Source organism: Pseudomonas sp. P4_D7 (assembly GCF_056401755.1).
This window is the reverse complement of record NZ_JBFUIR010000034.1, coordinates 1-52,471: the sequence shown is the minus strand read 5'-3', so window position 1 is coordinate 52,471 and position 52,471 is coordinate 1. Positions and strand designations below refer to the sequence as shown.

Below are 52,471 nucleotides of genomic sequence, written 5' to 3'. Positions count from 1 at the left end.
GGCGCATGTCGATTCCTCGTTATTGTTGTGTAATTCATTCTTGAGTTGAGCGAATTGTTTAGCTTCCACTCACACCGTTGATGCAAATGACCTTGGGCTGCGTCATATCTTCGTAAGCAAAACGTACGCCCTCGCGGCCCATGCTCCCGTACTTGAAACCGCCGAAAGGCATTGCATCAAAGCGGTAGTCGGAAGAGTCGTTGATCATCACCCCGCCCGCCTCCAGTCGTTTAGYGGCGGTCATTGCAACCTTTAGATTGCTGGTGAAGATCCCAGCATGCAGGCTGTATTCAGGCTCGTTAGCCAGCGCTAACGCTTCATCCAGGGAGGCGACGCTCTGGAGGATGACCACCGGGCTGAACACTTCTTCGCACCACAACTTGCATTGGCGGTCGACGCCTTCCAGCACGGTAGGTGAATAGAGCGAGCCGTTACATGTGTTGCCAAACAACAACGTGGCGCCTTTGGCAATGGCGTCATTGACCACTTCCTCGGTACGCTTGGCTGACGCCTCGGTAATCATCGGCCCTACGTCCGTCTGCTCATCTGCAGGGTTACCGACGATCAACTTAGAGGTCTGTTCAACAAAGCGCGTTTTGAAGGTTTCATAGAGTGAGGCCTCGATGAGGATCCGTTGGGTACCGATGCAGTTTTGTCCGGCCGCCCAGAAAGCCCCCGACACGCATGAATCAACGGTTTCATCCAAATCACAATCAGCCATCACGATGACCGGCGCATTACCGCCAAGGTCCATCGCTAGCTTCTTGAGGCCAGCTGTACGAGCGATCTGCTCACCCGTGACAAAGCCGCCAGTGAAAGACACCATGCGCACCGCACGGTGGGCCACAAGAGCCTTGCCCAGGGCGGCGCCGCCTGTTGCGACGGTGGCAACAACCGGAGGCAGACCCGCGTCGATCAAGCACTCCACCAGCTTGATCGCTGATAGCGGTGTGAGCTCAGACGGCTTTAGAACAACTGCATTTCCTCCTGCAATGGCAGGCCCCAATTTATGCGCGACCAGGTTAAGCGGGTCGTTGTAAGGGGTGATGGCAACGATGACGCCCAACGGTTCACGGGTGAACCAGCCCTGACGGGATTCAGACCCGACATAGGCGTCAAAAGGAATGACTTCACCGGCATTGCGCTTGGCTTCTTCGGCAGACAACTTCAAGGTATTGACGCATCGCAACACCTCCTTTCGCGCCTGCTTCAGCGTTTTTCCTGACTCCGCGACGATCAGTTTGGCAAAGGAGTCCTTGTCACGCTCGACTGAGCTTGCGGCCTTTTCCAAGATACGCGCACGCTCATGGCGCGGCAGATCCTTGGCAATCAAGGCACCTAAAATGGCGGTGTCAACTATCGTGGTAGCGGATGATGCGGGTATGTCTGCCACTTCACCCACTTTGCTGCCGTCAAACGGGCTGAGCACCGTAATGGCCTTATAATCAGCAGCGAGCGAGAGACTCAAGCTATTCATGATTACTTACCTGACGTGGTTTTGTGGTTGTGGATGCTTACGATGTCGGCGAGCAAGGCAAATGCGGTTTCAAAACGACCTGCCCCCGCACCCACTACAGTGACGGGACCGAGAATGGCCGTGTTGAAGGTAATTGCGTTGGTGGCTCCGCTCACGGCTGAGAGCGCGTCGCTCGCCGGCAAGAGCTTCGGACTCACTGATGCTGAAATCGAACCATCGCTCCGTTTCTCTGCGCTGCCAATCAGCTTCCAGCGGGCATTTGCTTTCGTCGCCTCGGCAATATCCTTGGCCGTGATTTCAGAAATCCCTTTGCACAGGACGTCGCTTGGTTTGAGTTTTGCGCCTAGCAGTTCATTGGCGAGGATGACAACCTTCAAGCGCACATCGTGCCCTTCTACATCCGCTGTTGGGTCAGCTTCGGCATACCCCAGTTCCTGCGCTTTTGCGACAGCACTGGAGAAGTCCAACCCCGTCTCCATGCTGGAGAGGACAAAGTTTGAAGTACCGTTGAGAATCCCCTTGAAGCCGGTGATTTCCGAGCCTGCCAGTGACTCCTTGGCCAAACGGATAACCGGGGTCCCACTCATGACAGAACCTTCAAATTCAAAGCAGGCGCCGGTGCTATCGGCCAGCGTCTTCAAGCTTTGTGCATGCAGCGCCACGGGCCCTTTGTTGGTGGTCACGACACTGACGCCCTTTTCCAGAGCCCAGCGGCAGAAGGTCGTAGCCGGTTCACCATCCACAGGATTGGTGAACGTTGCCTCAGCGACAATATCGGCGCCAGAGAAGCGGATAACGGTTTCGTTTGCCGGCTCAGCAGTCCCGCCGGCCAGGGTCCTGAAACTGCCTTTAGCAGCAGGCACTGCTGCCAATTCACGAGCGTCCAGGCCGTCTTTGTTAATGATCGAACCGAGGTAAAGGTCACTGACACCGACAATCTTCAAGGTAAAACCTAATTCATCGGCCCAACGCGAATTCTTATCGGCAATAAGCTGGGTCAGCGCGCGGTTAACGCCACCAAATCCAAGCAAAGCAATTTTGTATTCAGTCACGACAGGGTTCTCATTGTTATGTTGTGGTGCTGAGATAGTAAGCCGCCAACTTAACTTTACGAATATGGCAAACAGAACGTTGTTGCGAGCAAAATGCTCGTACAACAGCGCAACTTGCTATTTTGTGCTCGACAGAACAAAAGACGTTACGGTATTCAGGACTCCCGGCAGCGTCGAGATCTCACTCCATACCCTGTGGATACGATCTGCATTCATCGCCTGAACCGTCAGTACAATATCGAGGTCGCCACTCATCACATTGCAGGAAATAACTTCAGGCATTGCACCAACGGAACGAACAACTTCTGAATCTCGCATACGATCCTTACGATAAACGAAGATTAATGCATTAATGGGTCCTGCATCAGCTGAAGGCATACCTTTAATAATTGTGTAGCCTCGGACATACCCATCGCGCTCCAATCGCTCAATCCGCAGCCTGACTGCGTTCCTGGACAAATTGACTTTTAGGGCAATATCGTTGTGGGCCAACCGTGCATTGCGAGTTAGCTCCTCCAAAATCTTTTCATCAACTTTATCTAAAACACGTTTCATCTCTGGCTCCGGACTTATAACGAGTGAGACTCCGTGTCTTTTGATAATGCCCTGACCAGTGAGATCAGCGACCTGACGTCGTTGGGAATTGAAGTACAGTCTTGTTCAGCAACTACAGGAACACCAATTGTATTTAGGTGGCCAACAATCTCTGACTTTTGGGTTGCAGTGCCAACTTTCGACGGATGTGTGGTTGCCAGGCAAATCATGGGGATCATCAAGCTGCGTCTGCTTACACGTGCAGCGCGCAAGCCGATGGCGGTATTGGGACTGACCAGATATCCACTCTCTGCAAAGACCTCATGAATACAACTGAATGCGTCTGCATCGTCCACAGCCAGTGAGTCAAACAGTTTGCGTGCCTCCAACCATTCATCCTGCGCTAACTGAATAGTTCCCTCGCCTTCTAGCAACTGCATATTACGAGCTACTTTTTCTCCGCATCGATTTAAAATGCTCCACTGTAGGCGCTCAAAATTAGAGGCTAATGAAACATTCATCGTGGGAATTTTGGTAGCACGAATTTCATTTCGACTGTACAGATTTGATTGGAGAAAGTTATGCAGTCCGGCGTTAGTATTCGTGGCAACGATAAGCTGTCGAATCGGCAGTCCCATTTGCTTGGCAATATAACCAGCGTACAGGGCGCCAAAATTTCCAGTCGGGACACTGAAAGCAATCTCTCTTTTAGGCGCACCGAGCTGAAGAGCAGAATAGAAATAGAAGGAGAGGTGCGCAAGTACGCGAACCCAATGCACTGAGTTGAACGAAATAAGATGCTGCCGTGCATTATTACTTTGTTTCAGGAACTGCTCACATAAACGATGACAATCAGAATAGTCTCCGTCGACCGCAACATTCACAACATTATCTTCGTGCGTACTCAGTAAGCGTATGCGATCCTCCGCCGTTAACCCCATGGAAGGATGCAATACCAACAACGTAACGCCCTTCATTCCCGAAAATGCTTTTATTGCTGCGGCGCCAGTATCTCCACCTGTACAACCTATAATCAGCGCCTTCTTACCAGACCTGAGTAAATCATGATCGATAAAGCGAGACATCAACTGAAGGCCAACGTCTTGGTAGACGCCTGACGGCCCATGAAACAATTCGAGTATCCACTCGTTACTTGCGGTCTGGTACAGCGGTGTCACTGCGTTGCTTTTAAAACAATCAAAAATCTCCTCAAGCATCCGAGACAACAGATCCTGCTCGATCCATCCCCCCAGAAAGGGCTCGATTACGTAGCGAGCCAATTCATGGAAGGGCAACCATTCGAGCTTTGAGAGCTCCTCCTTTTTGAAGCGGGGAACCTTGTGCGGCACGTACAAACCACCGTCAGGCGCGTACGCCCCCATCAGCACCTCGCTGAATTCGTACGTTCTACCAGGGGTCCGTGTGCTGACGTATTTCATGATCCAAGACACCCTCAAGCCATTTCCGAGCCGGCCGCCTGCAAGCTGGGGCTTCTGCGGAATTCAATGCGGTAGCGTTAATCGCCTTTGATCCAGCTTCATACCAATGACCATAAAAGTCAATATATCGACTATTATATCTCGCTAACGGTATTCCGTTCCCGTTACACGAACCCCCCTTTTGTCCAAGCCCATGGGATGTGCGAGGGCCGACAATGCTTAGAAATGGGAGAACACCATGTGTGCCAAGAATCTGCTGCACTCGCTTTATCAGTACAAGGCATGGTCTGAGGATGTGTTATTCAGGTGCTTGAAAGCGCCCATTTCGCAGTCGTTTCCTGTGGAAATGGAGAAGGCCTGTTATTGGCTCAGGCACATCAATATTGTGGACCAACTATTCATCGCCAGACTGCAGGGAAAACCGGAGGAATTTGACGACATCGTCACTGAGCAGCGGCAAGACATTCGTCAGTTGGAAGAGGCTTTCACAGCGGCAAATCAATGGTTTGTCGATTACACGAAATCAGTCACTGCAAAGGAGCTGTCTGAACCGGTGGAATTTATTTTCAAGGATGGCAAACCCGGCAACATGACCAAAGAACAAATCCTTGCTCATGTGCTTTCTCATGGCCTGCAGCATCGAGGAAGTGTTAGCACGATCCTACCCAGGGAAATCCTGGAGGGACACCAAGATCATTTCACAACGTTTTTGAAACTGTAGGCAGTTGGATTTCTGCCTCCTCAACCATGATGAGGCAGAGTGTTCACCGCAGTGCTCAGCTCAATTCGAGCGCGTCTATCACCGCTGCAATTTGCTTGCGTCCTTCCCCTTCGATGGTTCTAAGCGGCAAAGGCACGCTCGGAGAGTGAGTAATGCCGCGTAGCTCCGCTGCAGTGGCTATCACGCGAAAGCTACCGCCAAATTGGCTGAACAATGCCCAAAGCGGCCTCAAGGATTCGGAGAGGCGCATAGCCTCAAAGGCGTCACCTGACAATGCTGCTCGTGTGATGGCGAGCGCCGTATTGGGGAACAAACCGCCCATGACCGAATACCAGGCATCGCAGCCGGCATTCATTCCAACAGCGGCAAACGCATCGCCGCTTATTCCAATAGTCACGTGACTCGGAATCAATTTCCGCAGGCGCTCCACACGCTCCCTGGCCAGATGTGGCGCCTCGGGGACGCCAGGGATTTTGATTGAGCTGACATTGGGTAGCTCTGCAATACGCCTGTGTAACTCATCGGTAAATTCGAAATGAGTGGTACCAGGATTGTCATAGACACATAGCGGGATTGAGACGTTGGCCGAAACCATTTCGTACATCGAGAACACATCGTCCTGAGTCAGTTTTTGATATGACACGGGTGGCAGCAGCAAGGCTTTGACCCCCACGGCTTGCGCATCCTCAGCCAGCAGCAAAACGTCGCGTGTACGCAGCGCGCCGATGCTCACCATCACAGGCACGTCCTCCGCGGCCTCTACTGCCAACTGAGCAACTCGAGAACGTTCGGCTCGAGAAAGATACGCATAGCTTCCGGTGGATCCTAGAGCCCCGATGGAATCTACTTTAGCTGCCACCAATTGCTGCACAAGACAAGTAAAAGCATTTTCGTCCACACCCTGCTCATCCATAGGGGTCAGAGGAAATGCACTAAGACCGGTAAACATCGTCATCACTCCTTGCAGTGGTCTATGGACTATTTGGCCCCAGGACCAATCAGTGAGCTTTCGATCTGGACGCCTGGCATCATTTGCTGCAACCCTTCGATGAGTTTGTCCCCCGCTTCCGTCAGGGCTTCAAGCGGCATCGCCGGCAGACTCTCCAGAATGAACCACATGCTCCTCGCGTCAGCACCGAGACGGGTCCTGACACCTTGCCGCCAATTCCAGCGACGGCAGGTCACGCCTTTGTCATCGCGCCAGACAACCTCGCCGGCATCCGGATACTCGAAGGCAGCAGCCCCCTCTTTCATCGTGTCAAAAGCCTCAGTGCCATCAGCGACTACGAGCCGTGGGGAGCCCACATAGGCTTCAATGTTTTCCCCGCCAACCGGGATGGCGTACTCAATGCTGATTGCGTTGTAGAGATCGACGATGGGATCCAGGCTAGGCAAGCTGCCGTCACGTAAAACTCGTTTACGCAGCGCTTCAGCTGAACAAGGTGTGCGCTGCGGCTTGGCCCCAAACTTTCGAAAGGTCTCAGCCCATGCAGCCAGATGGCCTTCTCCCCAGCTTGGCCCACCTTCCTGCACAGCCTTGCAAGCACGGTCCAGCGCAGCCTGGGCCACCTCAGGATGAGCCAGTGGTGCAGCTTCCACCACGATACTCAGGGCCCTGAACTCCGGCGCCAGCTCGGCAACGGCTTGATCGATTAACGGCAGTACGGACAGCATCAAAAACCTCCAGGAACCTAAATGTCATTTCATGCTAGTCAGCGACGACCAATAAAGTCAATATAATGACCATTATCATCTACTATAACGGCTGAGCCGATTGACGGAGCTACTTATAAAGGCCGAGAATCCCAGCACATTTTTCTCATGACCTTCATCAATGACCACCAATACCAGCCTGTCGACTACCCCTGGCGCTGATGCTCATGCCGTCAGCCTGGCCGTTGCGCGCACACTTAAACAGGCACGCAAAACACAGAAGATCACGCTGGATGAACTTTCCCGCCGTGCTGGCGTGAGCAAAGGAATGGTTGTCGAAATAGAGAAATGTACGGCGAACCCCAGTATCGGCATCCTTTGCAAAATCGCCGCCGCGCTTGGACTGTCTGTTGCAGACATCGTCAATGTGACCGAAGCCCCATCCGCCCATATCATCGACAGCCAAGACATCCCCACGCTCTGGACCGGTGACCTGGGAGGAACGGCGCGCCTCCTGGCGGGAACGTCCGGCCCTAATATGATCGAGCTGTGGCGTTGGGAAATGCATCCAGGCGAATCTTTCGCTTCACAGGGGCATCCTCAGGGCACGCTTGAACTGTTTCATGTGGAGAAAGGCACGCTGAAATGCGTGGTAGGGGAAACAGAGTTGGTCATCCCTGCGGGGAGTTCGGCAGTGGCGAAAACCGATGTACCTCATTCCTATTCCAACGCTGGCAGATCCAAGTTGGTGTTCACCATGTCCGTGACGGAGATGCATCAGTAGATACCGGCAGACTCGCAGCCAGTGAGCATGTGTAAGGCGAGCGAACCAGCCAATTTCAAAAGGGCTGCGCCACCGAAAGCCATCAAGCCCCACGTAGCATCACCGCCAGGGCGTGCACTCGCAATTGCGAGTGCATCGCATGCAACTGGGGGCAAAATTGGGGGCATATTTGATATTTTTCTGCCTGAAAATATCGTCCTAGAGCCTAGTCAAAATGTTTTTTKGCGATCCGGATAGTCTTGAATTGCCCGCGCATTGATCACCACAGGCTGCAAACGTTATATGACACGGTGAAAACGGAGTTTTCGCCTCTTCACGACACCAGATTCGAGTTGCGAACCATCTATGCAAGAAAACACACAAGAAATAATAGAACTACTGGGTGAAATAGAAAACTCATTGATCAGGTTCAAAGACTTACTCGCCGACACCCCAGTCGACGATATAGTGAATTCTGCATTCCAGAGGTCGAAGCGAACATTTGAGGAGCTCGTCAATGCGCTCAACAGCGGCGATAGTGCGGAGTTTCTTGAATGTGCAAAAAGAATCGCTGGAGCGGCGGAAGCGATAGCGGTGCTATCACCTACTTCAGAAAATGACGACTATGAAGAAACAAAAGCAGAGCTAGCAGAAAGTTCGCGTAATCTTCTTGTCCTGTTTCGTGATCCACCTACGCCACTAAAACCAATTGAACCCATTGAAATCAAAAATGTTCTCACCGCGCCCGATTCCTCGATCAGTCGAAGTAACAAAGTAAAATCATCCTGGACAGGACAGGAGGGACGCGACTCAAATCTTAAAAATGCTCTCACGAAAAGTGATTTAAGAATCGCTAATATTGAGCAAAAGCTGAACATTCTTGAGTCAACAGCCAATACTGAGATAGAAAAAACAACCACCCTTTATTCGAAAGCACTGCAAGAGATTGAAGGCAAAAAATCCGAAATCGACAACATCCTCGGTCACGTCTCTGGCCGAGCAGTCGCTGGCGACTATGAGAAAAGCGCCACTGAAGAAAAAAACAAAGCCGACTGGCTCCGTATCGGCTCACTGCTCTGCATGGCCATGATCGCCGTCTCTCTTGGCTATTCATTTTGGGAAACCATTGGCACAGAATTCAACTGGCAAAAGTCTTTGTTCCGGATAACCCTGACCTTCCTCCTTTCGGTGCCTGCAGCTTACCTTGCCAGGGAATCCGCAAAGCATCGCGAACAGCAGTACCAGCACCTGCAGACATCGCTTGATCTAAAAGCCATTTCACCATTTCTAGCGTCGCTTCCTGACGAAGAACAGCACAAGATCAAGATTGCCATCGCGTCCAAGCTATTTGCCGGCAGGGACTTCTCTAGGACAAGTGCTGATCCTTTCCCGCTCAACACGCAGGAGATAATCATGGAACTACTGAAGCGATTGGACCTTTCCAAAGTTCAAGCAAGTAAAGAATCATGACCCTGCGCCAAACCCTACTACATCTGCGCGCCAAGGAACTTCCACGTTGACGTTGGCTTGCGGGTTGGGCACGACATTCGATCCATGAACAGATTGCGCAGCATCATCTACCTGGGCGTTCTACTCTGCACCGGCTGCGTAAAAACGGCCAGCATTCCGCCCGCCGACCTCACGCTATCGTCGTTTGAGCTCGGCCCCGCCAATCTGTTCACGGCCCACTTCAACTCCACTGTGGATTTGCAGAACGCTTTCAATGATTACGAAAACTCCAACCAACTCAACCCTACCCTGATCTGCTCTCTCAATCGCGACATGGAGTTCACATCCGAGCATTCAATCGCGGTAAAAGCCGAAGGGCGAGTGAACGCAAGCGGTCAAGCCAGGCCCAATTACAAGTTTTCCTCCGACCTGATCTTCTACTACACCAATCCGGATGGTACGCAACGCGACTTGAATGACTACGACGCCATCAAACCGTTGCTGACGTCGCAAACTTCGATCCCGTGCAAAGTTCGCATAACCGCCTATGGGTATGAGGCCTATTACACGAACACGTTATTCATCCCCTCCAGGATCATGATTGAACAGATCTTCAGATAGCCGCGCTTTGCTGAACCTGGCGCAAGGATTTGGAGAAGAGCTGGTCGTCAGGTGAGCCCCCATAAAAAAGCCCGGAAACCTTCCCCGGGCTTTTTCATTTGTGCGCCTCTTTTGCATTTTTGTGCGACACATCCCCTTTCAGGACTCCCGCAAGGCTCTGACACGGTGTTAGGTTGTAAGCGTATGTGTCTCAACCTTGAGACACGCCTAACTCACTGCCCTGCAAAGGAATGCCCTTCGTAATGAATGTCCCTTTCAAAAAACTGGCTGCCACCACGTTGATGCTGGCCGGTCTTGCCGTGTTCACGGCGCCCGCGCAAGCCAATATCACCCCGCAGCAGAGCGCTGAAATTCTCAAGACTTACAGTGCAGACAAAGCCACAGACTTCCGTCAGTTCCTCGGCAGCCTGAGCAAGAGCGATCTGGCGAAAACCGCAGACATTGGTCCGGCGATTGGTGCCTATCTCGATAACAAGACTTTAAACGCCGATCAGCAGAACGAAATCTATCGTCTGCTGGGTCTCTACACGCGAGCGAAATACAGCGCTGCCGCMACTGAAACCCTGCGCGAACTGGTGGAAATCCCGACCTTTCGCAAGGACGGCGTTGAGCAGCACGACAACCCGGAATTCATCAAGATCGCGGCGAAGATCAAAAGTCTCGCCGAGTCGTTCAATCTGAAATTCCGCAACATCGACAACCGCGTCTACGAGATCTCCCTCGACGGTAGCGGTGATGAAGTGGTTGGTATTCACGCGCATGCCGACGTAGTGCCGGTGACGCCGGAAAACTGGGTGCTCAAGGATGGCACCCGCCTCGACCCGTTCAAGATCACCCTGATTGGCGATCGCATGTACGGTCGCGGCACCGAGGATGACAAGAACGGCATCGTCGTCACGCTATATGCCATGAAAGTCATCAATGAAGAAAAACTGCCGCTGGTGCGCAACTTCAAGTTGCTGGTCGACACCACCGAAGAAACCACGGGCGACGCGATCCCTTACTACTTCGAACGCAACCCGACGCCGAACTACAACCTGGCGCTGGACGGCGGCTACCCGGTGGTGATTGCCGAGAAAGGCTACGGCACCGTCATGGCCAACTTTGCCAAGCGCAAAGGTGAAGGCAAAGGCGCGGAAATCATCTCGATGACCGGTGGCCTGGCAACCAACCAGATTCCGTCGGCGTCGGTCGCCACCCTGGTAACCGACAAGCCTGCGGAACTGGCCGCCAGTCTGCAAAAGGCCGGTGACGAGTTTRCCAAGCGCAATGGCGGCGATTTCCAGGTGAGCGCCAAGGTCGACGGCAAAGACGTCAAACTCACCGTGACTGGCGTATCTGCGCACTCCTCCGAGCCCGAATCCGGGGTCAACCCGGTCGCGCGGATGCTGGTCTTTATCAATAGCCTTGATGGCAAAGTCGCGTTCAAGCACAACCACATCACCGATGCCGCGCGTTACGCTGCCGACAATTGGGGTCTGGATTACCTGGGCAACAAGTTGAATGTCGGTTTCTCCGATGCCTTCATGGGACCGCTGACGACCTCGCTGACCTACGTCGGCATGGACGAAAAAGCGTTCAAACTCGCGGTCAACCTGCGCGTTCCGAAAGGTAAGTCGCCGGAGAAGCTCAAAGCTGAAATCGCTGAGAAACTGGCGGCATGGAGCAAGAAGAGCCATGTAGCCGTTGCCTTCGACTATTCGATCGCCGAGCCGATGTACCGCAACCCTGAAGGTGAATGGGTCAAGGCGCTGCTGGCGGTATCGACTGAAAACCTCGGTATGAAGCACGAGTTCGGCACTTCCGCTGGCGCCACCTCGGTGCATGAATTGCCGAACGGCGTGCAATTCGGTCTGGCCATGCCGAACGTGAAATACACCGGTCACACCGATGGCGAGTTCAAGACTGTGGAGCAATTCCAGCTGGATCTGCAGATCGTGACGGAAATGATCGGACGCATCGGCCAGTTGCCGAAACTCTGACCGCATTGTCGAACCCGCCGCCGTGGCGGGTTCGGCATTTTTAATCCCCGCGTAATCCCCGCCGCGCAGCCTCGCTCCTGACTTTTGCAGGTCAGGCAACAGAGAATTGCCACCAAGTAGATTGATAGCCACCTAACGAAAGGTGCATGCTAGAGGGCTCGTTCGGGTCTTATATCATTCCGAATGATAGTTACCTTTGCTTCATTCGATTCGTGCCATCACACCCCGCCGAGCATCATCCGCCCATCTTCAATACATTGGCGGATGCATCCATGGAACAGTCACTCAAACATTTGCGCTTCCCGTTGGCCATGTTGGCCGTACTGGTGATGAGCGCCTGCGGCAAGACTCCGGAGACTGCCGCCACTATGCCCGCTGCGAAAGTCAGCGTGGCCAAGGTGCTCGAGCAACCGGTCAACGAGTGGGACGAATTCACCGGGCGCCTCGAAGCGCCGGAAACCGTTGAAATCCGTCCACGGGTCTCCGGCCAGATTGATGACGTCGCTTTCACTGAAGGCGCACTGGTCAAGAAAGGCGACCTGCTGTTCCAGATCGATCCGCGTCCATTCCAGGCTGAGGTACGCCGCCTCGAAGCCCTGGTCGCTCAATCCCGCGCCAACGCCACCCGCAGTGAAAACGAAGCCGGTCGTGGTGAACGCCTGCGTGCCAGCAACGCCATTTCCGCCGAATTGGCTGACTCGCGCACCAGCGCCGCTCAAGAAGCCCGCGCCGCCGTCGGTGCCCTGCAAGCGCAACTGGATCTGGCCAAACTGAACCTCAGCTTCACCCGCGTCACCGCGCCGATCAGTGGCCGCGTCAGCCGTGCCGAGATCACCGCCGGTAACCTGGTGACCGCCGACACCACGCCGCTGACCAGTGTGGTTTCCACCGACCGTGTTTATGCCTACTTCGACGCCGACGAGCGTGTGTTCCTCAAATACACCCAACTCGCCCGTAACGGTCAGCGCGGCGCGACCACCCCGGTGTACATGGGCCTGTCCAACGAAGACGGCAACCCGCACCTCGGTCAGATGAACTTCGTCGATAACCAGGTCAACCCGAAAACCGGCACCATCCGTGGTCGCGCGGTGTTCGACAACAGCGATGGCACCTACACCCCGGGCCTGTACGCACGCCTGAAACTGGTCGGCAGCGGCACCTACAACGCCATGCTGATCAACGATGAAGCGGTCGGCACTGACCTGGGCAAGAAGTTCGTACTGGTGATGGATGCGGACAACAAAACCGCGTACCGCGCCGTTGAACTGGGTCCGAAGATCGAAGGCCTGCGCATCGTCCGTACCGGCCTGAACAAGGACGACACGATCATCGTCAAGGGTCTGCAACGGGTTCGTCCTGGCTCCCCGGTTACCCCTGAAGTGGTGCCGATGGCCAGCGAACAGACCATCGCGGCACTCGCTCAACAACGTCAAGCGCTGGAAGCCAGCAACCTGCCCAAAGTCGCTCCTGCCAAAGGCGCGTCTGGTTCGGTTGTGAAGCTGGCCGCTACGACCCCACGCGGTTAAGGGACGACAACTCCGATGAATTTTTCCCAATTCTTCATTTCACGGCCGATCTTCGCAGCGGTGCTGTCGCTGTTGATCCTGATCGCCGGTGCAATCTCGCTGTTCCAGCTACCGATCAGCGAATACCCGGAAGTCGTGCCACCTACCGTGGTGGTACGTGCCAACTTCCCGGGCGCCAACCCTAAAGTCATCGGTGAAACCGTGGCCGCTCCGCTGGAGCAGGCCATCACCGGCGTCGAGAACATGCTGTACATGTCCTCGCAGTCGACCGCCGACGGCAAGATCACCCTGACCATTACCTTCGCCCTGGGCACTGACCTGGACAATGCGCAGGTGCAGGTGCAAAACCGGGTGACCCGTACCGAGCCGAAACTTCCCGAAGAAGTGACGCGCATCGGTATCACCGTCGACAAAGCGTCGCCCGACCTGACCATGGTTGTGCACTTGACCTCCCCGGACAAGCGCTACGACATGCTCTACCTGTCCAACTACGCGATCCTCAATATCAAGGATGAGCTGGCTCGTCTGAACGGTGTCGGCGACGTACAGCTGTTCGGTATGGGCGACTACTCGCTGCGTGTCTGGCTTGACCCGAACAAGACCGCTTCGCGCAATCTGACGGCGACTGATGTGGTCACCGCAATTCGTGAACAGAACCGTCAAGTCGCGGCCGGTCAACTCGGTGCACCCCCTGCCCCGAATGCTCAGAGCTTCCAGCTGTCGGTCAACACTCAGGGCCGACTGGTCAGCGAGGAAGAGTTCGAGAACATCATTATTCGCGCAGGCGACAACGGTGAAATCACTCGCCTCAAAGACATCGCTCGCGTCGAGCTGGGCTCCAGCCAATACGCGCTGCGTTCGTTGCTGGACAACCAGCCGGCAGTGGCCATTCCGATCTTCCAGCGCCCAGGCTCCAATGCCATCGACATCTCGAACGAAGTTCGCGGCAAGATGGACGAGCTGAAGAAAAACTTCCCGCAAGGCATGGATTACAGCATCGTCTATGACCCGACGATCTTCGTGCGAGGCTCGATCGAGGCGGTGGTTCACACCCTCTTCGAAGCACTGATTCTCGTGGTGCTGGTGGTGATCCTGTTCCTGCAAACCTGGCGTGCCTCGATCATTCCGTTGGTTGCAGTGCCGGTGTCGTTGATCGGTACGTTTGCGGTGATGCACCTGTTCGGCTTCTCGCTCAACGCTTTGTCGCTGTTCGGTCTGGTACTGGCGATCGGTATCGTGGTGGACGACGCCATCGTGGTGGTGGAGAACGTCGAGCGCAATATCGAGCTCGGATTGAATCCGGTCGAAGCCACCAAGCGCGCCATGCGTGAAGTGACCGGCCCGATCGTTGCCACGGCTCTGGTGCTGTGTGCGGTGTTCATTCCGGCGGCGTTTATCTCCGGCCTCACCGGGCAGTTCTACAAGCAGTTCGCACTGACTATTGCAATCTCGACCGTGATCTCGGCGTTCAACTCGCTGACCCTGTCGCCAGCACTGGCCGCTGTGTTGCTGAAAAGCCATGACGCACCGAAAGACCGCTTCTCCAAAGTGCTCGACAAGATCTTCGGTGGCTGGTTGTTCCGTCCGTTCAACCGTTTCTTCGACCGTGCCAGCCATGGTTATGTCGGCACCGTGCGCCGGGTTATCCGTGGCAGCGGCATCGCCCTGCTGCTGTACGCAGGCCTGATGGTGCTGACCTTCTTCGGTTTCTCCAGCACCCCGACCGGTTTCGTACCCGGCCAGGACAAGCAATACCTGGTGGCTTTCGCGCAGTTGCCGGACGCTTCTAGCCTGGATCGCACTGAAGACGTGATCAAGCGCATGTCCGACCTGGCGCTGAAACAGCCAGGCGTGGAAAGCGCCGTAGCGTTCCCGGGCCTGTCGATCAACGGTTTCACCAACAGCCCGAACGCCGGCATCGTCTTCGTGACCCTGAAACCGTTCGACGAACGTAAAGATCCGAGCATGTCCGCCGGTGCAATTGCCGGAGCCTTGAACGGCCAGTACGCGAACATTCAAGAGGCGTACATGGCGATCTTCCCGCCACCGCCGGTACAAGGTCTGGGCACCATTGGTGGTTTCCGCCTGCAAATCGAAGACCGGGGCAACCTGGGCTACGACGAGCTGTACAAAGAGACCATGAACATCATCAACAAAAGCCACAGCGTGCCGGAACTGGCCGGGCTGTTCACCAGCTACACCGTGAACGTGCCTCAGGTCGATGCCGCCATCGACCGTGAAAAAGCCAAGACTCACGGCGTGGCCGTCAGCGACATCTTCGACACCCTGCAGATCTATCTGGGTTCGCTGTATGCCAACGACTTCAACCGCTTCGGGCGCACCTATCAGGTCAACGTTCAGGCCGAGCAACAGTTCCGCCTCGAATCCGATCAGATCGGTCAGCTGAAAGTACGCAACAACAAAGGCGAAATGATCCCGCTGGCGACCTTCATCAAGGTCAGCGACACCTCGGGTCCGGATCGCGTGATGCACTACAACGGCTTCATCACTGCAGAAATCAACGGCGCGGCTGCCCCGGGCTACAGCTCCGGCCAGGCCGAGAAAGCCATCGAGAAACTGCTGAAGGATGAACTGCCAAACGGCATGACCTACGAGTGGACCGACCTGACTTACCAGCAGATCCTGTCCGGCAACACCGCGCTGTTCGTGTTCCCGCTCTGCGTACTGCTGGCGTTCCTGGTGCTCGCCGCTCAATACGAAAGCTGGAGCCTGCCACTGGCAGTGATCCTGATCGTGCCGATGACCCTGCTGTCGGCCATCACCGGCGTGATCATCTCGGGCGGTGACAACAACATCTTCACCCAGATCGGCTTGATCGTACTGGTGGGACTTGCCTGTAAGAACGCGATTCTGATCGTCGAGTTCGCCAAGGATAAGCAGGAAGAAGGCCTCGATCCGCTCGCGGCGGTACTCGAAGCCTGCCGTCTGCGTCTGCGGCCGATCCTGATGACCTCCTTCGCGTTCATCATGGGTGTGGTGCCACTGGTGTTCTCCAGCGGTGCAGGTGCCGAGATGCGTCACGCCATGGGTGTGGCGGTGTTCTCCGGCATGCTCGGGGTGACCTTCTTCGGTCTGTTGCTGACGCCAGTGTTCTACGTACTGATCCGTAACTTTGTCGAACGCGGCGAAGCCCGCAAAGCGGCCAAAGCTCTGAAACTGGAGGCGCAACAATGAGTCTGAAAGTCTTCCTGCCGAGTCTGCTGGTGCTGGCCCTCAGTGCCTGCGCCGTCGGCCCCGACTACAAGACCCCAGCCACGGAGGCAGCCAATATCACGGCCGCCACCGACGGCGCCGCCGGGCAAAAGAACTTCGACCGTTCTAAATTCGAAGGCATCTGGTGGCAGCAATTCGACGATCCGACCCTCAACCAGTTGGTGACCCAATCACTGCAAGGCAACCGTGAACTGCGCGTGGCGTTCGCGCGCTGGAAAGCCGCCCGGGCGATCCGCGACGATGCCAGCAACGATGCGATGCCGACCATCACCAGCCGCGCCAGCAGTGATCTGGCCAAGGGCCAAATCCCCGGCCAGACCACCAACCGGGTCAATAGCGAACGCTATGACCTCGGTCTGGACATGGCCTGGGAGCTTGACCTGTTCGGGCGCATCCAGCGCAATCTGGAAGCCAGCGACGCCGACCAGCAAGCCGCCGAAGCCGATTTGTACCAACTGCAAGTCACCATGATTGCCGAACTGGTGGACGCTTATGGTCAACTGCGTGGTGCGCAACTGCGCGAAAAGATCGCCGTGGCCAACCTGAAAAACCAAGAAGAGTCGCGCAAGATCACCATCAGCCTGCGAGACGCCGGTGTCGGTGATCAGCTCGATGTCGAACGGGCCGATGCGCGTCTGGCCAACGTTGAAGCCACTGTGCCGCAATTGCAGGCTGAACAGGTTCGGCAGAAAAACCGTATCGCCACCCTCTTGGGCGAGCGCCCGGACAAACTGACCGTCGACCTGAGTCCAAAAGACTTGCCGGCGATTGCCAAGGCCTTGCCGATTGGTGATCCGGGCGAACTGCTGCAGCGTCGTCCGGACATTCTCAGCGCCGAACGCAAACTGGCTTCGGCCACGGCGCGTATCGGCGTGGCGAAAGCCGATCTGTTCCCACGGGTCAGCCTCAGCGGCTTCCTCGGCTGGACGGCCGGGCGTGGTTCGCAGATCGGTTCCTCGGCGGCCAACGCCTGGGCACTCGGCCCGAGCATTACGTGGGCAGCGTTCGACCTTGGCAGCGTGCGCGCGCGTTTGCGTGGCGCCGATGCTGATGCCGAAGGCGCATTGGCGACTTACGAGCAACAAGTGCTGCTGGCACTGGAAGAATCGGAAAACGCCTTCAGCGATTACGGCAAGCGTCAGCAACGCCTGATCTCGTTGATCCGTCAGAGTGAATCAAGCCGCAAGGCTGCTGACCTGGCTGAAATCCGCTATCGCGAAGGCACCACGGACTTCCTCGTACTGCTCGACGCTCAGCGTGAACGTCTGAACGCCGAAGACAGTCAGGCCCAGGCCGAAGTCGACCTGTATCGCGGCATCGTCGCGATCTACAAGGCCCTTGGCGGCGGCTGGCAACCGGAGACTGTCGCCAGCAAGTAATCGATTGTTAAAGAGCTCCTTTGGTTGGCCGCAACCAACCAATTTTTTTGCCCCGCGTATCATTCGGTCGCGGGGCTTTTTTTTATTTTTGATCAATGAAATCTTGTGGCAGCGAGCCTGCTCGCGAATGCGGTGTGTCAGGCGACACCATCGGGGCTGATCCATTGCTTTCGCGAGCAGGCTCGCTCCCACAGGGTTAACGGTGTTCCTCAGATTGGGTGTTTTCCAGCACGGTGACGGTCGCTGTGGTGCCCGCACGCAGGCGATTTTTGCCGGCGTAGTCGCCATCGATTTCGATCCGTACGGGCACCCGTTGCGCCAGCTTCACCCAGGTGTAACTCGGGTTGATGTTGGCCAGCAGCCGGCTGCCCGGTGCGTTTTCGCGGTCGGCTATGGCGAAGGCAATGCTTTGCACCGTGCCGCCGAACGTCTCCCCGCTCATCAATTGCACCCGCACCCGATCGCCCTCGCCGATTCGTGGCAGTTTGGTTTCTTCGAAATAACCACTGATGTAGAACGAGTCACTGTCGACCAGCGCCAACAAAGCACCGCCGCTCACCGCATAGTCACCTTCACGGGTCAGGAGGTTGGTCACGTAACCGCTGACTGGGGACTCGACGCGGGTGCGCTGCAGATCCAGTTCGGCCTGGGTCATTGCGGCAATCGCCAACTGCACGTTCGCATCTGCGAGGCCGAGATTGGCTTGATTGCGCAGCAGATCCGCCTGCGCCACCGCCACATCGGTACTGGACTTCTCCCACTCCTCCCCGGAAATCGCAAAACCCTGCTTGAGCGTACGCCGCCGACGCTCTTCGCTTTGCCGCTGCTTGAGCAAGGCTTCACTGGCAACAATGGCCGCTTGCGACTGCCCCAGCGTTGCCTTCGCCACTTCCACCGAACGCCGCGAGTGCTCTACCGCCAGGCGGTAGCGCGCCGGGTCGATCTCCATCAACAGTTGCCCCTTCTGCACATGCTGGTTGTCCTGCACCGCCAGACTGACAATACGCCCCGACACATCCGCCGACAGCGTCACCACGTCTGCCCTGACCCGGGCATCGCGAGTCCATGGCGCGCGCGTGTAATGTTCCCAGGCAAACCAGCCGAGTACGATCGCCAGCAACACCACTGCCAATGTAATCAATCGCGTGAATAGCACTTTCAAGGCATCAGGCTCCCATCAGCAAAATCAGCGTGGCACACACACAGGCATACAAGGCGCCCTCGAACAGCGCCTCATGCCAGACCAGACGCAACACGCCCAGACGCCGCAATCCCCAGTCCAGCAGCATGAATATCGGGATGGCCAACAATAGCGCCTGAGCAATCGGTGGCAGATAGACACCGCCTATCTCGAAATCAATGGGCAAGGGCTGCTTCTCCTTCCGGAACAGAATGCTGGATGGCGTCACCGTGGCGCTGCAGGAATGACACCACGATCAGCAGGGCCACGCGCATACGAAACAGCGACCACACATGTTCATGGCTGGCGACGTGCAATTCATCCAGCTCGTCGCCCAATGTGTGCAGGGTGGCCAGCAATGGCGCCAGTTGAACGTCCTGCCGCCCGGCGACAAAGCGCCCGGTCTTGCGCACGGCCGAAGCCAGACGCTGATTGAAAGCGTCCGTCAGCAATGCATTGTTGTGTGCCTGCGGCCTCAATTGATGCATCGCTACACCCAGAGCTACGCAAGCCAGGCTGATTTCATACAGTTGCTGCATGGGCCGGCTGTTCACCGCCGGCAGCAGGCCGAGCATGCTGGTCAGGCGATCGACCATGCGACTTTCAAAGGCAAACTGTTGCTCATCGGTCGCGGGCGTTTTGGTCAGCGCATACACCTGCTCGCGCGCTTCGTTATACAAACGGCGAAGGCGCCACGCCGGGCGAAACGGGAAAATCCACGCGTAAACGATCAGGGCAAGCATGGCCGCACTGACGTAGGCGCCGGCAAATTCGAACCATTGAATCGCGGTGTTCTGCCCGGTACCGACATTCTGCGGGCCAAGCATCAGGAAACTCGACAACCCCAGCCCCATGCCGATGCCTGCCGTCGCCGGGCTGGCCAGACCGATCGCGATCACATACAGCAGCGGCGCCAGCAGCATTGCCAGCAGCTCGAAATCACTGATCGCCGGCACCAGCATGAATTGATAGAACGCCGAGACCACCAGCGCCAGCCCCAGGCCACGGGCGTAACTCTGCGCGGCCATCAGCGGGCGCGGGAACGTTGCCATCAGCGAGCAGAGGATTCCGACCAGAATCATCCCGCCCCGCGCACCGTCCCACGCGGTTTCGATCCAGATCAATCCGGCGACCAGCAGCGCGGTAAACGCACGGATCGCATTCATCGACGCCAGGGTGAAATCCAGATGCAGAGGGCTGACCTGACCGCGATAAAGACAACTGGCCTCGCGCCCTTCCTGAATCGCATCGCTCAGTTCAAGGATTTGCTCCAGTTGCTGCAATAGCCGCGCCTGTTCCCAGCGCAGCGCCCAGGCCAGCGAGCGCAAGGTGGCGCTCATGTCTTCAGTCAACTGCTCGGCCTGATACGCCAACGCCTCGAACTGTTGTTGCAGCTTGACGAAGTGCTGGCGTGCGGGTTCGGGCAGCGCTCGCCCCTGCTCCGCCAACTGATCGAGCAGCGCCAGCTCTTCGGCGCGCAAGCGCTGGATGTCCAGCGGCAGATCGCCTTCCCAGCGTTCGGTAAGCAGTTCGCGCTGATGACGTAATGCGGTCAACCGAGAGGTCAGCAGCATCAGTTGGTTGCCCAACAGCAGCACCAGATGGCTGGCGCTGCGCAAGCGCGGCGCATCGAAATACAAGTGCCGCCGCAGGCCTTCAAGGGCGCTGATCTCACCGAGCAGTTGCATTTGCCGGCGCTGGAACTCCGCTTCGCTTTCTTCCGTACGAAGCACGGCGGCGGCATGGCTGGCGGCCAGTTTGATCACCTGATCGACTTTGGCGAAATACCCCTTGGCCACCGCTTGCGGCCGCGCCGTCAGCAGACTGACCACACATACACACGCCACGGCCAGCAAGGTTTCCGTGACGCGGGTTACCGCCAACAGAAACGTGCCGTCCTGGTCGGGAATTGCCAATAGCGCCACGACCACAGCGGTGTAACCACTGAGCACAAACGCTTGCGAGCTGGTGTAGCGCAGCAACGTGCCGCCGGCCGTGCACAGCGCCAGCCACAGGGCCAGGGTGGTAATGAATGGCAGCGGGGCCTGGGGAAAAATCGCCATGATCACTACTGCCACCGCTGCCCCAAGCGTCGTGCCGATCACCTGGCCGAAACTGCGTGCCAGCGCCATCCCGGCCAACGGCTGGCTGACAATGACCACCGCCATGATCGACCACTTGGGCTGATCGAGATCGAACAGAAACGCCAGATACAGCGTCAGCAACCCCGCCGCAATGGTCCGCAGGGCAAACAGCAGGACGGCCTGACCAGGGTGAATCACGGCCTTGAAGTAATTGAACAGGGCTTGCATGGGCACACTCATCGAAGCGACTTCTGCAAGCGTAGACACTGCAACGAAAGACTGACGGGTAACTGAGTCGACGCAGTTTGTAGGGCGATTCGCATGCAAGAGTTTGACTCATGGCCGAAGCTGACCGAAGCTTGCCGCTCTGCTCAAGAACGCCTGTTTCGGAAACCTGCATGCCTCAGTCTCGCCGCTACTTGCTTATCAGCCTGGGCCTTGTGCTTGTCGTCATTGTCGCGTGGTTGTCCGTGCGCAGCACCGTGCCGGTCATACCCGATGCGATCAAACACGGCTATAGCGAGGCGTTGGATGCCGCGCGCAAGGGTCAACCGGGCGCGGCGCGTCAGTTGTATCAGCAACTGGGCCGTCCGGACATTTCGGTCAAGCGCCGCGTGTGGCTGCATGGCGAGCTGCCTAACTACCCGAGTCCACAGGCGTTGAAGCTGGCCGACACAGACCTGCAAAACGAATCCCCCGCCGTGCGGCTGGCGGCGATCAAAAGCGTGGTCGGACTGGTGCCGGGCGGGCAACGGAGCCTGTTGCTCGGGCCAATGCTCGAGGATGAGGATCAAACTGTTCGCTTCGCCGCGATCAACGCCCTGCTCGGCTTGACCCCGGATGAGCTGGGGCTGTATTTCGCGCCGCTGCAACAAGCGATCGACGGTTGGGAGCAAACGCTCAAGGCATTGCCGGAAAGCGCTGGCAACTACGCGCAACTGGCCCGACTGCATCTACACAACGCCGAACTCAAGGAGGCACAGGTCGCGCTTGAGAATACCCTGCGCTTGGATCCCGGCAATCTGCAGGCGCTGGTGATGCAGATCGATGTCCTCGATCGCCAGGGCCAAACCGATGCCGCCCGCCAATTGCTGGGCCAGCAACTCAAGGCACAACCTGACTCGGCTTATCTGCAACATGCCTTGGGCCTTTGGCTGTTGCACCACGATCAGCGCGAATACGCCCTGCTCGGTTTGTCCAAAGCCGTGGAGCTTGAGCCGGACAACAAGGATTATCGCTACGACCTCGCCACCACCCTGCACAGCGCCGAAGAACTGGAAGCGGCGCAGAAGCAGTTGCAGGAAATCGTCCAGCGCCACCCCGCCGACCGCAAGGCGCGGGTCTTGCTGATCAATTACTGGAAGGAAAGCGGACAACTGCAGAATGTGCAGATCCTGCTGGCGCAACTGGAGCAGCTGAACCCGGATGATCCTGAGTTACAGCAAGGCCTCTGAAGTACTTTTGACCGCTCGTTGGACACATCCGGCAAGGAATTTCGGAACTGCCATCACGCCATAGGGTCAAGTTAATCAGGCCGCTCAATTAGTTGGCGGCCTCGCTTCCCTTAGTCATGAGAGGGCATTTTTTGTCTACTTCTAACGAGTTGATCAGTGCGAAAGCCGCTACCGGCATTGTGGGTCTGGATGACATCCTGGCCGGTGGTTTGTCTCGCGGTCATGTTTTTTTGCTGGAGGGTGAACCCGGTACCGGCAAAACCACGGTCGCGTTGCATTTCCTCTTGGCCGGCGCGAAAGCCGGCGAACGCTCGTTGTACATCACGCTCTCGGAAACCGAGCGCGAACTGAGGCAAGGGGCGTCGTCGCACGGCTGGACGCTGGATGACAACATCAAGATCTTCGAGCTGACGCCCCCGGAAAGCCTGCTCAATGCTGAACACCAACAGAGCCTGCTGTATTCCTCCGACCTGGAACTGGGCGAAGCCACCAAGCAGATTTTCGAAGCGGTCGAACGCTACAAGCCCACGCGTGTGGTGCTCGACAGCCTGTCGGAGATCCGCTTGCTGGCGCAGAGTTCGTTGCGTTATCGCCGCCAGATTCTGGCCATCAAGCATTACTTTGTGCGCTACAACGCCACGGTTCTGCTGCTTGACGACCTGACCACCGAATCCCTCGACAAAACCGTGCACAGCGTGGCCCACGGGGTGATTCGCCTCGAAGAGCTGACGCCTAACTACGGCGCCGAGCGGCGACGCGTGCGAGTGGTCAAGTACCGAGGCCAGAAATATCGCGGCGGTTTCCACGACTTCACCATCATGGGCGACGGCGTGCACGTGTTCCCGCGTCTGGTGGCGGCTGAACACCGTGGCGACTATGCGCGTTTGCAACTGTCCAGTGGCATCCCGGAAATGGACGCCCTGCTCGGCGGCGGCATCGAGACCGGCTCCAGCACGCTGATTCTCGGCCCTGCCGGTACCGGTAAATCGCTGATCTCGATGATCTTCGCCGCCGCTGCCGTGCTCCGTGGCGAAAAAGCCGCACTGTTTATCTTCGATGAAGAACTGGGCCTGCTGTTCGAGCGCATGAAAAACATCGGCATCGACCTCAAGGCCTTGCAGGCGACCGGCAATCTGTTGATCGAACAGGTCGACGCCGCCGAACTGTCACCGGGCGAGTTTTCCCACCGCGTGCGGCGCTGCGTCGATGAAGGTCAAATCAAAACCGTGGTTATCGACAGCATCAACGGCTATCAGGCAGCAATGCCGGAAGAAAACGCGCTGGTGCTGCACATGCACGAACTGTTGCTGTACCTGAACCGCAAAGGCGCGGCGACGTTCATGACGGTTGCCCAGCATGGTCTGGTCGGCGACATGCAAGCGCCGGTCGACATTACTTATCTGGCTGACACGGTGATTCTGTTGCGCTACTTCGAAGCACTGGGCAAAGTCCGCCGCGCGATCTCGATCATCAAGAAACGCACCGGCAGCCACGAATCGACCATTCGTGAATACCGCATTTCCACGCAAGGCATGACCATCGGCGAACCGCTGGAAGCCTTTCAGGGTGTACTGCGCGGCGTCCCCACCTACCTCGGCGCGAGTAATCCGTTGTTGCAGGAAGAGCGCTTGTGACGGTCGAGGTTCCGCTGGCCGAACGGGCGCTGATTCTCGCGCCCGTGGGTCGCGACAGCCAGATTGCGCAGATGATCCTCAACGAGGCGGGTTACGGTGGAGTCGTCACTCCGAGTCTGAGTTCGTTGTGTACGGAACTGGAAATCGGTGCCGGTCTGTTGCTGGTCGCCGCTGAAGCGTTGCGCGGGCCGGAACAGGAAGCGCTGTTCCTGTATCTGCAAGAGCAACCTGCCTGGTCGGATCTGCCGATTGTGCTGTTGACCCATCACGGCGGTCAGGAACAAGGCCCCTCCTCACGCCTCAGCGATCTGCTGGGCAACGTGACGTTCCTTGAGCGACCGTTTCATCCGGCGACGCTGGTCAGTATGGTTTCCGCCGCATTGCGCGGCCGTCGACGACAATACGAAGCCCGCGACCGGCTGATCGATCTGAGTGAAAGCGAACGGCGCCTGCAATCGACCCTGGAAACCCTTGAGCAACAGGTCGAAGAGCGCACCGCGCAACTGCGCCACAACGAAGAAGCGCTGCGCCAATCGCAGAAAATGGAAGCGGTCGGCCAACTCACCGGTGGTATCGCCCACGACTTCAACAACATGCTCACTGGCATCATCGGCAGTCTTGAGTTGTTGCGTCGACGTCTGGCCCGTGGTCGCACCGATGACCTCGACAGCCTGATCGATCTGGGCGTGACTTCGGCCAACCGTGCCGCCGGTCTGACCCATCGCCTGTTGGCGTTTTCCCGTCGGCAGTCGCTCGATTCAAAAGCCGTGCAGATGAACACCCTGGTGCAGTCCATGGGCGAACTGCTGCAACGCAGCCTCAACGAAAGCATTCAACTGGACATGCGCCTCAACGACAATCTGTGGGTTGCGGAGGCGGACCCCAATCAACTGGAAAGCGCCCTGCTCAATCTGGTGATCAATGCCCGCGACGCTATGCCCGACGGCGGCAAACTGGTGGTCGAGACCAGCAACCAGGTGCTCAAGCGCGAATTCACCGAGGCCTACAACAACCTCGAACCCGGTGATTACGTGATGCTCAGCGTCACCGACAACGGCAGTGGCATGCCACAAAGTGTCATCAACCGTGCGTTCGACCCTTTTTTCACCACCAAACCGATCGGCCAGGGCACGGGACTGGGCCTGTCGATGATCTACGGTTTCAGCAAGCAGTCACGCGGCCATGTCTCGATCGACAGCGAGATCGATGAAGGCACCACGGTCAGGCTGTACTTGCCGCGCTTTCGCGGCGAAGAACTGGCCAGCCCCGTCGCCGATATTCCGCAATTGCCGGATGCGCTTGACGGCGAAACCGTGCTGATCGTCGAAGACGACCCGGCCGTGCGCGTGCTGGTTTGCGCAGTGCTCGGTGAATTGGGTTATGCCTTCGTCGAGGCCTGGGATGCTGACAGCGCGGTGCCGATTCTGAATTCGACGCAGCGCATCGATCTGCTGATCAGTGATGTCGGCCTGCCGGGCATGAACGGTCGGCAACTGGCGGAGGTTGGTCGACAATATCGGCCAGGTCTGAAGGTCCTGTTCATCACCGGATACGCCGAGCACGCGGCGGTGCGTGGCGGGTTCCTCGATTCGGGGATGCAGATGATCACCAAACCGTTCACTTTCGACCTGTTGACCGCCAAAGTGCGGGAGATGATCAAAAGCTGATAATACTGAAACTGCAGGAGCTGCCGCAGGCTGCGATCTTTTGATGTTGATCGTTAAAAAAGATCAAAAGATCGTCCGATCGCGGCCCGAGCCTGCGGCAGCTCCTACACAGATATCAGGCGAGCAATTCCTGAATCTTTTCCTGCAACACATCCAGGTCGAACGGCTTTTCCAGGATCGGCGCCTTGCGCGTGATCGGGCTGCCGGTTTCGCGGATTTCCTGCGGATAACCGCTGATGAAAATCACTTTAAGGTCCGGGCGCAGCTTGACGGCCGGCTCGGCGATCTGCACACCGGAGATCCCGCCGGGCAAGCGGAAATCGGTGATCAACATGTCCAGATGTGGCTTGCTCGCAAGAATTTCGAACGCCTGCTCGCCGTTTTCGGCCTGCAACACGCGATACCCCTGCCCTGACAGGTAATCCGTCAGGACCATCAAGATAACCGGTTCGTCCTCGACGACGAGTACTACATCTTGTGCATCTACGCTCATGGGAAGCCTTTGTTCGGTCAATAGCTGCTGATACGACCGTGTGGTCACTCAGAGGTTGCGTCGGATTTGCCGTTTTCCTGGATTGGCAGACAAACGCGAAACAGGGCGCCTTCGTTGATTTCACTCTCGACGACGATGGAGCCGCCATGGGCGGCGACGATCTGCTCGGAAATGAACAGACCCAGCCCGAGCCCGGCCACTACCGTCTTGGCGGAAACCCGTTCGAACTGTTGAAAAATACGCTTCTGGTTGTCCTGGCTGATGCCGATGCCACGGTCCTGCACCTCGATCCGCGCTTCATCACCTTCACAGTAAACCCGCACCTGGATCGGGCTGCGACCGCCGTAACGCAGAGCGTTAGTCAGTAGATTGGTGACTACCTGCTCGATGCGGAACTCGTCCCAATGGCCTTCCACCGGTACTGGCGCGGTAAACGACACTTCGGTTTCAGCGGCTTCGATCTGTTGCGCAAAGTTTTGCAGCAGGTTGCTCACCAGTTGCACCAGATCGAAACGACTCGGTCGGATCGACAATTTGCCGGTGCGAATGCGCGACACGTCGAGCATGTCTTCGATCAGGCGGATCAGGCTTTTGATCTGCCGTTCATCGCGGTCGACCATGGCGTGCATCTTGTCGAGGGTAAACGCCGCAGCGTTGTCCCGAGCCAAGTGCATCTTGCGCAGCTGGGTTTCCAGAATCAGACCATTGAGCGGCGTACGCACTTCGTGGGCAACGATCGACATGAAGTCATCACGCATGCGCACGGCCTGCTCCAGCTCCAGCTGGGTGTTCTGCAGTTGTTGCAGCAGCGCTTCCTGCTCGCGACGGGCCTGCTCCAGGGCTTCAAGCTGTTGCTTGAGCGCTTTGCTCTGGCGGTACAGATCGACGAAGACATTGACCTTGCTTTTGACCGCATGGATATCCAGCGGTTTGTGCAGAAAGTCCACCGCCCCGCTCTCGTAACCCTTGAACGCATAATTCAGTTCACGGCCGGCGGCGCTGACGAAAATGATCGGGATATTCTTGGTTTTCTCGGTACCACGCATCAACTCGGCGAGTTCGAAGCCATTCATGCCCGGCATCTGCACGTCGAGGATGGCCATGGCGAACTCATGTTGCAGCAACAACGACAGCGCTTCATCCGCCGATAGAGCTTTATAGACGGTACGGTCTTCGCGCTTGATCAGCGCTTCGAGCGCCAGCAGGTTCTCCGGCAGATCGTCGACGATCAGCAGTTTGGCTTGGATATTACTCAGCATGCGATTCGTTCCAGCTCGACAAGCAGACGGCCGATGCCGTGAATGGGTAGGACATGATCCGGCTGCTGAATCTTCAGTGCAGCCAAGGGCATGGTGGCGACTTGCGCGTCTTCGGGGTCCTGGACGATGGTCAAACCGCCGCAACGCTTGACCTCGGCCAACCCGCGCGCGCCATCGTGATTGGCGCCGGTCAGCAGTACAGCGGCCAGGGAAGAACCGTAGGCGTCGGCGGCCGACTCAAACAGATAGTCGATCGATGGCCGTGAATAATGCACGCGCTCCTCCAGGCTCAACGAGAGGCTGCGATCCTGCTCCACCGACAGGTGATAACCGGGCGTGGCGAAATACACGTTGCCGGCAACGATGTCCTGTTTGTCGGCAGCCTCGTGCACTGGCATCTCCACACGCCGGGAGAAGACCTCGGCCAATTGGCTGCGGCGCTCTTCGGGCAGGTGCAGGACCACAATGATCGGCAACCTGTAGCCTCGGCGCAGCGGTCCGAGCAGGCTCAGCAGCGCCTCGACGCCACCGGCGGAAGCTCCGACCACTATTGCCTCGACGCGAGGTAAATCCACAGCCTCGTTCATGTTTTACGGTAGATCCGTTCTTGTTTGACCAGCGCTTCGAACTGATTCGCGTAACCGGAGAAATCCAGCGTTTCCTTGCTGCCCAGCACCAGAAAGCCGCGGTGGCACAGCGATTCATGAAACAGACCAAAGGCGCGGTCCTGAAGTTTCTTGTTGAAGTAAATCAGTACGTTGCGACAGGAAATCAATTGAGTTTCTGAAAACACGCTGTCCGTCGCCAGACTGTGGTCGGCGAAGGTCACGTTCTCACACAGGCTCTTGTCGAAAATCGCGTAACCGTACGCTGCAGTGTAGTAGTCGGCAAACGAGCGCTGGCCACCGGCCTGCTGATAGTTGGCCGTGTACGCACGAACATTCTCCATCGAGAAAATCCCCTGCTTGGCCTTGTCCAGCGAGCGCGGGTTGATATCGGTGGCATAGATGATCGTGCGATCGAGCAGGCCTTCTTCGCGCAACAGAATCGCCATCGAATAGACCTCCTCGCCGGTGCTGCACCCGGCGATCCAGATCTTGATCGACGGATAAGTGCGCAACAGCGGCACCAMTTCCCGGCGAATCGCGAGGAAGTGCGAAGGGTCACGAAACATCTCGCTGACCGGAATCGTCAGCAATTGCAGCAACTGCATGAACGCTGTCGGGTCATGCAGAACCTTTTCCTGCAATGCCGAAATGGTCGCGCACTCGAACTGGCTCAGCGCGTGCTGCACCCGGCGCTTGATCGAAGCGCCGGAGTAATCGCGAAAATCGTAGCTGTACTTGAGGTAGATCGCCTCAATCAACAAGCGCAGTTCGATTTCACTGTTTCGTTCGGCTGGCGTACTGCGTTCCACTAAATGCGTTCCATTTTTGGTAACCACACGCGAATCAGCGAGAACAGGCGATCCAGGTCGATAGGCTTGGCCAGGTAATCATTGGCGCCTGCCTGCAGGCAGCGCTCCTGATCGTCTTTCATGGCCTTGGCCGTCACCGCGATGATCGGCAACTTGCGCCAGCGCGGATCCTTGCGGATTTCAATGGTGGCTTCAAAACCATCCATTTCCGGCATCATCACGTCCATCAACACCAGATCGATGTCCTCGACTTCATTGAGTCTTTCAATCGCCTCACGCCCGTTACGGCCGATGACCACGACTGCGCCTTTGGTCTCCAGAGCGCTGGTGAGGGCGAAAATGTTGCGCACATCGTCGTCCACCAACAGCACTTTGCGACCCTCGAAGACCTTGTCGCGGCTGCGCGCGGTCTTGAGCATCTTCTGCCGTTCATGGGACAACTGCGATTCGACTTTGTGCAGAAAGAGTGTGACCTCGTCCAGCAAGCGCTCTGGCGAACGTGCGCCCTTGATGATGATCGAGCGCGAGTACTTGCGCAGTTCGGCCTCTTCATCGCGGGTCAGGTTGCGCCCGGTGTAGACGATAACCGGCGGGAACGAGCAGATGTCCTCGGTGGACATGCGCTTGAGCAGGTCATTGCCGAGCATGTCCGGCAACTTCAGGTCGATCACCATGCAGTCGTAGATCGTCGTGCGCAGCAGCTCCAGCGCGTCCTGCGCGAGGCCGACGGCGGTGATTTCGATGTCTTCGTCACCGATCAGTCGGGCAATGCTTTCGCGCTGCAAATCGTCGTCCTCGACCAACAGCACGCGTTTGACCTTTTGGGTCAGCTTGGCTTCGAGACGGGCGAACACGTCCTTGAGCTCTTCGCGGGTGGTCGGTTTGACCGCATAGCCGATCGCGCCCATGTGCATTGCCGCTTCAACACGGTCCTCGACGGAAATCACATGCACCGGGATGTGCCGGGTTCCAGCGTGTTCCTTCAACCGTTGCAGCACGGTGAGGCCGGAGTGATCCGGCAGGCGCATGTCGAGCAGGATCGCGTCCGGCACAAACTCTTTGGCGAGGTCGTAACCTTCGTCCGCGCCATGGGCCACCAGGCACTGATAGCCCAGTTCATGCGCCAGATCGTAGAGGATGTGCGCAAAGTTCGGCTCGTCTTCCACCACCAGAATGCAGCGCGTGGCGAATGGCGCCTTGTTGCGGTCATCGGCGAAGCGCGGAATATGCACCGGCGCCAACGGCGAAGCAACCGGCGCCAGTGGCGCGCTGACCACCGCCGCTGGCGGGGTAAAGGTCAACGGTGCGAACGCAACTTCATTGGCCTCGTTGAACTGCTGCGGCAGCAGCAACGTGAACACACTGCCCTGCCCCGGTGTGCTGCTGACGCTGATCGAACCGCCAAGCAAGGTCGCCAGATCCCGCGAAATCGACAGGCCCAGACCGGTGCCACCGTACTTGCGGTTGGTGATGCCGTCGGCCTGGCGGAAGGCTTCGAAAATGCTCTCCTGCTGGTCGGCAGCGATGCCGATACCCGAATCGCGCACGATGAACGCGACCCGATCATCCGGCTGGCCGGCGATGGTCAGGCTGACCGCGCCCTTCTCGGTGAACTTCACGGCGTTGGACAGCAGGTTCTTGATCACCTGCTCCAGCCGCTGACGGTCGGTGTAGAGCATGCCCGGTGCGCCAGGTTGCACATCGACGCTGAAGGTCAGCTGTTTGTCTGCCGCCAAAGGTTCGAACACGCTGCGCAGGCCATCGGCCAGACGCGCCACGCTGGTGTTCTCCGGAATCACTTCGAGCTTGCCCGCCTCGACCTTGGAGATGTCCAGAATGTCGTTGATCAGGTTGAGCAGATCGTTGCCGGCGGAGTAAATCGACTCGGCAAACTTGACCTGTTCGGCGCTGAGGTTGTCCTGTGGGTTCTCCGCGAGCAACTTGGCCAGAATCAACGAACTGTTCAGCGGCGTGCGCAGTTCGTGGGACATGTTGGCAAGGAATTCGGACTTGTACTTGCTCGAGCGTTGAAGCTCTTCGGCGCGCTCTTCGAGTTGTACCTGAGCCTGATTGAGTTCGGTGTTTTTCAGATCCATGGCGTCGCGTTGTTCGGCCAGCGTCTGCGCTTGTTCGGCAAGTTGCTCGTTGGTCTGTTCCAGTTCGACTTGCTGGGTTTCCAGATGCGCCTGGGATTCCTTGAGAATCCGCGACTGCTCTTCCAGTTCTTCGTTGGCGGTTTTCAACTCTTCCTGCTGCACCTGCAACTCTTCGTTGAGTTGCTGGGTTTCGGCCAGCACTTCCTGTAAACGCTGACGGTAGCGCGCGGCTTCGATGGAGGTGCCGATATTGCCGGCAATCAGTTCCAGCAGTTCGATATCGCGATCCGAGAGCGGACGCAGGAAACCCAGTTCGATCACGCCATTGACTCGGTCATCATCGCTGGTCGGCACCACCAGCACACTGTGCGGCAAGCCCTCGCCCAGCCCGGAGCTGACTTTGAAGTAGTCCGACGGTACCGAATCCAGACGGATCAACCGCGCCTGCTGCGCCACTTGGCCAACAATGCCTTCGCCGCTGTAGATCGATTGGTCTTGCTCTTCCTGCTCGCGGGAGAAACCGTAAGTGGCCACACGCTTGAGGCCGCCGTGTTCTTCACGCACATACAGTGCGGCCACGGCGGTGCCCAGATATTGCGCGCAGAATTGCAGAATATTGCGCCCCAGCAAATTCAGCGTCAGTTGCCCCAGCACCTGCTCGGCCAGTTCGGTCTGACCATTGCGCAACCACGCCTGCTGCTCGAGACGTTCGGCACTGGCTTGTTGAGCGGCAAGGTTGGCGCTGTAGTTGGTCGACAGATTGACCAGATCACGCCGGCCGATATAGGCCAGCAAGCCACTGATACCGGCAATGAACACCAGATAGAGGCTGATGCTCCAGATCGTGGTGCGGCGCACGTCTTCGTTACGCGTGGTGCGCAGGACCTGTTCGGTCTCGATGACGTCTTCGAATTGCTTGCGGATCTCGTCCGTCAGGCGTTTGCCGCGGCCGGCCTTGACCGCGCCCCGGTAATCGCCACTGGAGCGCTGCAGATCGATCATCGACTGGGCGTAATTGGACCACTCAACCTGCAAAGCTTGCAGACGGCGCAGACGATCGGTTTGCACCGGGTTGTCGGCAGTCAATTCGAGCAAGGTATTGAGCGCCACCGCGATGCGCGGCTTGGCTGTTTCGTACGGATCGAGGAAATGCTCGTCGCCGCTGAGCAGGAAACCACGCATGCCGGTTTCAAGGTCCACGGTCAGCTTCACCGCTTCGTTGGCGTTATTGATCACCCGGTCGGTGTGCTCCACCCACTGGATTACCGACAGCAGATAAGTGATCAGCGACACGAAGAACACGGCACTGAGCACACCGACGCCCAAAGGCAGACTGATGTTGCGACTCAGGAGTTTGCGAAACCGTTGCTCATCAACCGTAGACGGAGAGGACATGGGGCAGCCTTGTCGAACTGTTGAAAAACCGGCAGTTTGCCCCAAAACGACGGCGTGGATCCATTTTTCTCACACGTTTCGCCGCAAATTCCTACATGCACCAGCACCTTTACAGCCTTGAACAGTTATCCTTGCGGCCCCGTCTGCGGCTATGCTTTTTTTGTCTCGGGCAGGGAACTTGTGGCACTGCGCCACTTACTGATGAAAGAGCCCGGCACTTTTGATCGACCGGCGACCCTGAACTGACTTTCGAGAGCCTTAATATGTCTAACCCCGCCCCCACCATCCTTGTCGTAGAAGACGACAACATCGTGCGCATGCTGATCGTCGATGTGCTGGAGGAGTTGGAGTACAAGGTGCTCGAAGCAGATGGGAGCGAACAGGCTCTGGAGGTTCTCCAGGACGCCACCAAACACATTGACCTGATGATGACCGATGTCGGCTTGCCTGGCATGGATGGCCGCGAACTGGCAGACGAAGCACGAAAGCTGCGCCCCGCCCTGCCGATTCTGTTTGCCAGTGGTTATGCCGAAAACATCGTCGTACCAGACGACATGCACGTAATCGGCAAACCATTTTCGATTGATCAGTTACGCGACAAAGTAAAAAAAATTATTCAGTAACACAACTTTTGCATTACGCCCCTTCAGACAATGACGAAGGGGCAGCACTACACGCCCCACAAAAAACCCAACTTAATTAAACACTGAATAACGCACTTACACAGCAGCGCTTGATGGGCAACAAATAACAAATGAGGATGTCCAGCACACTAGACAAATGGATGCCTCATGAACATTACAAATATAAACTGGACAACTCACAACGGCTTGTCGAATCCAGTCCGCCCTACACAACTTGATCATGCCGAACGCCTGGAAGTTATATACAAATTACAACAGCGCGAAAAATCAACCAGCCCTTCACAAGCCATCTCTCTGGCTGGCGCAACCATCACACTGGAGTCCGGCTCAACGCTTGATAGTGCTTTGCAACCTGGCAGAAAAATGTTGCAGAACCTGTGCGAGCAAGAGGCCTTCAAAAAACTCACCAGCACTTTGAGATTTCCTGATCACTCTCAGTTTACAGTGACCGGCAACGGTGAAATATTCGCACAATACTCGGGCAATACACTGGAATTTGCCGGCGCATTCAAACTTGCCCCCAACCTCAAAGATGATCTTCTAACGCTTGTTGAAATGGCCAGGTTGACGGGTGGAAGCATTTCCCTGGCGGAACAAATCGAACTGGAAGGCTGGCTCAGATTTCATGACTTTCTGATTCCCCGGACCGCCGCCGAATGTTCCAGGCTGACAACATTCTTGACGCAGCCGCCTGCAGTGACAGCGTTGTTCGGTAACTATTGGGAAATGATCAAGTCTGGAGCCGACAATTCGGTAACTCTTTCTGCAGATCAACGTAACCAGTTCCGAGGACTCATTAGCAGTTACTTAAAGGGTCAGTCGCTACTGGAGAATCTTTCGCACAGCATCTTTGGCGGGCAAACGACATCTTTCAAGCGCTCGGAAGCCGAAGCTATTCTTCAGCGACTCGTTTCCAGTCCCATTGCGCTGCGATGGGCCAGCGCCTATATCCGGGATCTGGGCTGGTATGGCGCACAAGAAAATCAGCCGCAATCAGATGAATCACTCAAGCAGCTAATGCTGACTTCCCTGCTGCTCGACCTTCATCCCCGGGTCGGTGAGCCAGAGCCACGTAATCATGTCGCGGGTTTCGATTTATACGCCGTCGAGCATATCGAGAAGTCATTCGCCGATGTTCAGACGGCATTCGAAAAACACCTCACCCAGCATCACCGAATCAGCGAAAAAAATGCAGCGTTGGCCGCTCACTTGTTGCTCGCTGAGGCGGCGCCTGAATTTCTGGTGAAAGATTTGCCGGCGACCCTGGCGCTGGGGACCCCGCAATGGGTCGAATTTTGCCGAATCGTGGCAGTGCAGGAAACCATCGCGCCCGGATCGACGCGCTCGATGACCTATACCCGGTTGCTCGAACTGTCGAGGCTGGGTGAGGTTTCCGGATTCCGCAAGACGCTCGACGCACTCGCTGCAGGAGATGCGGTGATTGATTGGGGGTTACTCAACAACATCATCACCCCGGAGGACGTAGCGAAATCGATCCCCGGCGCCCTGGCAAAAGCGTCCGCTGCTTACGCCCGGTTTGCCGACACACTTGCCGAGACGGCCGACACACTGGTCCGCCCTTTGCCTACCCGCAGAAGTGTTTCACTGGACATCCTCAAGCAGGTCGCCAAAGGCTGCAGCTATCTGGAACATGACGTCATGTTTCAGAAGAAAAACCACGTGCTGGAAGACGCCTATGGCGACCGGCTTTCGATATCGCCTGTGGAATTGCACATGTCCAATGACCTGGCGAGCGGGGACTGGGACCTGAAGAAAGGTGAAAGCATTTACACCGCGTTTCCTCGCATGCTGCCCAATCTGATTGCGCCTGACGGCGAGTTTCACCGGCAGTTCAATCGCGATTACCTCAAGCATATGCAGGCAATGGGCACGCACTTGAAGCAAGCGTTTTGCATAATGCCCATTGCGCACAGAACGCGCTTGCTGAAAGGCAAGGTGACGGTTTTCAGTCTCAGGCCCTCCGTCGCGAAACTCCAGACGCTCAACAACCTGCCAACCAATCCCCTGTCGTCGACCCTTTACACAATCCTGGGTACCACCTCAGGCAAACCGACGGAAAGCCATAAAGAAATAGAAGCGGCAAAGGGACGTTATGGTGTAGTCCTCTGTTCCGAGTTCGAGGGCCGGATGACGTGTTACGAACTGTTCACGCTGCACGGAACCTGTCGCGAAAATCCACGGCTGGCCGCGCTGATTGAAAAAGAACACCTGCTGACTACCAGCGTGCGCAGCGACGAGAAAGGCTACTCGCTTCCTGCGGCAGTGCATTCATTGCCGACGAATATCGAGTGTTATACCCATGGCGTACCGCCCGGCCTCATTGAAGTCAGTTCGGGCGTGATCGATAAGATCGGTGAGTTGCCGGCGTCTGCGTCCGCCGAAGAAATCAAAGGTTATTACCAGAGTTTCTACTCGAGCGAATTTGACCCGCTGACGAATTTCGTACTCAAGCACCGACCGATCGCGACCTTTGATGAGTTGGTCAGAGAATGTTGGGGGCAGACTCGCCTGGAGGCTTTGCGCGCAAAACGGGAAGCGGATCTGGATACCTTTCTTAATTTCGTGGTGCCCTTCAAATCCTGTATCGAAGACTTGAGCTCGGACGACGTGGAGCGACAAGTGCAAGGGGCCGGGGCATGTGCGCTGGAAGCGGCGATGACGATTTTGCTGGTCGTCGGTGCTGTTGCTCAGATTGTCAGCCTCGTTGCCAAAACCATGACCGTTGCCACCAAAGCCAGTGCACTGGCCAAAGTGGGCCTGGGATTGGTCAATAATGTGTTCAACCCGCTGGACGGCGTGCCAGATCTGCTGTTCAAGGGCGGAAAACTGTTGCGCAAAGGGCTCAACAGCGGTTTCGCTCAACTGGAAAATGTGCTTTCCGATGCGCGCAAATGGTCGGGCGCCACCCCCCAACGGCACCTGGCCGCGACGATTGATCCAGACATTATCCGCCTCGCCGAGTGGCGGCCTGTACAAGCGTCTCAGGACATCTTTCAGGTCTGGGCGACACGCCACAATGATGAATGGTTTGCACTGAACTTACGTGGCCACGCGTGGGGCCCGGCCCTGAAAAACATCAGGCCGCGAGAAAAATTTTCATTCCTCAGATTATTCAAACGAGCAACGCCCTGGAGTTACACAAAGGCCTACTTGAAAAAAGCCACGCCGCTTGCCCAGAGCAAACTGGACAACACACTCCAGCTACTGTCGGAGATCGAAAATGACGACGTTCGCTCCATTGTCAAATACGTTTTCGGCACGGATTCGGACGAAGCCATCAACTACGTGAGCAAGAATCTGCGGGCCATGCGCAAGGATCTCGGAGCGCTGGGGCAGCACCATATGTCTTTCCGCCAACGTGGCACCGATACACTCGCCGCGTTAAAAACCACAACCTATAAACACTGGCAAGCAAGTATTGAAGCGGGTACACAGCTGGATGACAGCGCGACGAAATTCCTTGCGATCTATCCTGACAACCTCGATGAGTGGTACCAAGTGGCCAGGTACGACGATGCCCGGATTGGTGATGTTCTGGTCCACGAAATGTCGCATGGCGCGCCAGGCACCCTTGATTTCTACTACGGAGAAGTCCTGGCCGGTATTACCCCGGCAGAATACGATGCGGCAGGCTTGATGGAGTTCGCTCGAAATGCGCGCAAGGCGCATCCGAAGAATCTGGCCAACCCTCACCACGCTTTTGCGAACCTTAAAGACTTCGAAGAGTTTGAGGCGACACTCGGCAACTGGCCGAAACTCGTTCAAGACCACCCGGCATTGATCAATGCCGAATCCTACTCAGTGGCGGTCTCGCTGATCGACCAGTACCGGACGCATCCGGACACCTTTGTGTCTAACCTTGCCACCCTCCGGCATGCCATAGACGGTACCGACGCGGGGAAATTCCTGAAGGGGCCACTCCTGCTGAATCTGGTACACCCGCCTCTCTGAAGTCGATTTACGCAGGATGCCCGGCGGCGGTATTGAGGGATATTTTTGACAATCGGGCGCATACCCTACCCCTGTGGTTTAATTGCGCCCGTTTTTTACCCCTCGTTCGCCGTGAAGGAATGTTGTCCATGATTCAACCCGCCGCCACCAAAGTCCTGGTCATCGGATACGTCTGGCCAGAACCGCGTTCTTCAGCGGCGAGCGGGCACGTCATGCAGATCCTCGAAACCTTCCTGCAACAAGGCTGGGACATTACCTTCAGCAGCCCGGCCGGCCCCGGTGAGCACAAAGCAGATCTTGCTGCACTCGGCATCCGCGAAGTGGCCATCGAACTCAACAACAGCAGCTTTGACCACTTCATCAGTGAACTGGCGCCGGACATTGTGTTGTTTGACCAGTTCATGATGGAAGAACAGTTCGGCTGGCGGGTTGAAAAACAATGCCCTCAGGCACTGCGCGTGCTGGAAACTTCCGACCTGCAAAGTCTGCGGCATGCGCGCCACCAACGGCTCAAGTCTCGCCTCAAGGTCAATCCGGACCAGAATGATTTCAGTGATGTATTTGCCCCAGCCCTGCGCGACGAGTTCGAGCTGATGGCCGAGACCGATCTGGCCAGACGCGAAATTGCCGCGTTGTATCGTTGCGATCTGAACCTGATGATCTCCGAAGTGGAAATCGAACTGCTGATCGAGCAGTTCGGCTTGCCTCGGCAATTGCTGCACTGGTGCCCGCTGATGATCGACCCGCCGACGGCCGAGCCGGCAGCATTTGCAGATCGGGCGAACTTCTTGAGCATCGGCAACTTCCGCCATGCGCCCAACTGGGATGCTGTGCTGTGGATGAAGAGCACCATCTGGCCGCTGATTCGCCAACAGTTGCCCCAGGCCCAATTGCACATCTACGGCGCCTACACGCCGCCYAAAGCCACGGCGCTGCATAACGCCAATGAAGGCTTCCACATCATGAACTGGGCCGAAGATGCGTTGCAGGTGATGTCTGCTGCGCGGGTGTGCCTGGCGCCTTTACGCTTTGGTGCCGGGATCAAGGGCAAACTGGTCGACGCCATGCTGTGCGGTACACCCAGCGTCACGACGCCGGTTGGTGCTGAGGCAATGCAGGGTGGTCACACTTGGCCCGGTTCCATTTCAAACAGCGCAATCGAGCTCGCCAACACTGCCGTGGCGCTTTACAAGGACGAGGCGCGTTGGCAAGAAGCTTGTCTGGCGGGAACCCAGCTACTCACCGAGCGCTACCAACAAGCAATACACGGACCGGCACTTATTGAGAAACTTCGTCACTGCCAACAGCACTTGCAAACACTCAGAAACAACAACTTCACCGGCAGCATGCTGCGCCATCACGCGCACAAAAGCACTCAATATATGGCGCAATGGATTGAAGCAAAAAACCGCAACACCACAGCAAACCAAGATCAATCCGGAACTTCTACATAACTTGCATTCAAACAGCGATTGGCCAAATACAAACTTGGCTCTATAACGATCCTGCGCGCACTCATATAACTTTAAATCACTATCCACGCAGGATATACACCATGAACTTTCATGATTTCCAACCCCATCAATGGATGGTCAACACACCACAGATTGATAACTTGTCTCTCAATGAGTTGACCTTACCGGGCACACACAATGCAGGCTGCGACCTGGAAGCCTCCTACGCTCTGCTCCCCGGGAGCCTCTGGCTGGCATGCCAGGACATCCCCTTTTATGCGCAACTCAATCGCGGCTCCCGGGCACTTGATGTGCGCCTGCTGTACGACGCTCAGGCACAGGGGCTTGAGAGATTTCGCTTCCAGCACAACGGCTTTACATCTTCGCGCCATCTCGGCGATCTGATCCGCGACGTCAAGGCATTTCTTGAGCGCAGCTTCGATGAGTTCATCATTCTTGACTTCCACGAATTGGCTAATGGCAACGCGCAATTCAACCACGCTGAATTCAAACAGTTGATGCTCGAGCATTTTGGCCAGCACATGATTCCTGCCGAAAACCGCCACCTGACACTAGGCCAACTTAAACAAGTCAGCCGACTACAGCGAGTCCTGGTTGCCGCGCCGATGACATGGGAAACCCGAGACAGCCGGTTCCAGGCACAAATCAATCATAAATGGATCAACCAGACCCTGGTGACCACCCACCAGTTGCACGGCTATATAAAAGAAGTCATGGGCACTTCCATCAGCCACTTGCGTCCTTGGTCTCTGAGCGCAACTTGTTATATCGCCAGCGGCCCTTTGCGCATTCTCAATAATCTGGACAACTGGTTTGATCCCGCAAAGTCAGACTGGGCAAAAAAGTGCAACATCATTAACTTCGACTTCATTAAAAACTCGAAAGTGGTGTTTTTTTGCCAACAGGCCAATGTGGAGAAAGCCATCGAGAAGTCCAGAATGCCCCTCCACCAACAGCCGGCTTGAACGAGGCTGGCGCACCACACGGCAAACGAGGCATGATCGCCTGGCGATCATGAAAAAGTACTCAGGCCATGACCCGAACCGCCCGCGTGACCGACCCCTCGTACGAGTTGATGGATGACCATAACGGGTTGTCCATCATCTACCGCCAGCACGGTTTTCCGTGCCCACTGGTGCGCTGGCATTTCCACAAGGAATACGAACTGCACTTGATCGTGGCCAGCTCAGGCAAGGTGTTCATCGGCGACTACATCGGCAACTTTTACCCCGAAACCCTGTTTCTCACCGGCCCCAACCTGCCGCATAACTGGATCAGTCAGGTGGCCGAAGACGAGGTCGTGGAGAAGCGTGACATGCTGGTGAACTTCACCGACGAGTTATTCGAGAGTGGCCACCAGGTGTTTGCCGAACTGAAAACCCTGGCGCCCCTGCTGGAGCGCGCGCAGTACGGCATCGAATTTCGCTGCAAGCGCACCATTCGCCAGGCCATGACGCTGATGCAGCGTATCGCCGACAGCAAGGGCATCACCCGCCTCGGGCACTTCTTCATCCTGATGGAGTTGCTCGCGGCGAGCGATGATTTCCAATTGCTGTCCGGTGCGACCACGCCGCAACTGGCCGATGAACACAATATCGACCGCACTAACCGCGCGGTCGATTACATCTTCAGCCACTACGCCCGCGACATTTCGCTGGAAGAAGTCGCCGAGCATCTGGGCATGACGCCGACCTATTTCAGTCGCGTATTCAAACAGGCCACCGGGCGCAATTTCATCGAGTTCGTCAATCGGCTGCGTATCAGCAAGTCTTGCGAATTGCTGGCTGATGGCGACAAACCGGTGACCGAAGTGTGTTTCGAGTCCGGATTCAACAACATTTCCAACTTCAATCGGCGCTTTCAGCAGCTCAAGGGTATGACGCCCTCGCATTACCGACGGCTCGCCGTGCAGCGCCTGACTGAACAAAACCATCACTGACAATGCAGTTCCCCTGTGGGAGCGAGCTTGCTCGCGAAAGCGGCGTGTCAGGCAACAATTTGCAAAMTGATACAACGCATTCGCGAGCAAGCTCGCTCCCACACTGGACCTCGCAATGCTCTGAAACCTGTACGTATTCATTAACTGCTCCCCGCTGTAACCCCCTTCCCTGCGTTCACCCGGCCAACGCCCAGTGCAAAAAAGTATCGATAAAAGTGCTAGGGATGATTTGTCAGCCCCGCGATTGAAGGCTGTAATCAGCGCACATTCTTCCTGCACAGGAAGACACAAAAACAATAACTGTCCTTCTGTAACCCTCCGGGTGCAGAAAAGGAGTGCACGATGCAACCGACTGCAAAAGCTCTGCTTGCCCTCACCTGCATGACCCTCAGCAGCGTCAGCCTTGGCGCCCAGACCCTGACCATCGCCACCGTCAACAACAGCGACATGATCCGCATGCAAAAGCTCTCGAAAACCTTCGAGACCGAGCATCCGGACATCAAGCTCAACTGGGTGGTGCTCGAAGAAAACGTCCTGCGTCAACGCCTGACCACCGACATCGCCACCCAGGGTGGCCAGTTCGACGTGTTGACCATTGGCATGTACGAAGCGGCACTGTGGGGCGCCAAAGGCTGGCTGGAACCGATGAAGGATCTGCCGGCCAGTTACGCCCTCGACGATGTGTTCCCGTCGGTGCGTGAAGGCCTGTCGGTCAAGGGTTCGCTGTACGCCCTGCCGTTCTACGCGGAAAGCTCGATCACCTATTACCGCACCGACCTGTTCAAGGATGCCGGCCTGACCATGCCCGAGCGTCCGACCTGGGAAGAGATTGCCGGTTTCGCCGAAAAGCTCACGAAAAAGGACAAGGAACAGTACGGCATCTGCCTGCGCGGCAAGGCCGGCTGGGGCGAGAACATGGCGCTGATCACCACCGTCGCCAACGCCTATGGCGCGCGCTGGTTCGATGAGAAATGGCAGCCTGAATTTACCGGGCCGGAATGGAAAAACGCGCTGAATTTCTACGTCGACACCATGAAGAAATCCGGCCCGCCGGGCGCTTCCAGCAACGGTTTCAACGAAAACCTCGCACTGTTCAACAGCGGCAAATGCGCGATCTGGGTCGATGCCAGCGTCGCCGGCTCGTTCGTCACCGACAAGACCCAGAGCAAGGTTGCCGATCATGTCGGCTTCACCTTCGCCCCGCATCAAGTGACTGACAAAGGCTCGGCCTGGCTGTACTCGTGGGCGCTGGCGATTCCGACCAGTTCCAAAGCCAAAGACGCCGCGAAAGAGTTCAGCGCCTGGGCGACCTCCAAAGAGTACGGCGAGCTGGTGGCCAAAACTGACGGCATCGCCAACGTACCGCCAGGCACCCGCGCCTCGACCTACAGCGATGCCTACATGAGCGCAGCGCCGTTTGCCAAGGTCACGCTGGAATCGCTGAAAGCGGCTGATCCGAGCAAGCCAACGCTGAAACCGGTGCCGTACATCGGCATTCAACTGGTGACCATTCCTGAGTTCCAGGCAGTGGGTACGCAGGTCGGCAAGCTGTTCTCGGCGGCGCTGATCGGTCAGACCACAGTGGATCAAGCCTTGGCTGCTGCGCAGCAAACCACTGAACGCGAGATGAAGCGCGCCGGTTATCCCAAGTAACCCGCAAAGCTCRCTCCTGCATTAGATCTCCATAGGTCTGTATGACTCGGTTGTGATCACCATGAATACTTCAACTGCCAAAGCCCACATCGACCTGTCGCAGCCTGCGCGCAAAGCCCGCGTACGCAATCCCGGCTGGTTTCTGGTCAGCCCTTCGGTGGCCCTGTTGCTGCTGTGGATGATCGTGCCGCTGGGCATGACCATCTACTTCTCGATGATCCGCTACAACCTGCTCTATCCCGGTGAAAACCAGTTCGTCGGGCTGGAGAATTTCAGCTACTTTCTGACCGACTCGGGCTTCATGCCCGGCGCTACCAACACGCTGTTGCTGGTCGGTAGCGTGCTGTTGATCAGCGTGGTCTTCGGCGTGCTGATCAGTGCATTGCTGGAAGCCAGCGAATTTCTCGGGCGCGGCATCGTCCGGGTCATGCTGATCTCGCCGTTCTTCATCATGCCCACGGTTGGGGCGCTGATCTGGAAGAACCTGATTTTCCATCCAGTCTCCGGAATCCTCGCCTACATCTGGAAGCTGTTCGGCGCGCAACCGGTGGACTGGCTCGCGCACTACCCGCTGCTGTCGATCATCATCATTGTTTCGTGGCAATGGCTGCCGTTCGCGATCCTGATCCTGATGACCGCGATGCAGTCGCTGGACCAGGAACAGAAAGAAGCTGCGCGCCTCGACGGCGCCGGGCCGATCGCGATCTTCTGGCACCTGACCCTGCCGCATCTGGCGCGGCCGATTGCCGTGGTGGTGATGATCGAAACGATCTTCCTGCTGTCGGTGTTCGCCGAGATTTTCACCACCACCAACGGCGGCCCCGGCTACGCCTCGACCAACCTCGCCTACCTGATCTACAACCAGGCGCTGGTGCAGTTCGATGTCGGCATGGCCTCGGCGGGCGGTTTGATTGCCGTGGTCATCGCCAACATCGCCGCGATCATTCTGGTGCGGATGATCGGCAAAAACCTGACTGACAAAGCCTGAGGCCTGCCATGACTCTCCAACAATCCCGCCGGCTGCAAAGCCTGCTGCTCGGCACCCTGGCCTGGGCCATCGCGATCGTGATTTTCTTCCCGATCTTCTGGATGGTGATGACCAGTTTCAAAACCGAAATCGACGCCTTCGCCACGCCGCCGCAGTTCATCTTCACGCCGACGCTGGAGAACTACCTGCACATCAATGAGCGCAGCGATTACTTCAGTTTCGCCTGGAATTCAGTGGTGATTTCCTTCAGTGCCACGGCCCTTTGTCTGCTGATCGCGGTGCCGGCAGCGTACTCGATGGCGTTCTACGAAACCCAGCGCACCAAAGGCACGCTGCTGTGGATGCTCTCGACCAAGATGCTGCCGCCGGTGGGCGTGCTCATGCCGATCTACCTGCTGGCGAAGAGTTTCGGCCTGCTCGACACGCGCATCGCGCTGATCGTGATCTACACGCTGATCAACCTGCCGATTGTGGTCTGGATGGTTTACACCTACTTCAAGGACATCCCCAAAGACATCCTCGAAGCCGCCCGCCTCGACGGCGCCACGCTGTGGCAGGAAATGGTTCGCGTGCTGCTGCCGATCGCCAAGGGTGGCCTCGCTTCGACCGTGCTGCTGTCGCTGATTCTGTGCTGGAACGAGGCGTTCTGGTCGCTGAACCTGACCTCGTCGAAAGCCGCGCCGTTGACTGCTTTGATCGCCTCGTATTCGAGTCCGGAAGGTCTGTTCTGGGCCAAGTTGTCGGCGGTGTCGACCCTGGCCTGTGCGCCGATTCTGATCTTCGGCTGGATCAGCCAGAAACAACTGGTACGCGGCCTCTCGTTCGGCGCCGTGAAATGAACATCCCGAACCCAACCCTATCCCCTGTGGGAGCGAGCTTGCTGCGAAAGCGGAGTGTCATCAAACACTGATGGTGACTGACACGCCCCCTTCGCGAGCAAGCTCGCTCCCACAGAAAAGCCGATCCGGTTCATCTGAATAATAAATTGCGGAGGCCCATCATCATGGCCAACCTGAAAATCAAGAATCTGCAAAAAGGCTTCGAAGGTTTCTCCATCATCAAAGGCATCGACCTTGAAGTGAACGACAAGGAATTCGTGGTCTTCGTCGGCCCGTCGGGCTGCGGCAAATCCACCTTGCTGCGGCTGATCGCCGGCCTCGAAGAAGTCAGCGACGGCACCATCGAACTCGATGGCCGCGACATCACCGAAGTCAGCCCGGCCAAGCGCGATCTGGCGATGGTGTTCCAGACCTACGCGCTGTACCCGCACATGACCGTGAAAAAGAACATGTCGTTCGCCCTCGATCTGGCCGGCGTGCCGAAAGCCGAAGTCGAGAAGAAAGTCGGCGAAGCGGCGCGGATTCTCGAACTCGGGCCGATGCTTGAACGCAAGCCGAAGCAGCTCTCCGGTGGTCAGCGTCAACGCGTTGCGATCGGTCGCGCCATCGTGCGTAATCCGAAAATCTTCCTCTTTGACGAACCGCTGTCCAACCTCGACGCCGCGCTGCGTGTGCAGATGCGTCTGGAACTGCTGCGCCTGCACAAAGACCTGCAAGCGACGATGATCTACGTGACCCACGATCAGGTCGAAGCGATGACCATGGCCGACAAGGTTGTGGTACTCAATGGCGGCAAGATCGAACAGGTCGGCTCGCCACTGGACCTGTATCACAACCCGGCGAACCTCTTTGTCGCGGGGTTCCTCGGCACGCCGAAAATGGGTTTCCTCAAAGGTAAAATCGCCCGCGTCGATGGCCAGAGCTGCGAAGTCTCGCTGGACGCCGGTACGCGCATCACCCTGCCGTTCAATGCCGCCAACCTCAGTGTCGGCAGCGCGGTGACGTTGGGCATTCGCCCGGAACATCTGGAACTGGCGCAATCGGGCGACTGCTCGCTGCAAGTCACCGCCGACGTCAGCGAACGCCTGGGCAGCGACACTTTCTGCCACGTCACCACCAACGCCGGCGAAGCCCTGACCATGCGCGTGCGCGGGGATCTGGCCAGCCGTTACGGCGAACAACTGAGCCTGCACCTAGATGCTGCGCACTGCCATTTATTCGATGCCCAAGGTGTCGCGTTGACCCGTCCGCTGCGCGCTGCGGCCTGATTTCGAGAACTCCCGATGAAACTCAACCAACAGAATCTCCATCGCCTGGCCAGCGAAGTGCAACTGCCGGCCTATAGCCTCAGCGACACGCGCCAGGGCATCGCTCACATTGGCGTCGGCGGCTTCCACCGCGCGCATCAGGCGTATTACACCGATGCCTTGATGAACACCGGCGAAGCGCTCGACTGGGCGATTTGCGGCGTCGGCCTGCGCGCCGAAGACCGCCGCGCCCGTGACGACCTCAAGGAACAGGATTACCTCTTCACCCTGTTCGAACTCGGCGACAGCGACGACACCGAAGTCCGCGTGATCGGCGCGATTCGCGACATGCTGCTGGCCGAGGACGGCGCTCAGGCGTTGATCGACAAACTCGCCGATCCGCAAATCCGCATCGTCTCGCTGACCATCACCGAGGGCGGTTATTGCATCGATGACAGCAACGGCGAATTCATGGCGCACTTGCCGCAGATTCAGCACGATCTGGCCCACCCGGAAAACCCGAAAACCGTGTTCGGTTTCCTGTGTGCGGCCCTGGAAAAACGCCGGGCGGCGGGCATTCCGGCATTTACCGTGATGTCCTGCGATAACCTGCCGCACAACGGCGCCGTGACGCGCAAGGCACTGCTGGCGTTTGCCACGCTGCGCAATAGCAACCTGTGCAGCTGGATCGACGCCAACGTCAGTTTCCCCAACGCCATGGTCGACCGCATCACGCCGATGACCAGCACCGCGCATCGCCTGCAACTGGCCGATAAACACGGCGTCGACGATGCCTGGCCGGTGGTCTGCGAGCCGTTCGTGCAGTGGGTGCTGGAAGACAAATTCGGCAACGGTCGTCCGGCCTGGGAAAAGGTTGGTGTGCAGTTCACCGACGATGTTTCGCCGTATGAAGAGATGAAAATCAAACTGCTCAACGGCAGCCACCTGGCGCTGACCTATCTGGGCTTTTTGAAGGGTTACCGGTTTGTGCACGAAACCATGAACGATCCGCTGTTCGTGCGTTATATGCGCGCCTATATGGACCTGGACGTGACCCCGCAATTGGCGCCGGTGCCGGGCATTGATCTGACGGATTACAAAAACACGCTGGTAGCGCGGTTTTCCAATCAGGCGATTGCCGATCAGTTGGAGCGAGTGTGTTCGGACGGTTCGTCGAAGTTTCCCAAGTTCACCATTCCTACCATCAACCGCTTGATTGCCGATGGGCAGGAAACCAAGCGAGCGGCGTTGGTGGTGGCGGCGTGGGCGTTGTATTTGAAGGGGGTGGATGAGAATGGCGATAGCTATTCGATTCCTGATCCGCGCGCGGCGTTTTTTCAGGCGTTGGTGGCGGACGATGCTTTAATCACTCAGCGGTTGTTGGCGGTTGAGGAGATTTTTGGCACGGCGATTCCGCGTTCGGCGGAGTTTGTCGCGGCGTTTGAGTGGTGCTGTAACAGCTTGCGCGAGGATGGTGTGACGCGGACTCTCCAGCGGATTCTGGATTGAAAAGCCCCTCACCCTAGCCCTCTCCCGGAGGGAGAGGGAACTGACCGAGTGGTTTGTGCAAGTTACATCGACCTGAACGTCCGGAGTCGAACTCAGGATTTCAACAGCTCCGGTTTGAGAGAACCGCAGTCGAACTCAGCTTTTGAACAGCCCCCCAATCGGCTCCCTTTGCCCCTCGCCCCCTTGGGGGAGAGGGTTGGGGTGAGGGGGTAAGCTCTTGATCTTCACCACACCCGAGTGGTTCACACATGACAACACAACAACTATTCCTAGGCATCGACTGCGGCACCCAAGGCACCAAAGCCATCATCCTCGACGCCGCCACCGGCCAGGTCCTCGGCCAAGGCGCCGCCGCGCACACAATGATCAGCGCCGCCAACGGTCGTCGCGAACAAGACACCCAGCAATGGCTGGACGCCTTCGCCATCGCTACCCGCCAGGCATTACTGGCGGCAAATGTCGATGGCCAGTCGATCCTCGGCATCGGCGTCTCCGGCCAGCAACACGGTCTGGTCCTGCTCGATGATCAAGGTGAAGTCCTGCGCCCGGCCAAGCTCTGGTGCGACACCGAAACCAGCGCCGAAAACGACCGTCTGCTGACTCATCTGGGCGGTRAAAAAGGCTCGCTGGAACGCCTCGGCGTGGTCATCGCGCCGGGCTACACGGTGTCGAAACTGCTCTGGACCAAAGAACAACACCCCGTGGTGTTCGCGCGCATCGCACGCATCCTGCTGCCCCACGACTACCTGAACTTCTGGCTCACCGGTCGCGCCTGCAGCGAATACGGCGACGCCTCGGGCACCGGCTACTTCAACGTGCGCACCCGCCAATGGGACTTGCAACTGCTGCGCGACATCGACGCCAGCGGACGCCTGCAAGCGGCGCTACCAGAGCTGATCGATGCGCACCAAAGCGTCGGCACCCTCCTCCCGGCCATCGCCGAACACCTCGGCATCAACCCCGACGCGCTGGTATCGAGCGGCGGCGGCGACAACATGATGGGCGCCATCGGCACCGGCAATATTCAGCCCGGCGCGATCACCATGAGCCTTGGTTCTTCCGGCACGGTGTACGCCTATTCCGAAGTGCCGAAAGTCAGCCCGGACGCCTCGGTCGCGACGTTCTGCTCGTCCAGCGGCGGATGGTTGCCGCTGATCTGCACCATGAACCTGACCAACGCCACCGGCGCGATCCGCGAGCTGTTCGACCTCGATCTGCAGCAGTTCAACGACCTCGTCGCTCAAGCCCCCATCGGCGCTGACGGCGTGAGCATGCTGCCGTTCCTCAACGGCGAACGCGTCCCCGCCCTGCCCCATGCCACCGGCAGCCTGCACGGCTTGACGCTGGATAACCTGACGCAGGCCAATCTGTGCCGCGCCGCCGTCGAAGGCACCACCTTCGGTTTGCGCTACGGGCTGGATTTGCTCCGCCAGAATGGTTTACAAAGCCGCAGCATTTGCCTGATCGGCGGCGGTTCGAAAAGCGCGGTGTGGCGGCAGATCGTCGCCGACATCATGAACACCCCGGTGATCTGTACCGAACAAAGCGAAGCCGCCGCCCTCGGCGCAGCGATTCAATCGGCGTGGTGCAAATCCTGGTCGAACGGCCACGAAGACACCCTCGCCGACCTGTGCCAGCGCTGCGTGAAACTCGACTCAAGCAGTGAAACCCTGCCGATTGCCGCCAACGTCGCGGCGTTCCAGCAGGCCTATGAACGCTATCAACAGCATGTCGCAACCCTATAAAGAGCAAACAATTATGTATTTGGTGTGTGGCGAAGCCCTGTTTGATTTTTTCAGTGAAGACGACGCCAGCGGTCTGGCCTCGAAAGTGAATTTCAAGGCGATTGCTGGCGGCTCGCCGTTCAACGTCGCCGTCGGTTTGCGTCGTTTGGGCGTGGACTCGGCCCTGTTCGGCGGGCTGTCCACCGACTACCTCGGCCGCCGCTTGCAGCAAGTGCTGCAGGACGAAGGCGTGTGTCCGGACTATCTGGTGGACTTCGCCGCACCGACCACGCTGGCCATGGTCGCCGTCGGTGCCAATGGCTCGCCGCACTACAGCTTTCGCGGTGAAGGCTGCGCGGACCGGCAGTTGAGTCTGGCGCATCTGCCAGCGCTGGGCGCTGAGGTGCGCGGCTTGCACATTGGCTCGTTCTCGCTAGTGGTGCAGCCGATCGGCGACACCTTGCTGACCTTGGTACAGCGTGAAAGCGGCAAACGCCTGATCACCCTCGACCCGAACGTACGCCTCAATCCCCAGCCGAATATCGACCTGTGGCGCGAGCGCATCGCGACGCTGGTGCCACTGGCCGATCTGATCAAGGTCAGCGACGAAGACCTGAGCCTGCTCTACCCCGAACAGGACCCACAACGGGTGATCGAAGGCTGGCTCGAACATCGCTGCCAGATCGTTTTCCTGACCCGGGGTGGCGACGGCGCCAGTGTGTTCAGCCGCCAGCATGGCAACTGGTCAGTGCCGGCGGCTTCGGTGAAGATTGCCGATACCGTCGGCGCCGGCGACACCTTCCAGGCCGCGCTGATCACCTGGCTGACCGAGCACGGTCTGGATTCGGTTGAAGGCGTGCAGCAACTCGCTCGCGAACAGATCGACGCCATGCTCAGGTTCGCCGTGCAAGCCGCCGCGCTGACTTGCAGCAAGACCGGTCCGGATCTGCCCTATCGTCACCAATTGAGCTGAGCGCGTAGACTGTCGGCCTTTTTGCGCACGACGGGATAACGGCTTTTGAATTACGGGCAGACGCTTGGACTACTGACACTGGCAACGCTATTGAGCGGGTGCGGCACCTCGCCGCCCCGTTCGCCGGAAGACATCTGCGAAATCTTCCGGGAAAAAAGCGACTGGTACGACGCTGCGCAAGTCACGCAAAAACGCTGGGGCGTGCCGATTCAGGTGCCCTTCGCGATCATGTATCAGGAATCCGGCTACCGCTACGACGCCAAGACCCCGCGCAAATACCTACTGTGGGTGATCCCGTGGGGCCGCGTCTCGACCGCCTCGGGTTATGCGCAAGCCAAAGATGAAGTCTGGGCCGACTACCAGAAAAGCACCGGCCGCAACTGGGCCGACCGCGAAGACTTCGACGACGCMATCGACTTTGTCGGCTGGTACATGGACAAGACCTATTCGATCAACGGCGTGTACAAGTACGACGCCTATAATCAGTACCTCAACTACCACGAAGGCTGGGGCGGGTTCCGCAACAAGACCTACGCGAGCAAAGCCTGGCTGATGCCGACGGCGCGCAAAGTGCAGAATCGTTCGGATGTGTATGCGCGGCAATATGCCGGGTGCAAAGAGGATTTGAATCGGGGGTTCTGGAGCCGGTTCTGGCATTGGTTGTAGCAGCAATTTCAAGGGCCTCATCGCGAGCAGGCTCACTCCTACAGGGGATCTTCAGCGGACGCGGATATTGCGATCAACATTAATCCATTGTAGGAGTGAGCCTGCTCGCGATAGCGCCCGATCAAGCACTACACATCCAAGACCTACAACACCGAAAAGCTATAACTCACAATCAACCGTGTCTCATCCACATCCCGAGCAAACTTCTCATAGTTGGTACGGTAAGTCGCATTACGCAAACGCAAACTCACATCCTTGAACGTGCCCGTCTGAATCACATACTTCAACTCGCTGTCGCGTTCCCACTCCTTGCCTTCCTGATCACTGCCCAACACCTTGATGTGATCACCGCTCACATAGCGCGTCAGGAAGCTCAAACCATTAATGCCAATGGCCTTGAAGTCATAGTCATAACGCAACTGCCACGAGCGTTCCTGCGCAGCGGCGAAATCGTTGACCTGCACGTAGTTGACCAGATACGGGTTGCTGCCATCGAGGTACGGCATCGAGTTGTCGCCGTTCATACGCTGCCAACCGGCGCTGAACGTGTGACCGCTGTGCGCGTAAGAGAGCATGCCGCTCAACGCACGGTTATCGATGGAACCGGCCTTGGCATCACCGCTGTCGGCACTTTTCAGCACACGCAGATCTGCTTTAAGTACACCGCCAGCTAACGGTTGATTACCCAACAGCCCGACAAAGTGCTGACGATAAATATCTTCCAGTTCGGCGTAGTGATACTGCGCAGTCAGACGATCGTTGATCTTGTAGTCGAAGCCGTACATGTCGAAATGATCGGCGGTGGTGTTGCAGGCGTAGCGCTTGTTCTTGCAGTGCACGCGGATGTCTTGCGAGTCGGTCGAATCGCGCGCGGTGTACTTGTCCAGGCGCGCGGCCATGAAGGTCAGGTCCTTCACCTCTTTAGAGGTCAACATGGCGCCGTTGAACATGGTCGGCAGCAAACGGCCGTCGTTGTATTTCAGCAGCGGCAGATCCGGCAGCAGTGCGCCGTATTTCAGCACGGTGTCCGAGACCTTGACCTTGGCGGTCAGGCCCATTTTCGCGTACTGGCCCTTCGAGCCGCGCGGGTCGTTGCCGCTGGAGGGCAGCAAGCCGCTGTTGCTGCGGTCCGGGCTGGAATCGAGTTGAAAGCCAAGCATGCCCAGCGCATCGAGACCAAAACCCACGGTACCTTCGGTGTAGCCCGATTGCAGGTTGAGAATAAAGCCCTGTGCCGACTCTTCACGCTTGGACGCGCCCTGATCGTTCGTGGTGTGCCCATCACGGAAATCGCGGTTGAAGTACACCGTGCGCGATTCGATTTTCGCCGTGGTGTCTTCAAAGAATCCGCTGGCCTGAACCTGTGCGGTAAAACCTGCGCACAGCACAACGGCTCCGAAGCCAAACGACTGGCGCGGGGTGATGAGGGAAAATGGGGGACGCATGAAAAACTCCAACAATGCAGCGTTTGCGCAAGCGCGCAACAAGCCAGAAAAATAGCTCCCGTCCCGGGTCAGATTGAACCAGGAGAAAGTGAACACGCAGGGGTGAGCGGCAATGATGGCAGATGGCTTTGACGTGCTACAGGCGACTTTAGTCTGAATCTGACTGAGGATTCTTCAACGCAGGGTCGTGGGAAAAGTTGCCGGCGATCAACACCAATTCGCAGCAAACGCCCGGTTTCATTGGGCGAAACACCTCACCTAAGGGTTTTCCCTATACCGCAAACCTGCCAGACCTACGGCTTTTGTGCCTTGAACGAGGCCGCTTAATCCTCCATCATCCGTCACCTGCTTATTCAACGGACGGAATTCAAGGCATGCTGGACGCCAACGCAACCCACATCACCCTCACGCTTGAAGGCGCCAACGCCGACCTGCAAGTCCTCAGCTTCACTGGTCGCGAAGCCCTCAACGAACCGTTCCGTTTCGACCTCGAACTCGTCAGCGCCCGCCCCGACCTGAAACTCGAAGAGCTGCTGCACAAGCCCGGCGTCCTGACTTTCGGCGCCACCGGCGAAGGCAAGATCCACGGTCTGGTCTATCGTATCGAGCAAGGCGACTCCGGCAAGACCCTGACCCGTTACAGCCTCAGCCTGGTGCCACAACTGGCCTACCTGCGGCACAACCACGATCAGCAGATTTTCCAGCAACTGACCGTACCGAAGATCATCGCTCAGGTCCTTGAAGATCGCGGCATACTCGCCGACGCCTACAGCTTCCAGCTCAGCGCCGAATACCCGCAGCGCGATTACTGCGTGCAGTACGACGAATCCGACCTGCATTTCATCCAGCGCCTGTGCGAGGAAGAAGGCATTCACTTCCACTTCCAGC

Annotated in this window: 40 protein-coding genes; 25 read left to right on the top strand and 15 right to left on the bottom strand. The window is 57.3% G+C overall.

Translation table 11 applies throughout. The features are described from left to right. Positions 1 to 58: 58 nt before the first annotated feature. From AC1DVF_RS20550 to thrC, 4 genes are all read right to left on the bottom strand, one after another. Positions 59 to 1,477 (bottom strand): aldehyde dehydrogenase family protein, encoded by a 1,419-nt coding sequence (locus tag AC1DVF_RS20550; protein WP_477783067.1) that lies wholly within the window; start codon positions 1,475 to 1,477, stop codon positions 59 to 61. Between the two features lie 2 nt (positions 1,478 to 1,479). Beyond that, complete coding sequence (locus tag AC1DVF_RS20545; protein WP_122675015.1) at positions 1,480 to 2,529, bottom strand: homoserine dehydrogenase; 1,050 nt, start codon at positions 2,527 to 2,529, stop codon at positions 1,480 to 1,482. A gap of 117 nt (positions 2,530 to 2,646) precedes the next feature. Then, positions 2,647 to 3,084, bottom strand: a complete 438-nt coding sequence (locus tag AC1DVF_RS20540) for an Lrp/AsnC family transcriptional regulator (protein ID WP_027606629.1) — start codon at positions 3,082 to 3,084, stop codon at positions 2,647 to 2,649. Between the two features lie 14 nt (positions 3,085 to 3,098). Beyond that, the gene (gene thrC, locus AC1DVF_RS20535) at positions 3,099 to 4,502 is read right to left on the bottom strand and encodes a threonine synthase (RefSeq protein ID WP_027616438.1); all 1,404 of its coding nucleotides are present in this window, start codon (positions 4,500 to 4,502) and stop codon (positions 3,099 to 3,101) included. Positions 4,503 to 4,740: 238 nt separating this feature from the next. On the opposite strand from thrC, the gene AC1DVF_RS20530 reads away from it, so the two are divergent. Then, positions 4,741 to 5,223 (top strand): DinB family protein, encoded by a 483-nt coding sequence (locus AC1DVF_RS20530; RefSeq protein ID WP_477783066.1) that lies wholly within the window; start codon positions 4,741 to 4,743, stop codon positions 5,221 to 5,223. A 55-nt stretch (positions 5,224 to 5,278) separates the two neighbouring features. Here AC1DVF_RS20530 and AC1DVF_RS20525 read toward each other — a convergent pair whose 3' ends face one another. Both AC1DVF_RS20525 and AC1DVF_RS20520 read right to left on the bottom strand, forming a co-directional pair. Next, positions 5,279 to 6,172 (bottom strand): dihydrodipicolinate synthase family protein, encoded by an 894-nt coding sequence (locus tag AC1DVF_RS20525; protein WP_477783065.1) that lies wholly within the window; start codon positions 6,170 to 6,172, stop codon positions 5,279 to 5,281. 29 nt (positions 6,173 to 6,201) lie between these two features. Further along, a complete protein-coding gene (locus tag AC1DVF_RS20520; protein ID WP_027616435.1) occupies positions 6,202 to 6,897 on the bottom strand; it encodes a B3/B4 domain-containing protein in 696 nt (231 codons plus the stop codon). A gap of 160 nt (positions 6,898 to 7,057) precedes the next feature. On the opposite strand from AC1DVF_RS20520, the gene AC1DVF_RS20515 reads away from it, so the two are divergent. The 7 genes from AC1DVF_RS20515 to AC1DVF_RS20485 all read left to right on the top strand — a co-directional run bounded on the left by AC1DVF_RS20515 (position 7,058) and on the right by AC1DVF_RS20485 (position 17,830). Then, positions 7,058 to 7,660: an XRE family transcriptional regulator gene (locus tag AC1DVF_RS20515; protein ID WP_027616434.1), complete on the top strand. Its 603-nt coding sequence runs from the start codon at positions 7,058 to 7,060 to the stop codon at positions 7,658 to 7,660. Between the two features lie 345 nt (positions 7,661 to 8,005). Continuing rightward, positions 8,006 to 9,109 carry a hypothetical protein gene (locus AC1DVF_RS20510; RefSeq protein ID WP_477783064.1) on the top strand — a complete coding sequence of 368 codons (1,104 nt, stop codon included), beginning with the start codon at positions 8,006 to 8,008 and terminating at the stop codon, positions 9,107 to 9,109. Between the two features lie 84 nt (positions 9,110 to 9,193). Further along, on the top strand, positions 9,194 to 9,709 hold the full coding sequence (locus AC1DVF_RS20505) for a hypothetical protein (protein ID WP_460128910.1): 516 nt from the start codon (positions 9,194 to 9,196) through the stop codon (positions 9,707 to 9,709). A gap of 242 nt (positions 9,710 to 9,951) precedes the next feature. Next, positions 9,952 to 11,691: a dipeptidase gene (locus tag AC1DVF_RS20500; protein WP_477783063.1), complete on the top strand. Its 1,740-nt coding sequence runs from the start codon at positions 9,952 to 9,954 to the stop codon at positions 11,689 to 11,691. Between the two features lie 272 nt (positions 11,692 to 11,963). Further along, the gene (gene mexE / locus AC1DVF_RS20495) at positions 11,964 to 13,217 is read left to right on the top strand and encodes a multidrug efflux RND transporter periplasmic adaptor subunit MexE (RefSeq protein WP_093431287.1); all 1,254 of its coding nucleotides are present in this window, start codon (positions 11,964 to 11,966) and stop codon (positions 13,215 to 13,217) included. Between the two features lie 15 nt (positions 13,218 to 13,232). Then, positions 13,233 to 16,412, top strand: a complete 3,180-nt coding sequence (locus AC1DVF_RS20490) for an efflux RND transporter permease subunit (RefSeq protein WP_099759239.1) — start codon at positions 13,233 to 13,235, stop codon at positions 16,410 to 16,412. Further along, on the top strand, positions 16,409 to 17,830 hold the full coding sequence (locus AC1DVF_RS20485) for an efflux transporter outer membrane subunit (RefSeq protein WP_477783062.1): 1,422 nt from the start codon (positions 16,409 to 16,411) through the stop codon (positions 17,828 to 17,830). Before AC1DVF_RS20490 ends, AC1DVF_RS20485 begins: the two co-directional genes overlap by 4 nt. Before the next feature lie 196 nt (positions 17,831 to 18,026). On the opposite strand, the gene AC1DVF_RS20480 is transcribed toward AC1DVF_RS20485, so the two are convergent. Genes AC1DVF_RS20480 through AC1DVF_RS20470 form a run of 3 tightly spaced genes read right to left on the bottom strand, consistent with a single transcriptional unit; the run spans position 18,027 to position 21,322 of the window. Continuing rightward, positions 18,027 to 18,992 (bottom strand): HlyD family secretion protein, encoded by a 966-nt coding sequence (locus tag AC1DVF_RS20480; protein ID WP_477783061.1) that lies wholly within the window; start codon positions 18,990 to 18,992, stop codon positions 18,027 to 18,029. A 4-nt stretch (positions 18,993 to 18,996) separates the two neighbouring features. Further along, the gene (locus AC1DVF_RS20475; protein WP_007914938.1) at positions 18,997 to 19,197 is read right to left on the bottom strand and encodes a DUF1656 domain-containing protein; all 201 of its coding nucleotides are present in this window, start codon (positions 19,195 to 19,197) and stop codon (positions 18,997 to 18,999) included. Next, on the bottom strand, positions 19,187 to 21,322 hold the full coding sequence (locus tag AC1DVF_RS20470) for an FUSC family protein (protein WP_477783060.1): 2,136 nt from the start codon (positions 21,320 to 21,322) through the stop codon (positions 19,187 to 19,189). Before AC1DVF_RS20470 ends, AC1DVF_RS20475 begins: the two co-directional genes overlap by 11 nt. Before the next feature lie 170 nt (positions 21,323 to 21,492). On the opposite strand from AC1DVF_RS20470, the gene AC1DVF_RS20465 reads away from it, so the two are divergent. From AC1DVF_RS20465 to AC1DVF_RS20455, 3 genes are all read left to right on the top strand, one after another. Then, the gene (locus AC1DVF_RS20465; protein WP_477783059.1) at positions 21,493 to 22,548 is read left to right on the top strand and encodes a tetratricopeptide repeat protein; all 1,056 of its coding nucleotides are present in this window, start codon (positions 21,493 to 21,495) and stop codon (positions 22,546 to 22,548) included. Between the two features lie 131 nt (positions 22,549 to 22,679). Then, positions 22,680 to 24,182, top strand: coding sequence for an ATPase domain-containing protein (locus tag AC1DVF_RS20460; protein WP_460128919.1), 1,503 nt, complete (start codon positions 22,680 to 22,682; stop codon positions 24,180 to 24,182). After that, positions 24,179 to 25,849: an ATP-binding protein gene (locus AC1DVF_RS20455; RefSeq protein WP_460091026.1), complete on the top strand. Its 1,671-nt coding sequence runs from the start codon at positions 24,179 to 24,181 to the stop codon at positions 25,847 to 25,849. The genes AC1DVF_RS20460 and AC1DVF_RS20455 overlap by 4 nt, the downstream gene beginning before the upstream one ends. 115 nt (positions 25,850 to 25,964) lie before the next feature. Here the strand turns inward: AC1DVF_RS20455 and AC1DVF_RS20450 are convergent, their stop codons facing one another. The 5 genes from AC1DVF_RS20450 to AC1DVF_RS20430 are packed head-to-tail and all read right to left on the bottom strand — an operon-like array spanning position 25,965 to position 32,509. Beyond that, the gene (locus AC1DVF_RS20450; RefSeq protein ID WP_003225116.1) at positions 25,965 to 26,342 is read right to left on the bottom strand and encodes a response regulator; all 378 of its coding nucleotides are present in this window, start codon (positions 26,340 to 26,342) and stop codon (positions 25,965 to 25,967) included. Between the two features lie 44 nt (positions 26,343 to 26,386). After that, complete coding sequence (locus AC1DVF_RS20445) at positions 26,387 to 27,601, bottom strand: hybrid sensor histidine kinase/response regulator (RefSeq protein WP_095050852.1); 1,215 nt, start codon at positions 27,599 to 27,601, stop codon at positions 26,387 to 26,389. After that, the gene (locus AC1DVF_RS20440) at positions 27,595 to 28,188 is read right to left on the bottom strand and encodes a chemotaxis protein CheB (RefSeq protein WP_099759244.1); all 594 of its coding nucleotides are present in this window, start codon (positions 28,186 to 28,188) and stop codon (positions 27,595 to 27,597) included. The genes AC1DVF_RS20445 and AC1DVF_RS20440 overlap by 7 nt, the downstream gene beginning before the upstream one ends. Next, on the bottom strand, positions 28,185 to 29,018 hold the full coding sequence (locus AC1DVF_RS20435) for a CheR family methyltransferase (RefSeq protein ID WP_477783058.1): 834 nt from the start codon (positions 29,016 to 29,018) through the stop codon (positions 28,185 to 28,187). Before AC1DVF_RS20435 ends, AC1DVF_RS20440 begins: the two co-directional genes overlap by 4 nt. Beyond that, entirely contained in the window at positions 29,018 to 32,509 is a 3,492-nt protein-coding gene (locus AC1DVF_RS20430) for a response regulator (RefSeq protein WP_477783057.1), read from the bottom strand. The genes AC1DVF_RS20435 and AC1DVF_RS20430 overlap by 1 nt, the downstream gene beginning before the upstream one ends. 263 nt (positions 32,510 to 32,772) lie before the next feature. Between AC1DVF_RS20430 and AC1DVF_RS20425 the strand changes: the two genes are divergently transcribed. From AC1DVF_RS20425 to AC1DVF_RS20365, 13 genes are all read left to right on the top strand, one after another. Further along, positions 32,773 to 33,132: a response regulator gene (locus tag AC1DVF_RS20425; protein ID WP_460091027.1), complete on the top strand. Its 360-nt coding sequence runs from the start codon at positions 32,773 to 32,775 to the stop codon at positions 33,130 to 33,132. Between the two features lie 168 nt (positions 33,133 to 33,300). Further along, a complete protein-coding gene (locus tag AC1DVF_RS20420) occupies positions 33,301 to 37,125 on the top strand; it encodes a hypothetical protein (RefSeq protein WP_477783056.1) in 3,825 nt (1,274 codons plus the stop codon). 128 nt (positions 37,126 to 37,253) lie between these two features. Further along, positions 37,254 to 38,579: a glycosyltransferase family 4 protein gene (locus AC1DVF_RS20415; protein ID WP_477783068.1), complete on the top strand. Its 1,326-nt coding sequence runs from the start codon at positions 37,254 to 37,256 to the stop codon at positions 38,577 to 38,579. Positions 38,580 to 38,680: 101 nt separating this feature from the next. After that, positions 38,681 to 39,565, top strand: coding sequence for a phosphatidylinositol-specific phospholipase C domain-containing protein (locus AC1DVF_RS20410; protein ID WP_093431242.1), 885 nt, complete (start codon positions 38,681 to 38,683; stop codon positions 39,563 to 39,565). A 68-nt stretch (positions 39,566 to 39,633) separates the two neighbouring features. After that, entirely contained in the window at positions 39,634 to 40,539 is a 906-nt protein-coding gene (locus tag AC1DVF_RS20405) for an AraC family transcriptional regulator (RefSeq protein WP_077573033.1), read from the top strand. Positions 40,540 to 40,881: 342 nt separating this feature from the next. Next, positions 40,882 to 42,192 (top strand): ABC transporter substrate-binding protein, encoded by a 1,311-nt coding sequence (locus AC1DVF_RS20400; protein WP_093431239.1) that lies wholly within the window; start codon positions 40,882 to 40,884, stop codon positions 42,190 to 42,192. Positions 42,193 to 42,253: 61 nt separating this feature from the next. After that, entirely contained in the window at positions 42,254 to 43,180 is a 927-nt protein-coding gene (locus tag AC1DVF_RS20395; protein WP_116255718.1) for a carbohydrate ABC transporter permease, read from the top strand. Between the two features lie 8 nt (positions 43,181 to 43,188). Continuing rightward, the gene (locus tag AC1DVF_RS20390) at positions 43,189 to 44,019 is read left to right on the top strand and encodes a carbohydrate ABC transporter permease (protein ID WP_034154211.1); all 831 of its coding nucleotides are present in this window, start codon (positions 43,189 to 43,191) and stop codon (positions 44,017 to 44,019) included. Between the two features lie 164 nt (positions 44,020 to 44,183). Beyond that, positions 44,184 to 45,287: an ABC transporter ATP-binding protein gene (locus AC1DVF_RS20385; protein WP_460091033.1), complete on the top strand. Its 1,104-nt coding sequence runs from the start codon at positions 44,184 to 44,186 to the stop codon at positions 45,285 to 45,287. A 15-nt stretch (positions 45,288 to 45,302) separates the two neighbouring features. Then, positions 45,303 to 46,775 carry a mannitol dehydrogenase family protein gene (locus AC1DVF_RS20380; protein WP_477783055.1) on the top strand — a complete coding sequence of 491 codons (1,473 nt, stop codon included), beginning with the start codon at positions 45,303 to 45,305 and terminating at the stop codon, positions 46,773 to 46,775. A gap of 248 nt (positions 46,776 to 47,023) precedes the next feature. Then, positions 47,024 to 48,520: a xylulokinase gene (xylB, locus tag AC1DVF_RS20375; protein ID WP_477783054.1), complete on the top strand. Its 1,497-nt coding sequence runs from the start codon at positions 47,024 to 47,026 to the stop codon at positions 48,518 to 48,520. A gap of 13 nt (positions 48,521 to 48,533) precedes the next feature. Continuing rightward, positions 48,534 to 49,472: a carbohydrate kinase family protein gene (locus AC1DVF_RS20370; protein WP_477783053.1), complete on the top strand. Its 939-nt coding sequence runs from the start codon at positions 48,534 to 48,536 to the stop codon at positions 49,470 to 49,472. 45 nt (positions 49,473 to 49,517) lie between these two features. After that, on the top strand, positions 49,518 to 50,138 hold the full coding sequence (locus AC1DVF_RS20365) for a transglycosylase SLT domain-containing protein (RefSeq protein WP_477783052.1): 621 nt from the start codon (positions 49,518 to 49,520) through the stop codon (positions 50,136 to 50,138). Between the two features lie 143 nt (positions 50,139 to 50,281). Here AC1DVF_RS20365 and AC1DVF_RS20360 read toward each other — a convergent pair whose 3' ends face one another. Then, positions 50,282 to 51,583, bottom strand: coding sequence for an OprD family porin (locus AC1DVF_RS20360; RefSeq protein WP_477783051.1), 1,302 nt, complete (start codon positions 51,581 to 51,583; stop codon positions 50,282 to 50,284). A 374-nt stretch (positions 51,584 to 51,957) separates the two neighbouring features. Here AC1DVF_RS20360 and tssI point away from each other — a divergent pair. Further along, a partial coding sequence (gene tssI, locus AC1DVF_RS20355; RefSeq protein ID WP_477783050.1) for a type VI secretion system tip protein TssI/VgrG occupies positions 51,958 to 52,471 on the top strand: 514 nt, incomplete at its 3' end.

What these genes read in the sequence shown, in the direction of transcription:
- AC1DVF_RS20540 (WP_027606629.1), bottom strand. Translation starts at nt 3,084, where the DNA reads ATGAAACGTGTTTTAGATAAAGTTGATGAAAAGATTTTGGAGGAGCTA.
- thrC (WP_027616438.1), bottom strand. Translation starts at nt 4,502, where the DNA reads ATGAAATACGTCAGCACACGGACCCCTGGTAGAACGTACGAATTCAGC.
- AC1DVF_RS20530 (WP_477783066.1), top strand. Translation starts at nt 4,741, where the DNA reads ATGTGTGCCAAGAATCTGCTGCACTCGCTTTATCAGTACAAGGCATGG.
- AC1DVF_RS20525 (WP_477783065.1), bottom strand. Translation starts at nt 6,172, where the DNA reads ATGTTTACCGGTCTTAGTGCATTTCCTCTGACCCCTATGGATGAGCAG.
- AC1DVF_RS20520 (WP_027616435.1), bottom strand. Translation starts at nt 6,897, where the DNA reads ATGCTGTCCGTACTGCCGTTAATCGATCAAGCCGTTGCCGAGCTGGCG.
- AC1DVF_RS20515 (WP_027616434.1), top strand. Translation starts at nt 7,058, where the DNA reads ATGACCACCAATACCAGCCTGTCGACTACCCCTGGCGCTGATGCTCAT.
- AC1DVF_RS20510 (WP_477783064.1), top strand. Translation starts at nt 8,006, where the DNA reads ATGCAAGAAAACACACAAGAAATAATAGAACTACTGGGTGAAATAGAA.
- AC1DVF_RS20505 (WP_460128910.1), top strand. Translation starts at nt 9,194, where the DNA reads ATGAACAGATTGCGCAGCATCATCTACCTGGGCGTTCTACTCTGCACC.
- mexE (WP_093431287.1), top strand. Translation starts at nt 11,964, where the DNA reads ATGGAACAGTCACTCAAACATTTGCGCTTCCCGTTGGCCATGTTGGCC.
- AC1DVF_RS20490 (WP_099759239.1), top strand. Translation starts at nt 13,233, where the DNA reads ATGAATTTTTCCCAATTCTTCATTTCACGGCCGATCTTCGCAGCGGTG.
- AC1DVF_RS20485 (WP_477783062.1), top strand. Translation starts at nt 16,409, where the DNA reads ATGAGTCTGAAAGTCTTCCTGCCGAGTCTGCTGGTGCTGGCCCTCAGT.
- AC1DVF_RS20470 (WP_477783060.1), bottom strand. Translation starts at nt 21,322, where the DNA reads ATGCAAGCCCTGTTCAATTACTTCAAGGCCGTGATTCACCCTGGTCAG.
- AC1DVF_RS20465 (WP_477783059.1), top strand. Translation starts at nt 21,493, where the DNA reads ATGCCTCAGTCTCGCCGCTACTTGCTTATCAGCCTGGGCCTTGTGCTT.
- AC1DVF_RS20450 (WP_003225116.1), bottom strand. Translation starts at nt 26,342, where the DNA reads ATGAGCGTAGATGCACAAGATGTAGTACTCGTCGTCGAGGACGAACCG.
- AC1DVF_RS20445 (WP_095050852.1), bottom strand. Translation starts at nt 27,601, where the DNA reads ATGCTGAGTAATATCCAAGCCAAACTGCTGATCGTCGACGATCTGCCG.
- AC1DVF_RS20440 (WP_099759244.1), bottom strand. Translation starts at nt 28,188, where the DNA reads ATGAACGAGGCTGTGGATTTACCTCGCGTCGAGGCAATAGTGGTCGGA.
- AC1DVF_RS20430 (WP_477783057.1), bottom strand. Translation starts at nt 32,509, where the DNA reads ATGTCCTCTCCGTCTACGGTTGATGAGCAACGGTTTCGCAAACTCCTG.
- AC1DVF_RS20425 (WP_460091027.1), top strand. Translation starts at nt 32,773, where the DNA reads ATGTCTAACCCCGCCCCCACCATCCTTGTCGTAGAAGACGACAACATC.
- AC1DVF_RS20420 (WP_477783056.1), top strand. Translation starts at nt 33,301, where the DNA reads ATGAACATTACAAATATAAACTGGACAACTCACAACGGCTTGTCGAAT.
- AC1DVF_RS20410 (WP_093431242.1), top strand. Translation starts at nt 38,681, where the DNA reads ATGAACTTTCATGATTTCCAACCCCATCAATGGATGGTCAACACACCA.
- AC1DVF_RS20405 (WP_077573033.1), top strand. Translation starts at nt 39,634, where the DNA reads ATGACCCGAACCGCCCGCGTGACCGACCCCTCGTACGAGTTGATGGAT.
- AC1DVF_RS20400 (WP_093431239.1), top strand. Translation starts at nt 40,882, where the DNA reads ATGCAACCGACTGCAAAAGCTCTGCTTGCCCTCACCTGCATGACCCTC.
- AC1DVF_RS20395 (WP_116255718.1), top strand. Translation starts at nt 42,254, where the DNA reads ATGAATACTTCAACTGCCAAAGCCCACATCGACCTGTCGCAGCCTGCG.
- AC1DVF_RS20390 (WP_034154211.1), top strand. Translation starts at nt 43,189, where the DNA reads ATGACTCTCCAACAATCCCGCCGGCTGCAAAGCCTGCTGCTCGGCACC.
- AC1DVF_RS20385 (WP_460091033.1), top strand. Translation starts at nt 44,184, where the DNA reads ATGGCCAACCTGAAAATCAAGAATCTGCAAAAAGGCTTCGAAGGTTTC.
- AC1DVF_RS20380 (WP_477783055.1), top strand. Translation starts at nt 45,303, where the DNA reads ATGAAACTCAACCAACAGAATCTCCATCGCCTGGCCAGCGAAGTGCAA.
- AC1DVF_RS20370 (WP_477783053.1), top strand. Translation starts at nt 48,534, where the DNA reads ATGTATTTGGTGTGTGGCGAAGCCCTGTTTGATTTTTTCAGTGAAGAC.
- AC1DVF_RS20360 (WP_477783051.1), bottom strand. Translation starts at nt 51,583, where the DNA reads ATGCGTCCCCCATTTTCCCTCATCACCCCGCGCCAGTCGTTTGGCTTC.